The sequence below is a fragment of the Methanobrevibacter sp. genome (assembly GCF_045646045.1).
Classification (GTDB): Archaea; Methanobacteriota; Methanobacteria; order Methanobacteriales; family Methanobacteriaceae; genus Methanocatella.
Genome location: NZ_JAZRJY010000139.1, coordinates 1 through 57,671, shown reverse-complemented (window position 1 = coordinate 57,671; position 57,671 = coordinate 1). Strand labels below are relative to the sequence as shown.

The window sequence follows — 57,671 nt, the reverse complement described above, 5'->3', positions numbered from 1 at the left end:
CAGAAGAATTTAAATGGTATGAAAACAGGAAAGCAAATCGTGGCACAATTGACGGCACTTTATTTGATATTTTAGCTACCAAAGGATATGATGAAATTGAAGGCAGCTGGGGAGATACCAGATATGAACCTCAGGGAATTGCTAAAATAGAATGTGACATTGTAAGCGCACTCGGAGCTTTTGACAATCCATCATTATACACAGTAGAAAATGTTGAAATTCTCGATGGTGTTGAAAGAGACATCTCAGAAGTCGTGTCATTTACACATACCTATGCAGGAGAGGTAGTTGACGGAGAACACGTTATAGCCAAAGGAAAAGTCGAAAAAGTCATTACGGAAGGCAAAGAAGACCATTACAGAATTGTTGTCGGGACAACACGTGAAGCAATTGATGAATATCTTAAGTTAAAAATTCCTCCGGCATGAAAAAATTGCTCCAAATTATAAAAATTCTATTTAAAACATATTTTTTACCAAACATCGCCATATTTATTTATTTTAAGAGAATTAACATTGTTTAAAACCTCTATTTATTTATACTAAGATTAACTATTTAATATTACAAAAATAAAGAGGTTAAAAAATGATAAACATATCTTCAATAAGATCACACATGTATTGCCCCATGAAATTATATTTGCAAACACATGTTGATACAACAATAAGCAATGATATACAATTAAATATTGAAATAAAAAAGATAAAAATAGATACACAGGACCTAATACAAAAAAATATGCGAAAATTGAAAAAAGAAATGAATATAAGTGAAATAGAAGACACACTATCTGAAAATATTGCAAATTATCTTGAAAGCACATTTTCTTCAATTCAAAATATGAATTTAGGCATTACAACAGAGCAAATTCTTGAAATAAACAATGAAACTTACTTTAATATAAAAAATCATGCTCTAAAAGCTAAACAAGCTATGGAACTTTTAGGAAAAAATGGATTTGCAATAGTAGACATGTTTTTTCCAAATTGCATGTATTCATATCTTTTAAAAGACACCAGATTAGAAATAATGGGATTATGTGATAAAATTGAGATTGTTGATGGGAAATATTACCCCATATCAATTAAACATACAACACCACCATTAAAAGGTGTTTGGGATCAGGATGCAATAGATTTAGCAGCTGATGCGATACTGATAGAAGAAGAATTTGAAACAGAAGTCTTTGTGGGATTTGTAGATTATACAAAAATTAACGAACGAAGACCAGTAATAATGGACGTTAATTTAAGAAAAGCATTATTCGATATTATAAACGAAGTAAAAGATATTGAATACAATAAAAAAGTACCGACAGTAAAAATAAATGATAAAAAATGTGGTAACTGTCAATATAAAAATATATGTTTAAAAGAATAGGGATTATCCCCTAATTCTTTTTAATCATAGAATTTACCCAGGAATTCCTTCATCCTAGCATTATCAGAAGAAAATACCTTTTCAGGAGTTCCTTCTTCAATAATATGCCCATCATCCATGAAAATTATTTTATCGCCAACATTACGTGCAAAACTCATTTCGTGAGTAACAATCACCATAGTCATGTTTTCAGCAGCCAAATCCCGAATTACAACAAGAATTTCCCCAGTTAATTCCGGATCTAAGGCTGAAGTTGGTTCATCAAAAAATAAAATATCAGGATTCATTGCAAGAGCACGAGCAATAGAAACTCTTTGCTGTTGACCGCCAGACAATTCATGAGGATAAGCATCCTCTTTATCTTCCAAACCCATTTTTTTAAGTAAATCACGAGCAGATTTTAAAACTTCATTTTTATCTCTTTTTTGAACTTTTAAAGGCGCATTAATGATATTTTTTAAAACGGTATGATGCGGGAATAAATTAAAGTCCTGAAACACCAATCCAAATGTTCCATCAAAATTAATATCTCCACTATCTTCCTGTTCCAAATCAGTGATACAACGAAGCAATGTAGATTTACCGGAACCTGAAGGTCCTATAATACACAATACTTCACCTTTTTCAACATTAAGGGAAATATCTTTAAGCACTACATTTTCATCAAAACTTTTTTTAAGATTTTTAACTTCCAATAAACTCATAATATCCCCTTAACTTAAATAATCATAGCGTTTTTCGAGACGTGCCATAACAAATGCAACAAGTACATTGAATACATAATAAAAAACACCTGCAACAAGCAATGCAGCAATTGAAGACTCCGCCGCAGCAATTTGTTTAGCAACAGTAAACATTTCAGGAATTGCAATTACAAATGATAATGAAGTATCTTTTACAAGAGTAATAACCTCGTTTGTTACTGAAGGAAGAATAATTCTGAATACCTGCGGTAATATAATCATGAAAAATGTTTGAATCTTACTATACCCTAAAACCTGTGCAGCCTCATATTGGCCTTTAGGAATAGCCTCAATACCTCCCCTATATATTTCAGCAAAGTATGCTGCATAGTTCATAGAGAATGCAATTATAACTGCTATAAAACGATAATCCGGTGAAAGAGTTGTTCCAAAAATATAATATGGGCCAAAAAATACAACAATTAATTGTAACATTAACGGTGTACCTCTCATGATAGAAATGTAAACTTTCATTATCAATCTGAGAGGAGTGAATTTACTCATCCTTCCAAATGCAATCAATAATCCTAATGGAAGTGAAAATAATAAGGTAAGTAAGAAAATTTCGATGGAGGTAATCATACCTTCCATCAAAAGACTTACCATAGATTCTAACATCATATTCTATTCTACCTCAATTCAAAACTTATTTTTGAATAAGGGAACCTGGAACACCATCATTTGTGTAGTTTGCTGCAATTTTAGCAACAGTACCATCAGCAAACATTTCATCCAAAGTTTTTTGTACTTGATCTCTCAATTGAGTATTACCCAATTTGAAACCAATACCATATTTCTCAGATGAAATTGTATCATTCAATATTACGAATTTTGTAGTACTGTTTCTGGAATTGATGTTGTGTTCTGCTACACCAATATCAATTGCAACAGCATCACAAGCTCCAGATTCTAAATCCATAAATCCAGTATTATAATCTGCAACTTCTTGTAATTTACCAAATGATTCCCCTAATGTTTTATTATCTCCTTGAAGGGAGTGCAGTGCAGAAGAATCTTTTTGTGTTTCTACAATTTTACCTTTTAAATCACTGAGAGACTTGATATTAGAATCTGCCTTTACAACAACAACCTGTTTATTGTCGATATAAGGTTCAGACCAGGTATAACTTTTTTCTCTACCATTTATAGTGAAACCATTCCAGATACAATCTATTGAACCAGAATTCAGTTCAGCATCTTTTGCATCCCAGTCGATTGGTTGTTTTACTAAAGTCCAATTGTTTCTTTTACAAACTTCTTGTGCTAAATCCAAATCAAAACCGACATATTCTGATCCGTTTTTATACCCATAAGGTGGGAATTCAGCATCAAAACCAACAATAAGAGTATTATTATCATTGGTTACTCTAGCAGAATTATTATTTCCGCCGCCTAAAAAGTCGAACAAGCCAGCACTAGCAGTACCCATAACTAAAAAGGCTATTACGACTAAAGCCAAAATAAAATATATTTTTTTATTCATACATAAACACCAATAATATTGTATTTAGATAGAAAATTTCCATTCTATAAAAATAGTTTATTTTTTTATATATTTAATATTATAAGGTATGAATTCATACTAAATTAAAAAAAAATAATAAAAATTAAAATTTGATATTATCTCCCAAACGAGCAATATCAAATACAGCAGTATCGGCAATAGACATTACAGCCAAAACACCTGCCTGAACCGGATCAGTTATAACCAAATCGGCAAATTCAGTTACACTTCCAGGCATATTTAAAGAGATTACAATCAAATTATTTTCTTTTTTAACTTTTTTAACTGACTCTGTAATCTCACCACCCATTAAAGAACCGGCAAGAACTAAAGCACTGACTCTAGGCAATCTTGAAATAGCTTCAACAGCTTCGGCAATATTATATTCACCGACCAATGGAATTGTATCGATACTTATCCTTTCTCCACGGATATTATGCCTATCAGCTTCAGTAATAGCACCCATAGCAACCTGAGATACTTGGGCTCCGCCACCTACAATGATAATACGTTTTCCATAAATATCTAATTGAGAACCATGCAATTCAACAGATTTAACTTCAGGAATATCATTTAAATCATTGATTAAGCTATTAATATCATCCACATTTTCAAGTTCAAAATTAATTGAACCCATATTATTTTTTTCAACATAAAGATGAGTATAGCTGATATTAGCACCATAATTTGTGATTATGCGAGTAATATCATCCAAAACTCCCTTTTTCTCATAAGATTGTATTGTTATACTATAATCATTCATTTTGTTGCCTAATTTTATCCAATTCAGCATGTGCCTTTTTCCACATACGCAAGTAATTATCTTCACGATTAACAGGAATTACATCAAGACCCAATTCACGGTGCTCAGCAATCCATTCTTCATGAAATACAGGTATTTCAACTTTTATTGGTTCAGAGGTTTTATTTACTACTATGAGATTTCTATAAGGAAAATCCCATTCTACAATATAGCCTCCAAGACTTACTATATGATATGGTCTCATAACAAATTTCATAATAATTCACCTCTTATAATAATCCCAGTACAATAGCCAATATTCCAAGCAATGTAGACCCAAGAATAGTTGGTAAAAGTTGCCTATTTGTAAATACTGGAGTAAATGCTGAAAATATTCCCATCATTAATACAAATACTAAAACAACAGCTATATTAATGAGTATAGTTGGAGAGAATATGTTTGGTGGAATTCCAATAAATAATACTGAGAATAAAACACCCAATGTAAACATTAAAAATCCTCTAGTAATAAAGACAATTGACCTATATTTTGATGCATATTCCATGTATGGTCCTTCAATAACATCACATTTAGCTTTAATTATTGAAAATGGATATTCATTTAAAATAATCATATATCCAATGAAAAATACAATAGCTGCTATTCCACCGGCCACTGTAAACAAGAATGGTCCTTGTGCTTGTTGATAAGTTACAATATCATTAAGGAAAATACTTCTTGCAGCAGTTACAGGAGCAAATAAAGCTAAATACAATGGGAATGAACCATAAGTAATCATTCTAAGAGATCTTTTTGCACTTATATCCTCAATAAATGAACGTGTAGTATTCAAATGAGCTGCACCTTTTATTCTGTCAGGGAAAGGCATTCTAACAGACATTATTGATTTAGATAAAGATCCCATTAATACATAACATATTTCTTCAACTTTCAAAAGACCGACAATTGCAACCAAACTTGAAAGAGCAGGAACAGCAAATGCATAAGGAGTAATAGCTATTAATATAGACAATACTACGAAAAAGCATATTATCGGCAATGCCTTATATAATCCAGGTACTGGAGAAGACGGTTCTATATTTTCTTTAAATAAGAACTTGATAGGAGCCATTATTCCAGGACTTGTGACTGGAGGTCCGATTCTTTGTTGAATTCTAGCATGAACATATTTTCTTTCAATTCCAGGCAATAATGTAGATATTAAGAAACAAACAACTACAGTTATTATAAGCGCTATAATTGAATTTATTACAGTAGTTTCAAACATGATTCTATCTCCTTATAATTTCTATTGCTCTATCAGTGCAAGTAAAACAAGGGTCACACTGAACAATACACAATTGTGCATCAGTAACATGGTCTCCAATACAGGCATATTGCATTGCTCCAATATTTGCCATTGAAGGAGTTCTAATAATACAGTGTCTTACTCTTCCACTTTCCAATGCATATGAATGATAAAGAGTTCCTCTTGGAACTTCAATATAACTTTCAATAATATCAGTGTCAAACATTTCCCAATCCCTGTTGACTACTTTACCTTCAGGAATATTGGCAATAGCTTGACGGATAAGTTTAATTGATTCGAATGATTCCAAAGCTCTCATAATCAAGTTTGATTTAACATCGCCGTCAGGCTGTGTGATGACATTAAAGTCAAAGTTATCATATTCAAACATGGTTGTTCTTAAATCTCTTGCAACACCTGTTGCCCTTAAGGTCGGTCCGGTTACTGCCAGCTCAATAGCCTGTTTTTGAGGCAATACTCCGATTCCCGCAATCCTTGACATGACAATAGAGTCTGCAGTGAATCTTTCCACAAATCCTGTAAGACCTTCTTCTATTGCATCCATATCATTTTTAAGTCTTAACAGTTTTGCTTCATCCAAATCACATCTTGGTCTGACTCCTCCTAAAACAGAACAACCGTACTGAACTCTGTTACCTCCAATCATTGCAAGCAGTTCCATTACAATTTCCCTTAAATAGAACACCCTCATGAAAAAGGTTTCGTGAGACAATACTTCACAACCATGCGCTAAATATAAGAAGTGTGAATGCAAACGTTCAAGTTCACCCATTATGACACGAATGTAAGTAGCTCTCTCTGGAATTTCAATACCTAAACCAATTTCAGCAGTTCTGCAGGAATTCCATATATGTGAATTGGAACAAATTCCACAAATTTTTTCAGTAAGTGAATTTGCCTTTTGAACAGGAAGACCTTCCATGATTCTTTCTATCCCCCTGTGATTAACACCAATAGTAATTTCAGCCTCTTGAACTATTTCATCTTCAACAAAAATCCTTACCCTATATGGTTCCAATGCAGCAGGGTGAACTGTACCCATTGGAATTTCAGTTTCAATAATTTTGCTTCTCGGTACTTTTTCATCCATTTAATCCCCTCTTTAATCCGCATCTAATAATGTAGGTAATAATGATACTACTCCTGCCAAAACATCCTGAGGCCTTACGGCACAACCCGGAACTTTTGCATTAACCGGTATGATGTTTTCAACAGGTCCTTCAATTTCTTCGGATGGAATATCAGCAAAACAATTTTTATAAACACCACCCATTAGAGCACAGCTTCCAGCAGCCACAACCAATTTCGGATTAGGAATGGCTTTGTAAATCTCCTCCAACGGTTTTCTATTTAAATGTGTAACCGGACCTGTGACGACTAAGACATCAGCTTCACGAGGATTCCAAGTTAAGAACACATTATATTGTTCAGCATCAAATCTTGGTGATAAAATTGAATTAACAATTTCAATATCGCATCCGTTACATCCGCCAGTGTAAACCAACATGACATGTATTGCTCTGGCTCTTGAAAATGATTTAATTCCCATCTAATCACCTTCCTCCCTATTTCTCAACACAGTATTATCTGATAAATATTGTGAAATGACTTTAAGCTTTTCATCTGAAATTTTGAATGGTTCAGTTAAATCAAGGTCAACTTCCTGATCTCCAACACAACTTGGATGAATTGTTCCTTTTTGACCATAAAGTGAAAATATCGGACAAAAATCATGACAATAATAACATACAACGCATTTTTCAAGATTAATTTCAGGTACTTCACTTTTAATCCAATCATCAGTTAATCTTTTAGGACTTGTTAGCCTTTTCATCTCAATTGCACCTGTCGGACATACATTGGCACAACCTCCACATCCAATACAAGCTGATTCATCAACTCTGTCATCAACTTCTACTGAAAGAGTGGAGATTTGTTTTCTCAATTCCATGTCAGTAACCCTATCAGCTGCAAAAAAGATTCTTTTAAAGTTAGTAAAAGCTCCTTGTAAAGCTATTTTAAGTAAACTACTCATTTAAATACCCTCTATTGAATCTTTAAAATTTCTTTCGAATAAAAATGCTCTTGCAGGACATGCATTCTTACATGCGCCGCAATATGTACATTTCTCTTCGTTAACCACAAAATTACCATCAATTTTATCAATTGCATCATATGAGCAGATTCCATGACATACTCCGCAATGCATACATAATTTTTGCTCGATGAAGTTGAATCCATCAACAATTTCGTTTTTATACATTGTAGATTTTGGAATCGCATCAACCGGACAGTGAACAGCACAATTCTCACATAAAATACATTTATCCAATTTTACAGATATTGTGCCCCTATATAATGTAATTGCATCTTCCTGACATACCTCACAACATATTCCGCATGAAATACAATCATCAGAAACACTGCCATCCCAGCTAGCGACTTTATATGTTCTTGCATTGACTACATCACAGACTTGAACACATTTTCCGCAGCTTACACAAAATCCTGATAGTGCAGGGATTTCTGTTTCTTCAAATTCATCATAGATAAACATTTCATCGTCTTCATGTAATGATTTGACCGGACAATGATCAATAGCTACATCATGAGTTGAATCAACATCTTTTGTCGGATCATATCTTAATCTGGAATCATCTTTAATAAGAGATCCGTTTTCACATAAATCAGAACATAATCCACAGTTAAGACAGGATACAATATGACCTGCAGGTTCCTGATTGAGTTTATTTACAACCAATTTAAAGTCGTCCATTGATATTGCATTATTTGGACAGGCTTTCATACAGTTAAGACATAGCGTACATGTATCCTTTTTAATCATTTGGAATTTATTCATAGAACCGTTAGGACAGACATCATAACATAATCTGCATTCACGGCAAATTCCATCAGCCCTATCCTGAACAACATCAATTGCGCCTTCAGGACAGTATTCAGAACATCTTCCACAGAATATACATTTTTCAATATCCGTTCCAAAGTATCCTCTCGTTACTTCTTTAACTTTTTCTGATTTTAAAGGAAGATTATCAATGTTCGGAATCAGCACATTCATTGACTGGATAAAATTGATTTGTTTTTCACGAGTAAATTCTGCCCCATCCACTCTTGATGGACATATTTCAGCGCAGACACCACAACGGGAACATAACCCGTAAACAATACCATCCTCAATGTGAATATTATTTGTTGGACAGTTATACATACATATTCCACAGCCGTTACATTTGGCTCTGTCTATAACATATCCCCCATAATTATTAACGAATATAGCATCATTTGGACAGTTTTCATAACAGATTCCACAAGTAAGACAGCTAAAAGCCTTTCCATTAATTAAACGAATCGCTTTTGTAGGACATTGTTTAATACACTCTCCTTTTCCATCACATGTATTAGTTGATAAAAACATTATAACACCCCTTAGCTACTCCTTGCGAATATTAATTTAGACAACAAAACACCGATTAAAGCTGATACAAATGCTGATGATAATGGAACAAAATCATAAAATGGGAATTCACCCAGTTGCCATGCCATTATTAATGCAGCAATTATAATAACTACATAAGAGGAAGTCTTAAATGAAGTATCGCTGATATTACCCGTTTTAATTTGGGATCCGATAATTAAACCTAGAATTAATCCAAATATGATTGGCCCTATAACTATCATTGTTCAGCATCCTCCTCAACAAGTTTTTTAAATCCTGCAAATGCAATTACAATAGCACTTAATCCTACAAATACTTTTAAACCTACAAATATATTTAAGTAAGGAATAATACCTGCATTAGTTGTATCAGGATAATGGAATACAGTTTGAATAGATGCCGGAATAATATTGAATATATCTGCTCCAACATTATACAGGAAAAATCCTCCTGCAAATAAACCTACCAAACCTAAAACAATATAACCTAATGCTCCAATTGATTCAAATACATCAATATAAGTATGTGAAAATTCTATAGGAGAATTACCTAATCCATAAACAAGGATTGATAATATAACACCTGCAGCAATCATTGCTCCTCCTTGGAAACCTCCACCAGGAGTTATGTGCCCTCCCAGAATAGTCATTATACCTAGACAAATTAAAATAATTGAAACCGGTAAAGCTATTAATTTAAGAATTTGACTCATAGTTTACCCCCTAATCTTCCTCTTCCAAATACAAGTAAAACAACAAGTCCTGCAGTTAAAAGTATGATTGATTCACCCAAGGTATCATAACCTCTGAAATCGAAAATAACAGCAGTTACCATGTTTGGCGCAATTTTAGTTCCCAACGCATTATAAATATTACTTACACCAGGAGTAATCATTTTACTAACATGAAAAACTGCATCAAATAATGTAACAGATAATAATGCAGTTATAACAGCAGCAAATAGATTTCGAATAGTATTAGACAAGATTACCACCCCAGTATAAGAATATAACAATAAATCCTAAAACAATAATAGCATAGAATAACATTTTATTTAATGAATCCTCTTGTTCAATTCTGAATTTAGGAATAAGTGGAATATTTGTTATTAACACAACAGCCAATATTAAAGTAACCAATCCTGCAAGCAAAACACTGACATGTCTAAGCAATAAACTTGCAATCACTATTGAAACAATTATAAATATTTCTGCAGTAATACTTCCTGAAACATCAGCATTGGTTACTGGACCAGGAGAGAATAACTTTTTAAACCTTTTTACAACATAAAATAGTTGATCATAAAGCTTCATAGTAACAATCCTCCTACATAGTTAGAAATTCCACTAGTTACAACATTAGGGAATAAACCTAATGCGAAAATAACAATTAACAGTATTAGCATTGTGAAAACCATTGCTTTTGGAACCTCTTTATCAGCAACTTCTAAATCATGTGGTTTTGGTCTTAAAAACATAGAGTAGAATGTCTTAACAAATACTACGAAAGTAGCAATGCTGACCATTATAGTTAAGATGGACAATTCAGGATAACCACAACTTAAAGAAGCTTGAACAAGCATTAATTTAGATTGGAAACCGTTTAAAGGAGGTACACCAGCCATAGCTAAACCACCAATCAATAGCATTATTCCAACTTTAGGGTGATAAGCTAAAAGACCTCCCAATTTACGGGTATCAACTTCATTGGTGGAATGGACAATAGCTCCAAATCCGATGAATAACAATGCAGTAATAACAATTTCATTTAAAGCCTGGAACAAACCAGCAGTTAAAGCAAATTGAGTTCCAAGACCTATACCTAAACCTATAAAACCAAGTTCTCCAACAGCCAAAAATCCAATCATACGTCTAAAGTCTGTTTGAGTTAAAGCCATTGATACACCCAATATCATTGCTATAACTGAAAACAATACTATAAAGACTTCAAATATCGGTAATGATGAGTAGATTCTAAACATTATAATGACAATTGAAATCATTGAAATAACAGTAAATGATTGAAGTAAAGCTGCTGCATGAGGTTCTGCTTTACTGTAAATACCAGATTTAATAGTGTGGAATGGTGGTAAACCAGATGCATATAACCATCCAAAGAATATTAAACCTAAAGATAACAAGAATACTGGAGAAGTAATGTTTAAAAGACCTCCACGTATAATTGCTACAATGTCAGTAACATTAACAGTACCTGTCATAGCCAATAGGAATCCAATTCCTAAAAGCATCATTGGACTTCCGATAGAACCTAAAATCATGTATTTTAAGGCCATTTCATAACTATATTCAATTGATGAAGCTGCTACAATACCTACCTGTGCAAGTGCCAGTATTTCAAAGAACACAAACATGTGGAAGATATCATCAGTCAATAATAATGCTGTTGCAGCAGAAGTACCCATGAACAATAAGAACAAATAAGGTCCTGAAACTTTTTTATACTTGCTTAAGTAAATAAAGACTACTAAAAATGTCAAAAGACCAATCATTGCAATGAAACATTGCTGCATAAAGTCAAATGAATATGTAATAGCCGGATGATAAAGTATGTTCGTTACATTATCTACCATTGGTTCGTATCCGCCAAAGAAGTGTAGACCGTAATTTGATATTATCGGAATTATCGGCAAACAAATTGCAACCACAAATGCTAAAATTCTAATAAGTTTATCATATTTTGAAAAAGCACTTAAAAGTAATGCTGCCATCATAGGAACAATAACCATCAATGGAATTAATTCATTCATTGTATTCCTCCTGTTTTGATGTGTCAGCCAACATTACACTAGTACTTAATGTTCCATATTTTCTGTAAAGAACCATTACCAAAGCAAGCATGACTGCAAGAGTACTGGCCCCAATTACTATACTAGTAAGTACTAAACCATAAGGCAGTGGATAGGAAGCATTTGATGCAAACCATGCAGGATCCATATTTGGCATTAAAATCGGAACAATACCTCCAGCTTTATAACCAATTCCAACTATGAATAAATTGGCTCCCTCTTCTATAAAGCTAATACCAATGATTTTTTTAATGATATTATCTACAAAGATTGCAGCATAAAGACCAACGACAACCAAAGCAATAGAAGTAAATAATATAGCAAGTTGAGTTTCAGCCATTATGCATCCCTCCTTTGTGTCTTTTTAACAGCCAAAGCAATAAATACCGGAACAATAGCTGCACCAACAATAGCCTGAGTTAATGCAACATCAGGTGCAAGTAATATTTGGAATAAAACTGCGAGTGCTCCGCCAGAAAATCCAGTTAATATTGCTGCTTTTAATAAATCTTTTTGAATAAGAGCAAGAATAGCACTTACAATAGTTATAATCATTAATATAAATTCTATCATCTTACTCCTCCTCAATATCTAACATTGAAATTGTGAAACGATCATCAGCTTTAAGTTTTTCAGAATCCTTATCTTCCAATACCTGAACCTTGGATTTGTTAACTATAAACGGATTTGAATCATTTTCTTCAACAACATTTAATTCAGCATTATTCTCAACATCTTCACTTTTATAGAATGCATTAGCTATTGCATGAGCTGTAAACGGTGCTAGAATAAAGTATATTCCTGCAAGTAGATATTGGCCCAAACCAATCATTGCAATGATACAAGCAATATCAAAAATTCCAACAATATGGATTCTCCCATAAACAGCATTCTTCCTATTACTAGAAAGAGTTACAAGACCAACAGCAGATACAATTACCATAAATGCTGCAATTAATAGGAGGATTGATTGTATAAGTTCAACAACCATCATTTATCGCCCCCAGCAACAACAGCAAAAGCAACAGTACCTACAAATCCAAAGAATATTAAAGCTAATGATATATCCCTATAAAAAGCGAGATTATACAAATCACCAAAAGCAAGTAAAGCTACAGCAAAAGCTACAACTACAACAGAACTTCCAAGCAGTCCCATTGAGGTAGTTCTATAAGCACTTACCCTTAGAGCAGCAAACATCATTATGACGAGTGCTATGATTAAAATATATTTTGAAATAAGCAATATGTCCATCAATATCCCACTCAATTAATTTGAATATAAAGAAGTGTCATTTAAATAAATCTACTCTAACATCTTCTTAATATATGGTTCAAAAGGAATAATATCCTCTTTACTTCTTGGAGAAATAGCAGCTACTTTAATAATTTGATTTTCAGAATCTAAATCTATAGATAAAGTTCCTGGAGTTAATGAAATACTATTTGCCAAAATTGTCTGTGAAACAGGTCTTTCTAAAACTGTTTCGACATCAATAACTACAGGATTAATATCTCTTCTCATAATCTTATTAAATGTAACATCAATTGTTGATTTAATAATTTCGTAAATAAGGTCTAAGAAATAAATAATTCCATAAACAATTCTAGTCAAAAACATTAAACAAGCTCCATTTCAATTGAATTTTAAGTCAAAAAATTGACTAAATAAATATACAGTAATATTTATCATGATTATTTATTATAAATGTATGCTTTTGAAAAAAAATTTAAAAAAAAATATGTGTAAAATCAAGTTTAAAATTATTAAATTAATAGAATTATTAAAAATGGATTTTAAATCGCACCATATAGAATAATATAGAAAAATAATAACATAAATTCTTGTTTAATATTTAATAATACAAATATGATTAAACAGTTTTTATAATATCCTAGAAAACCTGGAAAAAATAACTTTATATAATTTAAATAACAAAAATTTAGTCATACCTAAAAATGGTGTTTATATGAATATAATAGAAAAGCTAGAACCAATAATATTGATAACAGCAATAGCAATAGGATTGATTTTAAGCAATGTTGATTTTATTGCAAACAATATTGGAAATCTAACTAGTTTATTCTTATGCTTAATGTTATACGGATTATTTTTAGAGATACCTCTTAAAGACTTGAAAAAAAGTTTTAAAAACCTTAAATTTACATCAACAAGCATTATTATCAATTTTATATGGACACCATTATTCGGTTATTTTTTAGGAAATCTATTTTTAAATGGAAATATCGACATTTTTATTGGATTTTTTATGTTAATATTAACTCCATGTACTGACTGGTATTTAGTATTTACCAAAATGGCAAAAGGAGACTTAAATTTAAGTTTATCATTGCTTCCAATTAATTTAATCCTGCAGATTGTATTGCTGCCGATATATTTAATAATTTTCTTTTCAAGCAATAATTCAATGAATTATACTGATCTTGGATATTCATTGTTACTTGTTATTGTAATACCATTTGTATTGGCCCAAATTACAAAATTAATATTAAATAATGATTTGGAAGAAAAATTAAGCAGTTTTTTCTCAAAATATCAGATTGTTTTTTTAGCTCTGGCAGTGTTTGCAATATTCAATAGCGAAGGAAATTTACTGTTTAAAAACTTAAATTCAGTTTTAACAATATTTATCCCATTAATAATCTTTTTTGCAATAAATACGATTATAGATTTATTATTAAGTGAAAAAATTAACTTTACATATGAAGAGTATGCCAGTTTAACAATGACGACATTGGCACGCAATTCACCATTAGCTCTTGCAATTGCAATCAACTCATTTCCCGGCAGAGAATTAATAGCTATTGCTCTTGTAATAGGTCCATTAATAGAATTGCCTATTTTATACATCGTGTCCAAATTTGTTTTATGGGTTAAAAAATCCGGTCTGTTTTTTACCTGCAAAATATATTAATATCTAATAAAATTTTCAAAAATCGAAAATAAAAATGGTGCACGGCAAATTAAAGCCAATATTATTAAAATAAATATTGAAGCAATCGCAAAATTCTTATAATACTCTTTAGATGATATTGGAGCAAATAATTTAACTCCTGCAGGCGTTGTTGCATCAAGCACAACATGTGAAAACAATCCTAAAAATAGTGATAATACAATTTGAATATAAGTTATTTCAAATGTTTGTAAAATCACTACTGAGATAAAAAATAATGGAATAAAAATAGGCAATAACCTTTTATTTAAGAATAAAAAACTTAAAAGAGCAATCAATATGGCAATTAAGTAGTTATTTGAAAGGACAGTTACATTGACAATTAATTGCCAAGCCCATATTAAGATTAATGCAGTAGCCGAAGCCAAAATTATTATTCCAGGGATAGAATGTGTAAAACTTCTGTGCTCTGAAAAATAAAAGGTTAAACCTAGAAATACTATAATTAAACCAATATAGTAAGGTAGATTTAGGATATATAATGATATAAAAATCAATAATCCCAAAATTATCAACTTATAGACATGCTCTTTTCTGAATTTGTGATCAAAATCAGGAATATTTGCACCAATAATAACCAAGGCAATTATTAGAGGATTAAATGAAAACATCAGTGCTAATATTAATGCAAATAGAGAATGGCCTTTATAAGAGGACAACATTATCACCTTATTCAAATATATTAAATATATTTAATAAGTAAATAGTGGTAGCATTTGAAGAGTATTTGCAGAAATATACAGGCCATTAAAATATGAATAATGCATTATATTGACATTTGATAATCATATTTCAATAATTCTTAAATAATTAGTTCGTTTTGATTCACCTAATGGAAATCCTCCAGTAACTGCTATTAAATCCCCATCTTTTAGATTAAATTCTTGTTTAGCCATTTTTCTTGCATTTTCAACCATTTTATCAGTGCTTTCATATACATCAGTAATTACCGGTTTAACACCAAAATTTAAAATTACTTTATCTGCAATACGATAAGACGGACAACAGGCCAAGATTATAGAGTTTGGTCTTAAATTACTAATTTTTCGAGCAGTAAAACCAGACATAGTAGGTGTAACAATCAATTTAATGTCCGCATATTCGACGGCATCCCTAACCAATTTAGAAATGGTATCACTAATGCCAACGTTTCCTTTGTAGGCAACGTGTTTTGTATAATCAATGGTGGATTCTACATATTCACATATCTTACCCATTGTTTCAACTGCATCTATGGGATACTTTCCAATAGTAGTCTCTCCGGACAACATCACACAGTCAGTTCCGTCCAATATTGCATTAGCCACATCCGAAACCTCCGCTCTTGTAGGTCTAGGACTTTCATACATGGAAGCCAGCATTTCAGTGGCAACAATAGCAAACTTGCCTTTCTGGCGACATTTTGTAATAATTTCCTTTTGAAGCATTGGTAACTCTTCCATTGGAACATCTACACCCAAATCACCCCTAGCTATCATAATACCGTCAGATTCTTCAATTATTTCATCTATATTTTCAATGCCCTGGTGACTTTCGATTTTTGAAATAATAAGGCAATCCCCTCCGGCTTCCTCAATTATTTTACGGGCTTCTATTACATTCTCTTTTTTATTTACAAATGACAATGCCAAATAATCACAGGAATGCTGTGCTGCAAAAGTAATATCCTTTTTATCTACATCACTCATGAAATTTAATCTTAAATTAACACCAGGAACATTAATTGATTTGTGATCCTGAATTTTTCCATCATCCAAGGCTTTTAATACAACAAAATCATCTTTCTTATCAATAACATCGAATTCAAGTAAAGCATTATCTACAAGTACTTTGTCCCCAATTTCAATGAAATCAATTGCATTATTGTGATTAACTCCAAATTCTTCTTTATTACCAATTGGACAATTTTTACTCATTTTAATTGTATCATCTTTTTGTAGAGTTATGCCTCCGTCCTCAAATGTTAATGATCTGAACTCAGGCCCCTTGGTATCATACATAATAGCTATAGGAACATCACATGCTATTCGTACTTTTTGAACAACACTCAATATCTTCAATATATTCTCTTCTGTAGCATGACTAAGATTAATACGCGCACAATCCATACCTTTGTTAACCATTTCTTTCATAGTTTCTACAGAATCCGATGCCGGACCAATGGTGCTTATAATTTTTGTTTTTTTCACACAACCCTCTCCAAATAAGATTTTTAATTTAAAATCAAAATAGTAAATAATTCAAAAATTATTCTAAACAATTAATAATTATTAAATGAGAATTTATATAATTTGTGAATATATGGATAATGAAACCTAATTTTACTAATGTTTCATTTAAAGAAAATAAGAATGTGTGATTTTAGAAAAAAAATAATTTTTGAGGAAAATTAATTCCTCTTTTTTAGATTTATTTTAATACAAACTTCCTAATACCAATAATACTTAAAATTATGGCCAATATATAACCAATTAAAGAAATAACTGGCATGTCAAATGCCCTTGGTCCAAATGAAACAACTGAAGAACCAATTATAAGAGCAGACACTAATGCAATGATTGTAACCTTATCTGTAATGTCAACTTCCAATCTGAATTGCAATTCTTCATTATCAACCTTGTGAACAAGCCTTGTAAGAATTTTTGGTAAAGCATGAAGCATGTGTTCATATAAGATTATGTTGCTTTTTTTGCTTTTTAGATACTTTCTAGGATCCATTCTTTGTCTGGCAATTTGTTTGGCAACCGGTTTAATTGAAGCGAAAACATCAATTTCCGGATCAAGATTCTGCGCAATAGCTTCAATCATTGATAGACCCCTTGCCATTGTGACAAATTCATTTGGAAGAATAACTCCATAATCCTGCATGAGATTAAGCAGCTCTTCTAAAACTCCATTGAAACGATTGAGTTCTACACCAAAGTATCTTCCGAATAAATCGTTTAAGTCCCTTTTCAGAGTTCTTGTATCAATATCATAATCAAGGATATCCATATACATTAATTGATTTATTAATCCGTCAATGTCCTGGTCTACGAATAAAACCATTAATTCAGATAGATTCTTTTTAAATTCTTCATCAAAGACTCCCATCATACCTAAATCAAGATAACATACAACATTATTTTCTAAAATCATTATATTACCAGGATGAGGGTCCCCATGGAAAAATCCATCAATGAACAGTTGTTGAAGATAGGAATCAAGAATACTTTTTGCTAAAAATTTCTTATCGTACTCATCGCCTGTACTTTCATATACATCATTTAATTTTGCACCATCTATGAATTCCATTGTTAAAACTTTAGATGTACAATATTCAGGATAAGTAGTAGGGATATGAATGTACGGATTTTCAGCAAAATTCAATCCAATACGTTGCATATTCATGAATTCATTATTATAATCTATTTCTTTGTGAATAGTCCGGTCAAATTCATCCATTATTCCCGGCAAGTTTAATTTTCTAAGATCGGCATTCCATCTATCAGCACGATTAGCAACATATTTCATTATCCTTAAATCAAGGTCGATTTTATCAGTAATTCCTTCTTTTTGAATTTTAACTGCAACACGTTCACCAGTAATTAACTTAGCTTCATGAACTTGTCCTATAGAAGCTGTTGCCAAATGTTGTTTTGAAAAATCTTCAAATAATTCATCAATATTACCGTTAAGTTCTCTTTCAACTATTGCTTTAACCTGATCATAGCTTATAGCAGGATTGTCATCCTGCAAGTTAGCCAGTTCATCTGCAATTTTATCCCCTACAATATCCGGCCGGGTACTTAACAGCTGCCCTAATTTGATAAATGTAGTTCCCAATTCCTGAAGCATTAATCTTAATTTTACAGGAACATCATCATCCAATAAAATATTATTTTCTACTTCCTCATCTCTTGAGCGTAATTTACTTTTTGCAGTTTGACCTAAAATTTTATCGAAGCCATATTTTTTTAAGGCATCTCTAATTTCATGCAAACGCTGCTTTGTTTCTTTATCCATACATATCACTTAAACAATTAACTTTCAATAGCATTACCGGATACGAAAAAGACTATACCTTCAAGAATTAGACATATTCCGACAAAAATTGCTGCATATAAAGGCTGTGCGATTGAATAAAAGGCTAAAATCACAGTTAGTATACCTAAAATAAAAATCAATGCTGAAGCAACTTTTGATAATACGTCCGGTCCAGAAAAAATACCAAAAATACCGAAAAGTACCATTACAAAAGCAATTAAGAAAAATTGATATGCAAGAAGGAAAGATAAAGCATCAATTTGATAAATAAATAAGAATCCTAAAAGCATTGCGAGTATTCCCAGCAGAATATTAATTATTGAAACATGGGCCATCATGCTCCATACGGAAAATCCACTAATAATGGAAGCAAAACCAAATACAATTAAACATATACCCGCAATCCATGATACTGCGGTTGCACTATAGAATGGATAGACTATAAAAAGTATACCCAATATTATGAATATTATTCCAAGTACTTTTCCATAATCCATAATAAATCACCTACACTTAATAGTTTATAGAAAAATATTATTTAAGTTTTAATAATAATATAATGGAAAAACATCTAAAAAAACTCAAAAAAGGTAAATGAAATATTTCAACTACATGCCGAAATAATCTAAAAAAGATTTCATCTGCTCCAATGATTTTTCAAAACTTCCTTTGCCTATAGAAGCAAAAGGAGATACAACTTCACATGTAATGGCAGGGATTCCTCTTAAATTGCATACATCCTCCACAGCACCATTATAATTTAAACCTGCTACATCACAGCAAATAATTTCACTGCCGACATCATCTGACATATACCGTGCTATCAAAACACTTTCAGGAGAAGGATTACTTGAGGAAAATACAGACTCAAAACCTGGATTACTATTATATGCTGTTGAGTGAAAATCAGCTACAGCATCAATTTTTAAATCCTCCACTGCCTGAATAATCATATTACTTAAAGAATTGTTAATATGTGCAGCTCTGTTTAAATCTAGTTCATTGAATGTTCTTTCATTGTTCATTGTTGATTTTGGACTGGCGAATGGAATAAAATAAATCGTATTGTTCAAGTCTTTACCCATTAATTCATTCAATAATTCCAAATTAGCTAATTGAGGAGGTAATTCATTTCCATGAATTCCGGATAAAATAAGTAATCTGTTACCGGAATTCCCTATTTTAAAAATTGGAGTTCCATAAATACAAGATTCCAAAACAAATTTAGTAAATGATGTTAATTTAATTTTTTCAAAGATGTGTTTGTTTTTTGCAATATATCCTCGGGATAAAAAAGAAACATAACTCATTTCCACATTTTCAAAATCATCTAGCATATCGAAATCCATATTTATTAATTAAATCAAAGTCTTATTTAATATTTTTATTTGCGGGGATAAAATTGAAAAAGTATATTAAAAAACTTATAAAATTAATCAATTATGAGCGAGAAGCTGAAATAGAATTAATGGTTTCAGAAATAGAAAATATGTCCGGACAAAAAAGGGAAGAACTGGGAAGAGCCATTAATAAAGTTAAAGGAAAATATTTGGGAAAAGAATTGGGATTAAATATTGTCCAGTTTGGAAGATCAGAAATCATAGACACGGAAATAAGTGTTGGAGATATGATATTAGTAAGTACTGGAAATCCATTGAGAAGTGATTTGACCGGAACGGTAACAGAAAAAGGAGCCAGATTTATTAAAGTTGCTTTTGACAGTAGAGTTCCAAAATGGGCTCTGAAGAAAAAAGTTAGACTTGATTTATATGCAAATGACATTACTTTCAGGAGAATGGAAGATAATTTAAAACATTTAAGTCTTAAAGGTAAAAATGCATTAGAATATTCTTTAAATAAAAGAGATCCCCAGCCAAATAAAGATAACATTTATATTGACTATATTGACCAATCATTAAATAAATCTCAAAAATTAGCCGTTAAAAATAGCCTGACAACACAGAATTTCTTTTTAATACATGGTCCTTTTGGAACAGGAAAAACCAGAACGCTGGTTGAGTTAATATCCCAAGAGGTCAGACAGAATAGAAAGGTTTTAGCAACCGCCGAAAGTAATGCGGCAGTCGACAATATTGTTGAGAGACTGGTCTTAAATAAAAAATTAAAAATTACCCGATTAGGCCACCCACAGAGAGTATCAAAAGACAATATTACATATACTTTAGCATATAAAGTTGAAAAACATTCTTTAAATGATAAAATCAAAAGAATTCATAAAAAAATCGATAAATTGATTGAAAAAAGAAGCAGTTTTACAAAACCGACACCCCAATATAGAAGGGGATTTTCAGACCACGATATTTTATATAATGCCTCCAAAGGAAAAGGAGGCCGTGGAATAAGTGCTGATAAAATGAAATCAATGGCAAACTGGCTTGATTATAATTTGGAAATTGATGAAATGCATGATGAAATAAAAAGAATTGAAAATAAAATGATTAAAGACATTATTGAAACAAGCGATGTCATTTTATCCACAAACTCATCAGCAGCTCTTGACAGCATTTCTGAGACAAAATTTGATGTTGTCATAGTTGATGAAGCATCACAGGCAACAATTCCAAGTGTTTTGATTCCAATAGCTAAAGCCCGCAGATTTATTCTTGCAGGAGACCACAAACAACTACCCCCAACAATAATCAGTGATAGGGCCTATGATTTACAGGACACATTATTTGAATCATTAATCGATAAATATCCCCATAAATCACAGCTATTGAATGTGCAATATCGGATGAATAAAGTTTTAATGGAATTTCCAAATTCCGAATTCTACAACAATAATCTGAAAAGCGATTCAAGCGTAAACAACATTACTTTAAAAGACATTTCAGATGTTGAAGATGATGATGCAATACTGTTTATAGATACTTGTGATTTGGAAAAAAACCATGAAAAGCATCTTAAAGATTCAAAATCAATTGTCAATCATTTAGAAGCAAGAATTGCCCTTAAAGTTGCTGGAGATTATATGAAAGCAGGAGTAGACGAAAAAGATATTGGAATAATCAGCCCATATGCTGACCAGGTTAAATTAATATCCGAAAAGACCGATATTGAAGTAAAAACAGTAGACGGTTTTCAAGGTCGTGAAAAAGAAATCATTATCATATCAACTGTTAGAAGCAATGATTATGGTCAAATTGGTTTTTTAAAAGATTTAAGAAGATTAAATGTGGCAATTACTAGAGCCAAGAGAAAATTAATTATTATAGGAAATAGTAACACTTTAAAATCAAATTCAACCTACGAACGTTTAATAGATTTTGTTGAAGAGAAAAATTTAAGAGTCAAAATTTAGGAATACCTAAACTTTATATACTATAACAACAAATTAATTTTATAGAAGTGTAAGATGAACTCATTAACACTTTCTCTTAATTGGGAAATTATTTTTCAAAACCCGTATAACTTTTCAACCTCAATTATAAGCCCCAATTAAGAGAACACTTCTACAAAAAAAACTATTTTTAAACAGTTCGCATTAATAATTATATACTATTAAAAACATATTTATTAATGGATATTCATTTTTTTATAAAAATAAATTATGGTGATTATTGATGGACAAAGTAGTCTTAGCATTCAGTGGTGGATTAGATACCTCTGTATGTGTAAAATTATTAGAAGAAAAATATGATGTGGAAGTTATTACTGCCTGTGTAGATGTAGGCCAAGGCGAAGAAGAAATGAAAAAAGCAGAAAATATGGCTGCTAAAATAGGTCCTGGAAAACACTACACAATTGATGCTAAAGAAGAATTTGCAAACGAATATGTTGCAAGAGGAATAAAAGCAAATGCTGAATATGAAGGATATCCATTAAGTACTGCACTTGCAAGACCATTAATCGCACAAAAAATAATTGAAGTGGCTGAAAAAGAAGGAGCAACTGCAATTGCACACGGATGTACCGGAAAAGGAAATGACCAATTTAGATTTGAAGCAGTGATTCTCGCAATGTCTGATTTGGATGTTATCGCTCCAATCAGAGAATTAAATTTAACAAGAACTGAAGAACAAGCATATGCTGAAGAAAAAGGCATTAAATTAAACTACGATAAAATTTACAGTATTGACGAAAACATTTGGGGAAGATCAATCGAAGGAGGAAACTTAGAAGACCCTGCAAACGAACCTCCTGAAGACATTTACGAATGGACAAAATCATGGGAAGAAGCAAATGATGAACCTCAAAAAGTCACTATTGAATTTGAAGAAGGTATCCCTGTAGCTATTGACGGCGAAATGATGCCATTAATTGAATTAATCGAAAAAGCTAATAAAATTGCTGGAGATAATGGTATTGGAAGAGTAGACACAATCGAAAACAGAATGATTGGTCTTAAAAGTAGGGAAAATTACGAAGTTCCGGGAGCCAAATTATTAATTGCAGCTCACCAAGCATTGGAAGAACTTGTTTTAACTACTGATGAATTAAGATTTGCAGAATACATGTCTACACTTTATGCTGATTTAGTATACAGAGCATTATGGCAAGAACCTTTAAGAGAAGATTTAGACCAAGCTATTGACAACATGCAACAAAGAGTTAGTGGTGAAGTTACAATGAAACTCTTTAAAGGATCAATCCAACCATTAATCAGAAAATCACCTTTCAGCTTACACAGTATCGAACAAATCACATTCGAAGATAAAGAAACTGACCAAAGAGAAGTTGAAGGTATGATTAAATACCACGGTTTGCAAGCTGCAAACTACCAAAAATTAAACAGATAGCTTTTTAGCTATCCCTACTTATTTTTTTAAAGCTTCAATGAAATATTCATTGAAAAAATTATAATTAAAATCAAATAATCTTTTAAAATTAGAATCTATAATATACATATCACAATAATCTTCTTTATCCCTAATACCTCTACCATACGCCTGCATTATCGCCATTACTGCCTGATAATAATACCATGAAGGATCTAATGATTTACGAAATTTTACTTGTTCATTTAACTGAGGATATGGAACCTTAAAAATAATCTGGAATCTACACAAATCCCCTTTTAAATCAACACCATCTTTTATAGAAGCTCCAATAAGAATTACACCACCATCACGTTCATTAAATTCTTTTAAAACTTCATTTCTAGATTCACCACCAACAAATAATAATTTATATTCCTTTAAATTATCCATAATCCAAAATGCCTGTTCATTACTCGATGTATGAATTACACCTTTTTGATTAGGATATTTATCAATTAATTCTTTAATTTTTAAAATAGCTCGTTTATTTTTCCAGTTGGGAACATTTCTTCTCGAACCACTCATATTTCCAACAAAATCTATATAAATCGGCCTATTTGAAACCTCAAAAGGACTTTTTTCATAGATATAGTAAGTGTTATCCGGATTAATATTATTCCATTGACAGAATTTTTTCATATCTCCCAAAGTACCCGTTAAAAATATTCTCGTTTCACCAAAGCTTAATAGATTTTGAGTAGCATCTGAAACGGAATATGGTTTAAATTCAGCAAAAATGTCCATTTTATTATCTTTAATTAGTTTTAATTCAGGCACGTCAATAATCAAATCACCGCTTTCCAAACCCAATCGTATAGAATTAAATTCTTTTAAATCACTTTCCAAAATTTGCTTTTCAACATAATCAACATTAGAATATTTCGAAGGGTTGCTTTCAAATTCATCTAAAGTAACCTGAACATCCTTACCTGTTCCTTCTATTTTTTCAATATTTTCACCACATGCTTTCATTAATTCTTTACATACTTCAATCCAGTACTCAGAATTACTTTTTATATGATGATATGATTTTTCTCCTTTCATTAATGCTTCAAATATATCTATACCAAATTTTGTAGAAATATACTCCCGATTAAGCTCATGGGAAGATAGCATTAACATCTTACGTTCAAGATTGTGGGCCTCATCCAGAATCAACAATTGACGGGGATCAAGCATTTGATTGTCTACACCAACCCTATACATAAAATCATAGTTTGTAATAACATTTTTTGATTTTTTAGCTTTTCTAAAAGCAATTAAATAATCACAATCACTACATTTAGCAATATTATACTCAGATTTTATACAAAAATCACATGTTCCTTTATAATTACATTTATAATTTCCTTTTCCTTTAATTTCAACCAGCATATTGCCAAAATCATCCAGATATTGTTCTTGAAGCTGTTTGGTCATGGTTAAGATATATGAATCCTCATACATATTGGCAAGAGTTGTAGCAATAGCTGATTTACCTATACCAGTTCCTGCTTCCAGAATAATATTTTTATATCCTTCGCCGATTGCAAAATTTATTTTATTGATTAATTTTATTTGGGTGTTTCTAGGATGGTGTCCGGCTAATGACCAGTGAATCATCCAGTCCAAGTTAGAATTACTGTTTTCACTTTCCATAATCTCTACTCACAAGATATTCACAATTACATATTTGTAATATAAAATATTTAAAAGTTTATAATCAACTATTTAAAAATAATATAAACATATGACAAAAATTGAGCAGTTACAGGAAATAATTGACTCATCCGAAAATATTGTATTTTTTGGAGGAGCCGGTGTATCAACAGAAAGTGGCATTCCAGATTTTAGAAGTGCCGATGGAATATATTCAAAAACTCCAGAAGAATTGGTATCACATACATATTATTTTAAACATACAGAAGAGTTTTTTGAGTTTTACAAAGAAAATCTTATTTTTAAGGATGCAAAACCCAATCCCGCACATTATAAACTGGCCGAGCTTGAAAAAGAAGGAAAATTAAAAGCCGTTATTACACAAAATATTGACGGACTCCATCAAAGTGCAGGTTCTAAAAATGTTTTAGAGCTACATGGAAGCGTTCACAGAAATTATTGTCAAATATGTAATAAAAGCTATGACTTGGATTATATTTTAAATTCACAAGGCATTCCAAGATGTGAATGTGGAGGAATCATAAAACCTGACGTAGTCCTTTATGAAGAGCCATTAAACAATGCAATATTGAGTTTTGCAGTTGATTACATTTCCAATGCGGAAACATTAATTATTGGGGGAACATCCCTTGTTGTGTATCCTGCAGCAGGTTTAATCAACTATTTCAACGGAAAAAATTTAGTTTTAATTAACAAAAGCGAAACTCCTTACGACAATATAGCCAGTTTAGTCATTAATGATGCAATTGGTGAAACATTATCAAAAATCAGGATTTAATATTTAAGACATAGGCGAATATATGAATTCCAAATCTGCAAAAAAGAAAAAATTAAAAGATTTAGCTAACAAATCAGAAATTTACAATGTTCCTAAATCATTAACTGGTGAATTAAGACCTTATCAAAAAATAGGTTATTCATGGTTAGTCCAAAACATTAAAAATGGATTTGGAAGCATACTTGCCGACGATATGGGTTTAGGAAAAACAATTCAAGTTTTAACAACCATTCTTTATTTTAAAGAAAAAAATCTTCTGGAAACAGAACCCACATTAATAATTGTTCCACCAACATTAATTTCAAATTGGGAGCAGGAAATTAACAAATTCACTCCGGAACTATCATATTACATTTATCATGGCTCAAACAGAATTTTTCCCATAGATGACTACGACATAATATTAACATCATATAGTGTGGTCAGACTTGATTTAGAAATGTTTTTAGATAGAAAATGGCTCATATGTGTTATAGATGAAGCACAAAATATCAAAAATCCCTCCACACAACAAACAAAAGCCATCAAAAGTGTTGATGCATTTAATAAAATTGCATTAACAGGTACACCTATTGAGAATAAACTAACGGATTACTGGTCAATTTTTGATTTTGTAAATAAAGGTTATTTATCAACACTTAGTGAGTTTAAAACAAATTTTATTACTCCAATTGAAAGATTAGGAGACGAAAGTGTTTTGGAAAAGCTTAAAACAATGGCCAAACCTTTTGTATTAAGAAGACTAAAAACAGATGAAGACATTAAAAAGGAACTTCCCGAAAAAGTCGTTAATGACATCTATTGCGGCCTCAGCAAAAAGCAAATAAAATTATATAATGCAATAGTGGATGGAATATTTGAAGACCTTTCATATAAAGAAGGTATTGAAAGAAGAGCAACTATTTTAAAAATATTAACATCACTAAAACAAACCTGCAATCATCCGGCACAATTTTTAAAAAATGATAATCCCAAAATTAAAGAATCAGGAAAAATGGAACTCTTAATTGATATTCTAGAAAATATATTAAGTGCTGATGAAAAAGTGCTTATATTCACCCAATATGTTGAAATGGGAAAAATAATTCAAAAACTAGTTCCGAAGAAACTAAAAACTGATGTATTATTCCTGCACGGATCTCAATCACGCAGAGAAAAAAGCGATGTCATCGATACATTTCAAGAAAATCCCGATTACAAAATATTAGTGGCTACATTGAAAACTGGAGGTACGGGTTTGAATTTGACAGCTGCTCAAAATGTTATTCATTACGATTTATGGTGGAATCCGGCTATTGAAAACCAGGCAACTGACAGGGTTCACCGTATCGGTCAAGAAAATGATGTTATGGTATACAGATTTATTACAAAAGGTACTCTAGAAGAAAATATAGACCAGATAATTAAAAATAAAACAGATTTGGCAAGTAAAGCCATCAGTACTGATGAAACTTTCATTACCGAAATGACAAATGAAGAACTGAAAGAAATTTTAAGATTAAGATTATAGCTGTGACAAATCAAAATTCATGAGTTGCGGAATTAATCGGATTCCTTCCAACGAATTATCGCATTTATAAACCAATATTTCAACACCATTTTCATGAGCCTCATTAAGCGTTTGAGAAAATAACGGGTCATTTTCCCAATTAGGCCTGAAAGATTCACCTAATGGATGTTGAACTAAAAAGAATACAACAGTCCTAAAACCTTCTTTTTTTAATTTAATCAATTCTTTCAAATGTTTTGTTCCTCTCTCTGTTGGTGCATCGGGAAATCTTGCTTCCTTGCCAACAACCAATGTAACGCCTTTAACTTCAACAAAACAAGGGTCTTCCAGAAAGGTCATTCCACAACAATCATCAACTTCATTGGCCAAGTATATATCTATTCTTGAATTATCGATTGTTTTTTCTCTTTGATGATAATCATAACCAGAAAGTTCTTCTATTTGGCCATTAATTATTGCATCATAAACAATGCTATTGGCTTCCTGAGAGTATATTGATACCAGGTGTCCGCGATTCTCAACAAAGTGAAGGCTGAATTTAGTTTTTCTATTTGGATTATCTGACGGTTTAAGCCAAACTGTAGCATCTTCAACCAATAATTCCTTACAACGACCAGTATTAGGTACATGAGCTATTTCAATATTTCCATCAACTTCTACTTCCGCTATAAAACGATTAGGCCTTTTTTTAAAAATTCCTTTAACATAATCCATCTTTAATCACATTACCGATAAATGAAACCAAATTAGTGGCTGAAAATCCATTGCCATAAATTTCACAAGCCCTGTCTCCAGCCAGACCATTAATAAATACTCCCAAACATGCACTATCAAACGGATTTAATCCCTGCGATAATAAAGCTGTGATGATACCTGCAAGAGCATCACCAGTTCCTCCAACAGTCATTCCGGCATTGCCTGTACGATTGATTCTAAATTTAGAACCAGATAAAATCAAATCATTTTTACCCTTAACAACCACAGTTCCGTTGATTGATTTTGTAACCTGTTGAAATTGAGTGATGTTTTCATCCACTTTATTAAAATCGTAACTATCCAAATCAAATTTTAAATTTTTATTGAAAAACTTATTAAATTCTGCCAAATGGGGAGTTAATACAATTTTATCCTTATTTTTAATTAGTGAAATATCCACCTGTTTCAAGGCATCGGCATCCAAAACAATAGGCTTTTTAATCTTAGTAACCAGCACATTGAATAATTTAGATGTTTCATTATTGATGCTTGAGCCTGGACCTATCAATACGGCATCAACTTTTTCCGCCAATTCCAATATTTCACCCAAATGATTTAAATTCAAATAATCTCCTTCAAGTGATTTTACTATCAAATCAGCAGATGCGGATTTTACCGGAATTGCTGCACTTTCAGGAGTAGCAACATAAACCAAATCAACACCAACACCAAAAGCAGCCATACCTGAAATAGCCGGTGCTCCATGGTAGTCTTTGCTTCCACCAATAATTAATACAGACCCATTATTTCCTTTATGTGATGATTCTGACCTATTTTTAAGCCTTAAAAAGTCCCCATAATTAACAAAATATTCAGCTTCCAAAGGTATTCCAATATCCGCAGTTACAAGACCCCCAACAAGCTCTTCATCAGCATCCCTTACGCCAGTTTTGATTTTATGGAAACTTATTGTATAATCCGGCAAAACTGCAATATCATCAATACTTCCCGTTAACGGATCCATCCCTGATGGAACATCTATACTTATTTTAAGGCCATTTGATGCATTAATGACTTCAATAGCTTTTTTAATGTTTTCCTGAAGATTTCCTTTAATTCCCGTTCCGAGAATGCCATCAACGATGATGAAATTTTCATCTTCAGCCAATTGAAAATCACCAATATTTGTTAAATCATGAATTGTTAATCTGGATAATCTTGGTTTCATATTTAACAAAACATCAAGATTGGTTTTTGCCTCAGCAGAATGAATGTTATTTTTCAACATATAAATTTCAACATCATACCCTCTGTTAAGCAAGTAACGGGCAGCTACAAAAGCATCTCCACCATTTCCTCCGGAACCTGTAAACATTACTACATTTACAGGTTTTGCAAATGAAAAAACAGCTATCTTAGCCACTTCTTCACCTAATGATTTTCCAGCAGCTTCCATTAAACATAATCTTGATAAACCTAAGTATTCACAATTTGCATCAGTAACCATCATATCTATTGGGTCCATTAAATCACCATTAACTTAATTTAATAATATCATAATAAATATACATATCTAATTTAAGGAAAAAATTCATGAGAAAAATTATATATAAATTTTTGACAAAATTGCCTACAAAATACGTTACAAGCGGCATAATCCTGATTGTACTTTTATTTGCCTATGGAATTATAGGATCACATTTCATTATGGGATTGAATTTAGTTGATTCCATTTACTATTCTGTCAGTACAATGGCAACGGTAGGTTATGGGGATTATATACCTACAACAGGAATTCAAAAAATTTTTGCAACAACACTTGCGTTAAGTGGAGTTGCTTTGCTTGCTTATGTATTTAATATTATATTAACCAATTTTCAAGAGCGTATGAGCGAATATTCTAAAGGAGCAAGAAAAATGAGAAAAATTGGACGTATGGATGATTATTATATCCTTTGTGGTTATGGAAGAGTTGGAAAAGTTGTTTTTCAAGAACTAAACAAGCGAAAACAGAGCGTAATTATTTTTGATAAAGACACAGAAGCAACAGAAGATTTAGTGGAAGATGAAAATGTTGTTGTAATTAATAAAGATGCAACAGAGAATAATTTGATATCTAAAGCAATAAATGATAAATGTAGAAGCGTCATTATAAGTACCGGTGATGATGTTACTAACTTATTCATCGTATTAACCATAAGAGAAACAAATCCTGATGCATGGATTGTATCAAGGGCAAGTAAAATAGAAAATATTTCCCGTCTTAAAAAAGCAGGAGCCGATAAAATCGTGTCCCCAGAAGTCATCGGTGGAAAAGATTTATACTTCGAATCAGCAAAACCACATATCCTAAGATTAACAGTCCAGCACTCTTCAGATGAAATTTTTGATGAATTTAAAACTATTGCAAAATTTAACTGTAATTTAGAAAACATCGATTACCACATTCCAGGAATTGAAACACCTTTAAGTCGTGAAATCAACACAATGAATCTTGATGATGGAAAAAAATATGCCAATTATCTAAGAAAAAACAAGGATGCTAAAAACGCTCTGGATAATTTGTATAATACTGTTAATAATATTCATTCACACCTAATATCCGGACCGGACCATGCCACTTTTGACAAATTAATCAAAGAATTGGAAAAACATGAAACAATATTAGGTAAAAATCTAACTAATAAAGAGATAATGGAAATAACTAAAAAAAGAAAAGAGTAGAGAGTTAATCTCTCTAGAATAAATCATGTAAATTGAGGATGTAAGAACCTAATTTACCTTCAAAGTTACCTGCGTCAATTTCAATTACGCCGTCAACAGCACAAGCTGCTTGAATACCAGCTTTCATTGCTGCTTTAACAGATTCTTCGTCTACACCATCAATAACGATTTCAAATACACCGTCAGCATCGTCCCTAATGTTGGAATCTACTTCACCTTTTAAGGTTACACACATTTTTTCATTAGTGGATGCAGGTAAGAATGCATATTTGTTGGATCCTACTTTAGAACCAGATGCAACCATACCACCAGGGAATGGAGTAATTACTCCTTCAACATTTGAAATTGCTGCTACAGCCAATTGAGCTGCTTTAACACCAGTCATTTGGTCTTTTGCTAAAATGAAGAAGTTTCCTCCAGCTACACCATCTTTGAATCCGAATGTGGATTCAACTAAGAAATCACCAGACATGATTGGGATTGAATGAATTTTTTTACCAGCAATTTCTAATTCTTTTTCAAATCCGTCACCGAAGAATTTTAATTTAGCACCGGTTTTTAAGACTTCTTCTGATTCAAGGCAGTTAAAAGCAGCTGCAGTTGGAGATGTTAAAATACACATACCGATTCTTTCCATTAATTCATGATCAAGTGCTTTTTTACTAGCGTGACAAATCATAATTACATAACCAGGTCTTCCATCAGGAGTGTTGTCAGCAGGTACAAAACAATCGATACCAGCTTCTGCAGGACATCCAATAACTGAGGTTCCGTAACCAGTAGCTTCAGTTGCTGCGATTTTTGCTAATTCTTCAGTTGCTGCAGTAACTAAAATTCTAGTTACTTTAATTCCGAAACCTTCTGCATAAGTTTCTTTAATATTTACACCGTTAATTTCCATAATTTCACCAAAATTATATAGTGCAAAAAATATTTTTTTTGCTATACTAAAATATTAAAGAATAATAAAATAAAGTTTTCTATTTAGTCATTTTCAAGTTCATCAGATATCTCTTCTGTATCCGAACCGAAAGATATTTTATCTAAAACTGAAGAACCATAATAAGGTAAAATAACTAATCCAAGAATAGTAGCCATCCAAAATGAAATTAACCTTTCAATAACAGTGGCACCAGCTGAAATAGATGCAGTAATACCTGCAGCAGTATAAAATATAATCATTATACCATCAACTGCTCCAAGACCCCCCGGAAGAAGAGGAATCATACCTGCAAGAGAAGCCAAAATAAATACTTCACCAATAACAACAAGATTAACATCAGCCCCAAATGCTAAAAATACCAAATATACCCTTAAAATTTCAAATATCCAAATTATAAAAGATAATGGGAGAGCATAATATAATACCTTCTTATTATGGATTACCATATTCATTGTATCCTGAAAACCTTTAATTACACCATGGATTTTTTCTTCAAATTCTTCAGAATTTTTCTTGTAAAATCTTCTAACAATACCAATAATCCATCCATCAACCCTTTTACCAAAACTAGGATTGATAGACATGTAAATAACTAAAATTAAAATTATTACAATAGCTATTACGGCAACGACCATCAATAATAGCAAAGCTGGTGAAAAATCAAAATACATAGTCATTCCAATAATAGTTAAAATAGCTAAAAATACAAATGGAAAAGTATCCAAAGCCCTATCAGCCACAACTGCTGCAAAAGTCTCTTCCATAGGATAATTTCCTTCACGAGCCAAAATATATGCCCTTACAGGCTCTCCGCCACCCCTACCTGAAGGGGTGATGTTATTAACTGCAAGACCAACAAGCACCATCGGAAGTAACTTAAAAATACTAGCATTTAAATCAGCAATATCATTTAACACTTTCCACCGTATAGTGTATAAAAAATAAGTAAAAATCTGAGTAGCAATAGCTAATCCAATTAAAGGTAAATTTGCAATTTTTAAAGCATTTATAACATCGTCAATACCTACAAAATATAGCATTACGACCAATATTAAAATACTGATTGCAAGAAATATAATAGTTTTTTTATCCATAATACCAACATCTTACTTAGTATAAATTATCTTTTTACTTAAAAATTTATATATTTATTTATTCATACATTATTTAGGTATTACTCAAAGAGGGCATATTATGAGATATATAAATAAAAATGATCTTTTTGTTATAGCCGGAAATTCCGGTAAACTAATGATAGGGGTTGGAATATTATGCTTAATTCCAATTATCGTTGATTTACTATATCTCGAATTTAATATAATCGGATATGTGATACCTGCTTTAATATCAATTTTATTAGGTTTTATTTTTACTAAAGTCTTTGATAAACATTCTGCTCGTAAAATGCGTATGAAACATGGTATGATTATATCATCACTATCATGGTTATGGGCATGTCTTATCTGCGGACTTTCAATGTATTTAATCACCGACACAAACATTATAAATTGTCTGTTTGAAAGTATGTCTGCACTAACAGGCAGTGGAATAACAATGTTTGCAGATGTAGAGAGCTTACCCCAAAGTATTCTATTTTTCAGAGCTCTTCAACAATGGGTTGGCGGACTTGGAGTTGTTGTTATGATTATAGCCATCCTATTAAAACCCGGAACAACATCTGCAAAATTATACGAATCCGAAGCCCGTGAAGAACGTCTTAAACCATCAACCAGAGCCACACTCATACAAACCATTAAAATTTATCTAATTTATACTGCTGCAGGAATAATTCTTTATTTGCTTGCAGGAATGCCTCTTTTTGATTCTGTCTGCAATACCTTCACTATTATCTCAACCGGAGGTATGAGTATCAAAAATGCAAACATAGGTTTTTATCAGAGCTATACTATTTACTTAATTACTATTGTGTTAATGATTTTAGGAGCAACAAGCTTTTTAGTTCACTATAAAGTTATTAAAACCCGCGGAAAATCATTGATACATGATTTACAATTTAAAGTTATGATTACATTAATTGCGGCAGCAACAATTATTATATACCTGGCTTCAAATATTGTTCCAATTGAAATATTGTTTACTGTTGTATCTGCATTAACGACAACAGGTGCGAGTGTGCAAAGTTCAACTGTAATGGGAGGCTGGCCTTCATTTGTACTTATTATAATAATGACATTAATGATTATTGGAGGATCAAGCGGGTCTACAGTAGGAGCAATAAAGTTGATACGTATAATTACCTTTTTTAAAGGAATATATAAACATTTACGTGAAATATTATCTCCAGAAGGCAGAGTGATTCCAATTCAAATTTCAGGACATAAACTGACTGAAAAAGCAATTTTACAAAGTGGAAATTATATAACATTATATTTTATTTGTATTCTCATTTCATGGTCATTAATATGTTTATGTGGTCATGACGCTTTAGATAGCTTATTTTACACAATATCCATTCAAGGTAATGTAGGACTGGAAATAGGGGAGATTAGTCAAGTGCTTGAACCTCAATTAAAAATTATAAGTATGTTTAATATGTGGACTGGAAGATTGGAAATATATCCTGTACTGATTACCATAAGAGCATTCTTTGAAATATTTAAAAGATAAATATATAAGTTTTGAAAATACAATATTCATTATTTAATAAAAAAATGGGTGATTGTATGTATGTAATTATTATGGGAATTGGTCGTGTAGGACTATCTCTGGCAAATCTATTAATCGATGAAGGTTACGATTTAACATTAATTGATGATGATGAAGCATTATGTAACGAAGCGGCAGCTGAACTTGATGCATTGGTTATCTGTGGAAACGGAACTAATTCCAAAATACTTGAAGAAACAAATATTGAAGATGCTAACTTCTTTATCGCTACAACAGGTAACGACGAAGCAAACTTATTGTCCTGTATATTAGTTAATAAAAAATATAATGTTCCAAACGTCATTGCCCGTGTAAGTAATCCAGACCACGAAGAAGCATTCAAGGCTGTTGGAATAGACAATGTAATCAGCCCGGAAATTACAGCATCAGAATCTTTACAAAGATTAGTAACCAAGCCAAACGTTGCGGATTTAATTCAGATTGGTGAAGGTGATGCTGAAATCCTTGATATGACCATAACTAATGACAAAGTGGTAGGAAAACGTATTAAAGATGTATCTCCAACTAAAGATTATATAATAATAGCACTGTATAAAAATGGAAAATTAGAGATACCGCAAGCAGATACTGCTATCGCTCGTGGAGAAAAAGTATCCATACTAGTTAAAAGAGGATCATTTTCCAAAGTATCCAAAAAATTTGAAAAATAATTTAAAATTGGCTATAAGATAATTTAATATGGTCTTTTCCATTTCCTTCGACAATTGGACCGTGGCCTGGAAGCAGGTTAACTACATCCAATTTAGTCAACTTAAAAACAGATTCCCTTAAATCATTTAAATCTCCGCCAATGTCAAATCTTCCAACACCACCATGGGAAAAAACAGTATCTCCGGAGATTAAATTAACACCATCCCATAGACATATCCCACCACGAGTATGTCCTGGAGTGTGAATGACTTTAAATCCTCCAATTTCATCACCGTCTTTTAATTCAATGTCAACTCTAGAGTTATTTGGATTTTCAAAAGCATTCATTGAAGTTCCCAAATCATCTTTATTTTTTATTGAAATTGCATCCAATTCATGAACTGCAATATCAGCATCTTCAAAAAGATAATTGCCCCCAATATGATCAAAATGACAATGAGTATTGACTATTAAAGAAACATCTTCTTTTTTAACACCATGTTTTTCAATTTGGGATATTAAATATTCCCCATTAAATCCTGTTCCAGTATCAACCAACATATCATCTATTAAATAACAATTACAATCCATACTGTAACCCGGAATAAATAAAATATTATTAGAACTCATGAAGATAAATATTATAAAAAGTAGTAAAAAAAAGTTTGTATAAAAATGGGGTCACAGGGATTTGAACCCCGATCCTGGGATATCTCTTGCCTCAGTACTCCAATTGATCATCACAACAAGTACTGTTCAGTTACGCGTATATTTCTTCAAAGACAACTGGAGTCCCAGATGATGCCTGGTTACACTATAACCCCACACATAACATACAATAATAATTATATTATAATTAGTATATAAAGTTTATGTTAGAATTTCATTTGCTTATCGATACCAGCAATTTCATCAATTTCTAAGCCTTTTTCTAAAGCATAATCCTTTTCAACTTTATAATTGCCGTTTCTTGTTCTTTCAGCATTTTCCGGTGCTAAAAATAACCATTTGGTATATTTAAATTTGACTCCGATATATGGTTTTGCACCAAATATTTTAGAAAACTCCAAAAGAGCATCAATCTGTTCAGAATCAATGTAAATTTTATCTTTGGTAGTTGTTTTAACTTCAATAGCCAAATATAGCTTTCCATTACCTGCAACAACATCAGGCAATGGTCTTTTTGTAGCCCCTCCAGAAGCTGGAGCTCTCATAGCTGCAAAATCTCTCTCCCAAAGTTTATGTACTAAATCTCTTTCTTCAGCAGAACCTTTCTTTGCCAAGAATAACACCAAAAAATAAGTTTATAAATGGGGCCGGGGCCGAGATTTGAACCCGAGTCCCGGGATCCACAGTCCCGGAGGATGACCACCTACCCTACCCCGGCGTTTTAAATATACTAAAAATAAAAAATTTGTTAGATGCGGGAGCAGGGATTTGAACCCTGGTAGACCTGCGTCAACAGGTCCTAAGCCTGCCCCCTTTGGCCTCTCGGGCACCCCCGCTTAAAAAACGAAAGTGATACAGAAACCATTAAAAATCTTAACAAGTTTTTTAAATGCTCCGGCCGGGATTCGAACCCGAGTCTTCGGCTCGAAAGGCCGAAATGATTGGCCGGACTACACCACCGGAGCAATAGATAATAATAGTTTAGTAACATGGGCCCAATGGGGTTTGAACCCATGACCTTCCGGTTATGAGCCGGACGCTCTACCTGGCTAAGCTATGGGCCCATTATAAGCGCCATCGACAGGGCTCGAACCTGTGACCAATCGGTTAACAGCCGAACGCTCTACCTACTGAGCTACGATGGCATGTGATACCCATTATCTTAACCAAATATAAACCCATGATTAAAAATCAAAAGACTTTAAACAGTAATTTATCGTATGTTTTTACTAGTATATAAAACTTATGTTTTTTCTACATATATTATGAAAAAAACAAATATCATAAGAAAAACACTATTAATTAGTTAGAACATACTAATATATAAATTTAATTAAACAGTTGAAAATATGGATTACAATATATTTGATTTGATAAAAGAGGCTAATGAAATAACCCTAAAAAAACACTCAAATTTAGTAACGCTTGAACGAGCAGTTTTTTTATCATGGTGGTGTGATAAAGGAGACTGTGCATTTTGCTATATGTCAACACAAAAAGATAAAATTAAAGATCCAAGAAAAGCTAGACGGAATGTCAGCAACATCTATGCCGAAGCCGAAATGTGCAAACGTCTTGATTGGAATATAGAATTTTTATCCGGAGGATATAAATCATTTACCACTTCAGAAATAAAAGAAATTGCAACAAACATTAAAAATATCACCGGAGATGGAGTCTGGTTAAATACAGGAATCACCGATGAATTGGCAGAATACGGATCTGAAATCAAAGGCATAACAGGTGCCGTTGAAGTTGCAAATCCAGAGATTCACAATAAAGTATGCCCATCCAAAAGCTTAGATGACATCAGCAATATGTTAGATACTGCCGGAGCTTTGGGTTTTAAAAAAGCCATAACAATAATATTAGGTCTTGGAGAGACTTTAGATGATGTTGACTATGTTATTGAATATATTAAAGAACATAAAATTGACAGAGTAATATTTTATTCATTAAATCCGCACAAAGAAACTGTTTATGCAGATAAATCACAGCCTGCTTCCCTTTATTATGCACAGGTAGTTGCCAAAGTTCGTTTAGAATTTCCGGATATTGAAATCATATGCGGCACATGGATTGATAATCTTGCAAATATCGGAATCTTAATTTTAAGCGGAGCTAATGGAATTACAAAATTCCCTCTTTTTAAAATGTTTGGAACAAAATATGGAAAAAGAGTTGAAGAAGAAGTTAAATGGGCAGGAAGAGAATTAAAAGGAACATTTACTGATAAAACAAGATTAGGTCCTGAAAAAAGTGAAGTTTCACCTGATTTAGATAAATTTATTAAAAGATATATTAAAGAATCCCTTAAAAATAAATATTAATCACCACTAATAATTAATATTGGAATAAAAACCGAACCAGATAAATTTAAGTTTTTTAAACTTAAATATATAATACAATTAAAAAGAAAAATTAAAATTGATTATGTAAAAATCAGATATATGATAAATTTACATATTCAAAGCATTACCCACCATTAAAATATTCTAACAAAACCATTTTAGGAGAATTACCATGAAATTAACTATCAGCAAACTTAGAGAAGAAGCCATAACATTTTGTAAACACGAAAGCACCATAATTCATGAAGAACTAGTAGGAGTGACAGACGGTAAAGCTGTTGGAACATACATTGAGCATAAATTTGAGGAATATCTTAAAAATAAATATGAAATTACAATCGGGTCAAGTGGAAAAGGAATCGATTTACCCGATCCACACATAAACACAGATATCAAAGTGACTTCAGTTAAAAAACCCCAGAGTTCTTCCCCATTTAAAAATATTGAACAAAAAATATACGGTTTAGGATATAATCTATTAATATTTGTTTATGAAAAAATTGATATCGCCAATAAATGTTATCTTGATTTTAAACATTGCATATTAATTAAATCTGAAAGAACTGGAGATTATAATTTAACAAAAATATTGCGTAAACTTATTGAACTTGGTGCAAAAGAATCCGACATAATTGAAATTTTAAAAGACAACAATATTCCAGGAGATAATCAGATTTTAGAAATTCTTGCTAAAAAAATTATAAAAAATCCCCCTAAACAAGGTTATTTAACAATATCTAATGCATTACAATGGAGATTAAGATATATTAATGTTATTAACTTAGAAGAAAATGTTGATGGGATTTATACATATGGACAATACACTAAAAAAGAATTAGACAAATACCAAACATCATTATTTTTTACAGATAAAGTTTGTGAGTATTTAAAAAATGATTTAAAAATACAACCAGAGATTATTATTGAACCAACATATGGAATCAATAATTTTTTAAAAAGTGCATCACGATTTTTTCCAAACAAAAAATTATACAGAATTGAAATTAATGAAAAAAGAATAAACAGCATAGATACAACAACATCTAACCCAAAATTTATTAATGAAGATATAATAACATACAATTTTGATAATATCGATGAAAATAATTCTTTTTTAATTATTGGAGCCATTACACTCAATATTGAATTAAATAAATCAGAATCTGAAAAAAATCATTCAAACTCTGATTTTAAAAATGTAAAAACTAAAATGAAACTAACATCAAAAAATAACTTTGATAATTCAGAATCAATTATTTTAAAAATAATTGATGAATTAAAAAATACAAAATCTACTATTGTATTTTTATGTAAAACCACAACATCCCGGAATGTTTTTCGAGAATTAATTAAAAATAACATAATATATAGTTTTGTTAAACAAATAAATATTGATTCTTCAGAGATTTTTAAAATAAATGACACATACTGCTTATTTATCATCCAATTTGGTGAAAAAACATTGTCAAATAAAATATGTGAAGTTTCAGACTTTTCAAACCCTTCAAAAGTTTTATATGATTTCGGTTATATTTCTGATGAATTTTATTTCAATATAAAAAATATCCCACCAATTGATGGAAAATGTGAGAAGGAATGGAGTCAAGGCGTTAAACATGACTGTGCTGGTATAATGGAATTAATTTGCAAGAATAATCAATTAATAAATAAAAATAATGAGAATATTAACATTGAACATTCCTTTGTATATCCATTATTGAAAAGTAGTAATCTTAAAAAGCCCATTGTCAATGAAACATTAAAATACATCATAATTACACAGCAAAGAACAAGACAAGATACAACATACCTCAAAACTGAAGCTCCAAAAACATGGAAATATTTAAATGATAATAAAAAATACTTTGATAAAAGAAAAAGTAAAATTTATAAAAATGCTCCTGATTTTAGTATTGGTATTGGAAATAATTCTTTTAAAAAATACAAAGTAGCCATTTCAGGTTTTAATAAAGAGCCAATATTTTCTTTAGTTTACAATGAAAAAACTATGATGCTTGATGATAGTTGTTATTTTTTACCTTTTGATGATTATGATTCAGCATACATTACAATGTTAATTTTAAATAGTAATTTAGTTAAGAAATTTCTTAAAAATATAGCTTCCCTCGATTCTAAAAGACCTTTTTCTAAAAAGATATTAAAACGAATCGATATTAGTAAATGCTTAGATTTATTATCTTTTAAAAAAATAAAAGAAATTGAAAAAGAATTATCATTAAAAGATTACATTACACTCGAAAAATTTACCAAATATAAAAATGAAATCAAAATGGGAAAAATTTAAAATAAATACTGAAAAATCGGATTTTAGATAATCTTTATAAGCCCCATATTATAAATATTATAATAGTATAAATTTTTAAAAAAAATTTCCAAATGGAGGAATTAATATTAGCGACGATTTTAGTATGATGTGTGGACTTGAAATCCACGTACAATTAGAAACTGAATCAAAATTATTCTGTGATTGCCCAACAAATTTTAATGAAGCACCTATTAATCAAAATATTTGTCCAGTTTGTTTAAATCAACCAGGTGCTAAACCACATCCGACCAATCAGCATGCAATTGAAAATGCATTGATGATTTCTTTGATGTTGAACTGTAAAATAGATCAAGGTTTTACCTATTTTATGAGAAAACACTATGATTATCCAGATTTATCTTCAGGATATCAAAGAACCTCAGTTCCTATCGGTTATGAGGGAGAATTAAATGGAATCAGAATTAGAGAAATTCACATTGAAGAAGACCCTGGTCAATACAAACCTGACAGAGGTATTGTTAACTTTAACCGTTCCGGAATCCCTTTAGTAGAGATTGTTACCGAACCAGACATAAGATCTCCAGAAGAAGCAAGGAACTTTTTAAAAGAAATTATTCGTGTTTTACAGTATAGTGGTGCTGCACGTGGAGAAAACTCAATGAAAGCAGACGTAAACGTTTCACTCAATGGTGGAAACAGAGTTGAAATGAAAAACGTTAACTCCATTAAAGGTGCATACAGAGCATTGAAATTCGAAATTGTCAGACAGAAAAATCTCATTAAAAGAGGAGTTGAAATCCCACAGGAAACACGTGCTTATATTGAAAGCCAAATGATTACTACAAGAATGAGATTGAAAGAAGATGCTGATGATTATAGATTCATCCCAGATCCAGATTTACCTCCAATGGAAATTCCTGATGAATTAATCCAAAAAGTAGCTGACATTATGCCTGAAGCTCCACACCACAAAGTGGACAGATTTGTTAAAGATTATAGCATTGATGAAGAAACGGCAAAAGTACTGACTTCAGAGTTAGATTTGGCTATTGCTTATGAAGAAGTTATAAAAGAAGTTGATTCAGTATTTGCTGCCAAATGGATGAGAGATGAACTTAAAAGAGTCTTATCATATAATAAATTAGATTTTGCTGACAGTGAAATTAGTGTTGAAAGTTTAATTGAATTATTTAAAATGCTTCAAGATAAAGAAATTACAACAAAAGCAGGTCAAAGAATAATCGAACAAATGCCAAATAATGATAAGTCACCTAAACAAATAGCTGAAGAGTTAGGATTACTTGGTGTTGTAAAAGACGATGAAGTATTGGCTGCTGTTAAACAGACTATTGAAGAAAATCCAAAGGCAGTCCAAGATTATCATGATGGACAAAAAGCTTCACTCAATTTCCTTGTTGGTCAAGTTATGAGATTAACTCGTGGAAAAGCAGATCCTGGTGAAACAGTTAAACTTTTAAAAGAAAATATCTAAGGAGTATTAAATATGGCAGAGAAGAAAACATTTGTAAAAGATTACATGACAAAAAATGTTATTAGTGTTTCTCCAGATACTCCGACAGAAGAAATTATTACATTAATGAAACAGAGCCACCACAACAGTTATCCTGTTGTTGAAAATAATAAACTTGTAGGTATGGTCACCGCATTCGATATTATTGCTAAGGATTGGAAGGATTATGTCCGCGGAATGATGAGTACTAAATTAGTTGTCGCTAACGAAAATTTAGCCATAAATGATGCTTCCCGTGTAATGTTTAGACGAGGAATATCAAGAATGCCTGTTGTTGATGAGACCGGAGCTCTTGTTGGAATTATTACAAACACAGATATGGTTCGTTCCCACATTGAAAGGTCAACCCCAAATAAAGTAGAATACTTTAAAAATACAATGGAACAATTATATGGTATTAAGACTACTTTAAAAAGGATGAAAGTACCAACTGAAAAATTAAGACCAACCCAGGACAGAGTTTATGCAGATGAACTCGAAGGAAGAAGTTATGAATTAAAAAAAGGTTTAGCAGAACCTGCTATTGTTGTGAAAACAGGAGACAGATGGATTTTAGTTGATGGGCATCACAGAGCAGTAGCTTCTAAACAAATGGGTTGTGAAACTGTTGATTCATATGTGGTTGATTTAGGCCAAGACATTAAATTAGGTATGGAAAAAACTGCAGATAAAGCAGGAATTAAAAAATTTGAAGATATTACCATTATCGATGACGATAAACATCCATTAATAGCTATTACCGAAAGTATTCAGGATAGTGAATCACATGGCGAATGAAAAAATAATAAGAGAAGTCTGGGAAGTTCTTGAAAGTAGAAGGGACAACCCAATTGACTCCTATACCTCAAACATAATGCAAGACAGCGATAAGAAAGCTGAAGATAAAATACTCGAAAAAATAGCTGAAGAATGCGGCGAAGTATTGATAGCCAGTAAAAATGATGAAAATCTGGTTTATGAATCAGTTGACTTAATATTCCATACATTATTATTACTTGTCTATAAAGGAATAGACATCGATGACTTATTTGAAGAGTTTGAAAGAAGAAGAAAATAATTAATTTTTAAAATGGTTGGCTGTTAAATGAGCGAATTCAGTTTTTCTGTAGTTATGGCGGCATATAATTCAGATTTATGGATTAAAAAAACAATTAATAGCTTAATTGACCAAAACATAATTTTTGAAAAAAATATTGAAATTATAATCGTTAATGATGGAAGTACAGACAATACCAGCCGTATTTGCCAGGAATATAAAGCCAAATATCCTAAAAACATCAAATATGTTGAAAATAAAGAAAATTTAGGGCCTGCCGCTGCCAGAAACATTGGTCTTAAAAGAGCCACAGGAAAATATGTCAACTTTTTAGATAGTGATGACTACGTATCATTAAATACTTTTAACAGCATATTGAACTTTTTTAATAAATTTGGAAATGAAGTGGATTTAGTTTCAATACCCATATACTTTTTTGGTGAAAATAAAGGTGGACATCCCCTTAATTTTAAATATGGTAAAAAGAATAAAGTTGTTGACCTTATAGACTATCCGAATTATATTCAATTATCTGCGGCATCATGTTTCTTTAAAAGAGAAAGTATCAGGGACTTGAAGTTTGACACCAGTCTTTCAGTATCTGAAGATGTTGTTTTTATTAACCAATTACTATTAAAAAAGCCAAAAATCGGTTATTGCAAAGACGGAAAATATTATTATCGAAAAAGAGAAGATAAAACGTCATTGATTGACAATTCATCTTTTAAAAAAGATTATTTTAATGAACGTGCAAAACATTATTTTAAATTTTTAATTGATAAAAGCATTGAACTATATGGCGAGGTTCTTCCATTTATTCAATATACAATAATGTATGACCTTCAGTGGATGTTTGACATTTCATCAGTGAATAATATCCTAACAGTAGTGGAACTTAAAGAATTAAGAAAGCAACTTTATGAAATCCTACAATATATCGATGATGACGTGATATTTAACCAGAAAGATATTCCGAACATATTAAAAGGCAATATATTATTTTTTAAACATAAAAAACTCAAAAATACTCCGGAATATAAGAATATAGAAAAAATGGTTCTTTACAGATTAAAATTAAACACTGTATATATTGATGTTTTTGAAATCATTGACAATACCTTGCATATTTTAGGTGATTTTCCAACAATGTATAATAATGCAGTTGATGTTTATGTAAATGATAAAAAAATTGAATCAGAGGAAATACAATTTCCACAAAGAGATAAATATAGTTTAAGTTATAAATATGGAACCAATTATTCATTTAAAGTAAAAATTCCATTAAATCCTGAAAAAAAATATGAAATTAAGTTTAAAAGTAATAATAAAGATGTTGGCGAATTATATATTGACTTTTCAAGACCGTGTAATTTTTCAAAAACCACAGGTTATGCCAAAACCAAAGATTATTTATCCCATCTTCATGACAATAAAATCATAATTAAAAGGAAAAAAATTAAAAATTGGTTAACTCAGGAGATAAGAACACTTTATTACATGCTTAAAAAACGTGAAAAAGGATTTAAAACTGGAATTCCTTTAAGATTAATGTATTTATTAAGTTATCCATTTATGAGAAATAAAAGAATCTGGTTATTTATGGATCTGCCGAATATGGCTGATGATAATGGAAGGCAGCTTTTTACATATGCTCAAGAAAAAGACCCTCATATTAAAAAATATTTTGTTTTGGATAAAGACAGTAAAGATTTGGAAGATATGAAAAAAATAGGAGATGTTTTACATTACAAATCAATCAAACATCGTTTTATTGGACTATATGCTGAAAAAATAATTACTTCACACCCAGATAACAATATTATCTATCCATTTTGGGGAAATTATCCATTCTTTGCAGGCCTTTTAAAATCATCAACAATATTTTTACAGCATGGTATTACAAAGGATAACGTTTCATCATGGCTTAATGAATATGATAAGCATTTACTCATGCTTGTAACTGCATCAAAACTTGAATATAAATCAATTTTTAAATATCCTTATAATTATAAAAAGGAAATTGTCAAATTACTCGGTTTTCCAAGATTTGACAGACTAGAAAAACAGGAAGATGAAAGAAAAATATTAATCATGCCTTCATGGAGAAGATATCTTAAATTCAAATCAAACGAATACATTTTAAATTCTCAATTTTTCAAGAGATTTAATTCCTTAATAAATAACGAGAAATTAATTGAAGCTTCAAAAAAATATGATTACGAAATAGTATTTAAGCCTCACCCTAATGTTTATGACTTCATTGATTTGTTTGATACTAACGATACTATTAAAATTGATTATGAACATGAAAAATACCACAATGTATTTAATCACGGATCACTACTAATTACCGATTATTCATCTGTTGCTTTTGATTTTGCTTATCTTAACAAACCGGTTTTATATTACCATTATAGTTCTGATTATCACTTCAATATAAATGAAAGTTACTTCAATTATGAAACAATGGGATTCGGTGAAGTTTGCAGAAGCGAAGATGAACTTGTAGATGAGATTATCGAATATATGAAAAATGGGTGTAAAATTAAAGAGAAATATGAAAAACGCATAAAGGCATATTTCCTGTTTACGGATAAAAATAATTCAATGCGAGTTTATGATGCAATAAGAAGACTTCCTAGGAAAGTTTAAACTCCATATTATACATCCCTCTTTTTAAAAAGGATTTCTTATTAAAAACTTTAAAACCCAATCGTTCATATAATTTTCTTGCTTTTGGATTTCTAAAGTCTGCATCAAGAATAACTCTTTTATAATTATTTTTTCGGGCATATTCTATGACTTCCCCAATTACTTTTGTTCCATAACCTTTTGACCTATGACTTTCATCAACTGCCAAACCGGCAATGTAAAAATCCCCTTCTTCAATATCACATATAACAAAATAATCCAGAATATCAACAATCAGCAGCTTAATAGAGCAAAAATGAGTTTCGGGTTTATTATCATCCATGTAAAACATCAACATTCCAATTAAATCTTCACCATCATAAATAACTTTAATGCAATCGTCTTTTTTCAGACTTTTTTCAATGGTTGAAATTGCCTTTTCCTTTGAAGAGAAAAGCTTGTCAAAAGTCCTGAAATCTACATCATATATAAATGTGGCTATCTTATTTGCATTATGGATTTCAGGATTAAAAGTTACATATTTCATATCATCTACTTTTTACAATGGTTAAAGCAAAAACAGCGGCGCCAAATCCGTTGTCAATGTTTACAACAGCAATTCCCGGAGCGCATGACTGAAGCATTGAATCCAGGGCCACACGTCCCCCTTCTCCAACACCATATCCTACTGATGTCGGAACAGCAATTACCGGAATATCAACAAGGCCGGCTACAACTGACGGAAGTGCTCCTTCCATTCCTGCGCAGACAATCAAAACTTTAACCCCTTCTTTAATCATATAGGCAATCTGAGGGAATAGTCTGTGGATTCCTGCCACCCCAATGTCGTAAGATGTTATGGCTTCACAACCACCTTCTTCAACAATGACTTTTGCTTCTTCTGCAATATTAATATCGGATGTTCCAGCAGTTATGATTCCAATTTTAGCAATTGGTTCGGATTTATTTTCATTGACTTTAATTACTAAAATCTGGCCTTTTTTATTATAATCAAAAATTAGATCTTCAAGATAATCCAAATCTTTTAGAAGTTTCTCATATCTTTTGAGGGTCAACTTTGTAATTATTAAATTCTGAGGGTTTTCACTTTCAAAGTATTTTTTTACAATCAATAACAAGTCTTCATAATCCTTACTTGGTGCAAAAACTGCTTCTGGAAAACCAGTCCTATTCTGGCGGTTACTGTCAAATTTAGCAACTTCATCCAGCTCCAAAATGGTTTGAGACTTGATTAGGTTTTCTGCAGTTTCCAAATCAATTTCTTCATTAATTAATTTTTCAAGTATTTCCCTCATAATACTAATTTAAGATTAAAGATATTAAAAAAACTTATGTTAAATTTTATTAATTATTAAGCCTAAATACTATAATATTTATGACAGCGAAAAAGATTTTAACTCAAGGAATTGTTCAGGGCGTTGGCTTTAGGCCATATGTATATAGATTAGCTACAGATTTAAATTTAAAAGGTTATGTAAGAAATTTGGGAAATGTAGTTGAAATTATCCTTGAAGGAGATGATATTGAGTTATTTACTAAAAGATTGCAAAATGAATTGCCTCCGATTGCAAGAATAGATTCTATTGAAATTGCAGATATTGAGAAAAGCAATTTTGATGAATTCAGCATTATTGAAAGTTCAGATTCCTATTCCGGAGTTAGTGTCATCCCACCGGACATTGCAATCTGCGACAGCTGTCTTGCCGAAATCAGAAATCCTGAAGACAGGCGTTACAAATATCCTTTTAATGCATGTACTGATTGCGGTCCCAGATTTACTGTAATCGATTCCGTTCCATATGACCGGGACAAAACATCAATGGACGAATTTCCGCTATGTGATGCCTGTCTGGTGGAGTATAAAAATCCTCTTGACAGACGTTATCACGGCGAAGCAATATGCTGCAGTGACTGTGGGCCCCAAATGGCAATTTACAAAAAGAACAAATTAATTGATTGTGATAATCCCATTAAATTAGGTGCTGAAAAATTAAAAGAGGGTGAAATTTTAGCCATTAAAGGAATAGGAGGAACACATCTTGTTGTTGATGCCTATAATGATAATGCGATAAAGGAATTAAGATCCAGATTAAACAGACCTAATCAGGCTTTTGCTGTTATGAGCAGCGATTTAAAATCAGTACAGAGATATGCTCAACTGTCAGAAAATGAAATTAGAACAATCACTTCCAACAAAAGACCTATCGTTATTTTAAAGAAAAATGAAAATTACAATTTTCCTGAAAGTTTATCACCGGGTCTGCACAATATTGGAGTCATGCTTCCATACTCCCCAATGCACTACCTGCTTTTTGATGAGGGAGAAATCGACACTTATGTCATGACTTCAGCAAATATTCCTGGAGAGCCAATGATGATTGACAACACAGAAATCATTAATGGTATCAGTGATTATTCACTTGTTCATAATCGTAAAATATTAAACCGGTGTGATGATTCTGTTATCAGATTTAGAAATGATGAATTATCATTTATCCGCCGTTCCAGAGGCTATACTCCTGAACCTTACACAATCAACTATGATGTCAACGATTTGAATGTGCTGTCTTTAGGTCCTGAACTTGATGTTACATTTTGTCTTGCAACTGGTGCAATTGCATACCCATCACAGCACATAGGAAACACAAATAAATTAAAGACACTTAATTTCCTTAAAAATTCTATCAAGCACATGAAAAGAATTACAAAGATATGTGATATAGATGCAGTTGCATGCGATTTACACCCACAATTTTTTACAACGAAATTGGCATATGAATTCGGTGTCGAAGTGATTCCCGTTCAGCACCACCATGCCCATGCTGTAGCACTGGCAAATGATCACAATATTGAAGAAATGATAGTGATAGCTGCAGACGGAACCGGTTATGGTGATGACCACACAAGCTGGGGTGGAGAAATTCTTTATACAGACATCAAAAGCTATGAAAGATTGGCTCATTTAGAAAGGCAGAAAATGCCCGGCGGAGACCTTGCAACAAAATATCCAATCCGCATGCTTTTAAGTATTTTAAAAGATGAAGAATTAATTAAAAATTATATAAAGTACTTCAAATATGGAGAAATGGAAATTAAAAATATATTCAAACAGCTTGATGCAGGCATTAACGTTGGCGTAACCACAAGTACGGGCAGAGTCCTTGATTCTGTTTCAGCCGCTTTAGAAATATGTAATGAAAGAACATATGAAGGCGAAGCATCAATGAAGCTGGAATCTGCGGCATATTATTCAACCAATGAACTGGAACTGCCTTTAATTATTGAAAAAGATACATTGAATACTACAGAAATTTTAAAGGAAGTTGTAAATCTTTATTTGAAAGGACATAAAAAAGCAGACATAGCAAATGCCGCTCAAAAAACAATAGCTAATGGATTAAGTGAACTTGCGATTCAGTCAGCAGATAAAAAAGGAATATCCACCATCGGTGCTACTGGAGGAGTATTTTACAACGAAGCCATTACAGATGCCGTTAAAAATTACATTAAATCAAATGAGTATAATTTTATCCAGCATAAAAATACCTGCTGTGGAGACGGTTCAGTCAGTTTAGGTCAAGCAATAGTTGCAAAAACAAGAAATGATTAAAAAAAAGAGAAAAAAAGATTATAACTAATACAAATTAAGAAAATTATCTAACTTTTTAGAGTTCTTTCAAGTATATATTCTGCCCTTGCCTTGAGATTATCATATAATCTGATTTGATTTTTCAATTCTTCAAGAGCTTCCATTTGACCATTGTCAAGCCGTTTTTCAATATCCAATAATTTAGACCATTCGTCACCTGACGGCAATTGCAATGTATCTTTAGTATCAAAGTTTACGTCAAATGAGTTTTTATTGATTGTAATTTGTATAGTTACCTCATTATCCAGATCATAATATTTACGCGGTCTTCCCCTCAGTATCTTTTTATATGAAGAGTTCAATATTCCCACTTCTTCCATAGCCCTCAAGTGAGCAATAACCGCTTTTTGACCAACATTCAGTTCATTTGAGATTTCACTTACAAACATTGGTTCCTGTCTTAAGAGGTCTATTATATCTCTTCTCGTTTTACAGCCCATTACGTCTAAAATATCTTCTTTATCTATATCACCAAGATCGCTTCCGTAATTTCCTCGTATTTCAATACTTTCCGAAGAAGAATTACCATTATTCTGGAACTTGGCATTCCGTTTAATATCATTTGTATCAGTCATGATTATACATTATGTCAAATCATTTATATAACTTTTTGTTACTATAATAATTATCATGAAAATTTTAAAATAACATTTTAACAGAAAAAACCGAAACCTTTATATAACCTTTTGTTACTATAATAATGTAAGAGAAAGATAACTTTTTGTTACTTTAATATTTGGTTTCAAAAACTCGGAGTAATAACTCTTGAAAGATGAACCATTTTCCTATATGTCCATAAATTCCTAAAAACCAAATTATTAAAGTTCAAAAACAGTAATTCTCTGCCGTGAGTTATTACAAAGAGTTTTTAATAATAAACAGGGTGAGTTAATGGCAAAAAATAAAGAAGAAAAAGAAGTTGAAGAAACAAAAGATCTTCAAGAGGAGTATGATAAACTTCTTGAGGAGTTAGCCAAAAAAGATGAAGAGATATCATCCCTAAAAGAAGACCTCGAAAAACAGGAAGGCGAAACTCAAGAATATGTCTCATTATCCCAAAGACTTCAGGCAGATTTTGAAAATTTCAAAAAGATTACCGATAAAAGAAATGTTGAAATTGTAAAATTTGCAAATGAAAATCTCATTAAAGAATTCCTTGATTGTTATGAAGATTTGGAAAGATCTCTTACAATCGAAAATGATGAAGATTTCAGAGAAGGTGTCGAGTTAATCTATAATAAATTTAAAGATGTCTTAACCAAAGAAGGAGTTGAAGAAATCCCTGCAAAAGGAGAAAAATTCGACCTGAACAAACATGAAGCATTAATGGTTCAGGAAAGTGAAGATGTTGAAAACGGATATATTATAGATGAGTTAATGAAAGGATACATGTATAAAGATAAAGTTTTAAAATACTCAAAAGTAATTGTTTGTAAAAAATAATCATGTTTATTAAATAATTAATTAATTAAAAAATTGGTGATAATTATGTCAGATAATAAAAAAGAAAAAATCATTGGAATCGATTTAGGTACAAGTAACTCAGCAGCATCAGTACTTGTAGGAGGAAAACCAACCACAATCCCTTCAGCAGAAGGAGCAAGTCAATATGGTAAATCCTTCCCAAGTTATGTTGCATTTAGTGAAGACGGACAAATGTTAGTTGGTGAACCGGCAAGAAGACAAGCTGTTACAAACCCGGAAAATACCATTAGCGCAATCAAAAGATTAATGGGTACCGACAAAAAAGTAACTGCAAACGGAAAACAATACTCACCACAAGAAATCTCAGCATTCATCTTGCAAAAAATCAAAAAAGATGCTGAAACCTTCTTAGGTGAACCTATTGAAAAAGCAGTTATTACCGTACCGGCTTACTTTGACGACAACCAAAGGACTGCAACCAAAGATGCAGGTACCATTGCAGGATTGGATGTTGTAAGACTTGTAAACGAACCTACTGCAGCAAGTTTAGCATACGGTTTAGACAAACAGGATGACGATGACATTAATATTATGGTATACGATTTAGGTGGAGGTACCTTAGACGTAACCATTATGGAATTCGGTGGTGGAGTATTTGAAGTAAAATCCACAAGCGGGGACACTCAACTCGGTGGTACCGATATGGATAATGTATTACTCAATTACTTAGCTGATGAATTTAAAGCAAAAGAAGGAATTGATTTAAGAGATAACGATCAAGCAGTACAAAGATTAAGAGAAGCTGCTGAAAAAGCAAAAATCGAATTATCCACTACCTTAACTACTGAAGTTAACTTGCCATTCATTGCAATGGGATCTGATGGAACCCCTAAAAACTTAATTGAAAACTTAACAAGAGCTAAATTAGAAGAATTAGTTGATGGTATTGTTAAAAAATCAGGCAAACCAATGCAACAAGCATTAGACGATGCTAAAATGAGCAAAAATGAAATTAACAAAATTATCTTAGTTGGTGGACCTACCAGAATGCCATGTGTACAATCATTCGTTGAAAAATTCATAGGCAAACCAGTTGAAAGAGGAATCGACCCAATGGAATGTGTATCCATGGGAGCAGCTATCCAAGGTGGAGTATTAGCTGGAGAAATTAAAGACTTAGTTCTTTTAGATGTAACTCCATTATCATTAGGTATTGAAACCTTAGGTGGAGTATCAACCACATTAATTGAAAGAAATACTACTATTCCTACCAAGAAAAGTCAAATCTTTTCAACTGCAGCAGACAATCAGCCATCTGTGGACATTAATGTATTGCAAGGTGAAAGAAGAATGGCAGCGGACAATACATCCTTAGGCCGTTTCCAATTAGTCGGAATTCCACCTGCACCAAGAGGTGTTCCACAAATTGAAGTAACCTTCGATATTGATGCAAACGGTATTATTAACGTAACTGCACAAGATAAAGGAACAGGTAAAGAACAGGCTATTACAATTACTTCTTCCACAAAATTATCTGATGAAGAAATTGAACAAAAAATCAAAGAAGCAGAAATGAATGCTGAAGCAGATAAGAAAAAACAAGAAGAAATTGAAGTCAGAAACAATGCAGACTCATTAATTTACACATCTGAAAAAACAATTGAAGAACTCGGAGACAAAGTATCCGAAGATGAAAAATCAAATGTTGAAAAATTAGTTGGTGAGTTAAGAGAACTCATAGCTGGAGACGATATCGAAGCTATTAAATCAAAAACCGAAGAATTAGAAAAAGTAGTCCAGGAAATTGGTGCGAAAATCTATCAGCAAGCACAAGCTGAAGCACAAGCTCAACAAGCAGCTGGTCAAGATCCAAATGCAGGAGCTCAAACTCAAGATGCACCTTCAGACGATGATGACACAATTGACGCGGACTATGAAGTAAAAGATGATTAGATTTATGAAATAAATGTTTTGTCTCAGCGTAGGTAATCAGAATCAGAATCAATAAAGTTAAACTAACAAAGAGATAAAACATTTTTATTTTTTTATCTAATTTTTTTTAAACAAATTTTAAGGTGAATAAATGGCAGACAAACGAGATTATTACGAAGTCCTTGGAGTCGATAAAACAGCTGATGAAAAGGAAATTAAGAAAGCTTATCGTAAACTGGCTATGAAATACCATCCTGATGTAAGTGAAGAAGAAGGTTCAGAAGAAAAATTCAAAGAAATAAGTGAAGCTTACGCAGTATTGTCCGATGATGAAAAACGTCAAAGATACGATCAGTTCGGTCATGCAGGAATGGATGGATATACCGCTGAAGACTTCTATCAAAATGTAAACTTTGATGATATATTCCAAGGATTTGATATTGGTAATATCTTCGATTTATTTGGTTTTGGTGGAGGTTCACGCTCAAGAGGCAGAACCGGTCCGCAAAGAGGATCTGATATTTACACTGATGTTCATATAACTCTTAAAGAAGCGTTCCATGGCTGTGAAAAAGAAATCAAAGTCACAAGAAGTGAACTTTGTCCAACATGTAACGGTTCAAAATCAAAACCCGGCCATGATCCTGAAACCTGTCCAACATGTAAGGGAACAGGTCAAATAAAAGAGGTCAGCAACACATTTTTAGGCCAAATGGTCAATGTAAGGCCATGTCGCCAATGTGGAGGAACAGGTAAAATAATTACTGAACCATGTGATAAATGTCATGGAAAAGGTAGTGTCAGAAAAACTAAAACCATTAAACTCGAAATACCTGAAGGTGTTGATGAAGGAAATCACTTAAGAGTTTCCGGTGAAGGAAACTGCGGTGAAGCACCTGGCCTTGAAGGAGACCTCATTGTATCCGTTCACATAAAAAGAAATAAGTTATTTGAACGTCAGGGAGATCACCTATACTACGAACAGCAAATCAGTTTTCCTCAAGCAGCATTAGGTGATGTAATAAGCATTCCAACAATCGAAGGTAAGGAAGTAGAGTTTAAAGTAACTCCTGGAACCCAAAGCGGAACAGTATTTAAATTAAAAGGTCAAGGAATGAACTCCGTAAGACACAAAGCAAGAGGAAACCTTTATGTTACTGTGACTGTTGTTGTTCCTAAAAAATTAAACTCCAAACAAAAGAAATTATTAAATCAATTTGCCGAAATCAGCGGAGAAGAAATTAAACACGTTGAAAAAGGCTTAAAAGACAAATTTAAAGATGTATTCAATTAGCTATATTTTCCACATATAGCTAATTATCCCACTATTTTTAACTATTACTTTACTAGTAAATATATAATTAACCAGTTAATTTTTTATAATTTTCTAAAAAAATAAAATAAAACTTACTAGTAAAAAAATAATTTACTAGTTAACTTTTTATAACATTAAAAAATAAGCAATAATGTGGATTTATGTGTGGGGAAGATTGAGCGTTCAAGAACGTGAAATAATACTTACTCTTATTGAAAATGATGGAGCAAACTGGACATTACTACTTAATGAATTAAATTATTCTAAACCAACAATTTCAAAATATCTTGATCCATTGTCAAATAAAGGAATAATTGAATATGATTTCAATAAAAAATACATAATTTCAGACAAAATGCTTAAAACTTGGTTAAAAACAAAATATGAACAAAATGGAAGATATCCCCCATAGTAATAATATTACCACTTTCATTCTAACATAGCCAACAATATCCGGAATTAATAATCAATACATTTTAATGAAATATTTGGATAATATAATGTGTAGTTATTATTAAAACTATGCGAATAATAAATCAAAAACTTATTATGCTTAATGGATAGTTGAAAAATAATTAATTTAAATTGTAATACATATATCAAATTAAGTAAGTAGTTAATAGAATTCTAATTATGCACACAACTACAATAACATTTATATATTACTATGTAATCCACTACAGCACACAGCAAAAAAAGTTACCAATAAACACTAAAAAAAGAAAATTAGCTTCTAGTCCTAGTTCTGGTCATGACATAACTAAGTAATAATACAACAGCAACAATTATAATGTCAATAATTAATTCAAAAGCATTTGCACTTGAAAATAGTTTAATAATACCCATAACCCAAATTACAATTAAAAATATAGGCAATACATATTTAATAAGTGTTTTCCACAATTTTCCAACTTTAAAAATACCATTTTCATTCAATACAGGAATAAAATGATCCAAACCATAAATCCACGCAAATATTACACATTGAACAGCAATTAATATCAATATTCCAAATTCATTTACAAAGGTATCAATAATTCTAACCAAATAGCTGCTGATTCCAGTTGTCAACATTAAAGAAAAAATACAACCAATGACTGCAAGATTAGTAGCTGCCTCCCTACGAGTAATATTAAATTTATGTGAAAATGAACTGAGCATCGGTTCTAAAAATCCTAAAGCAGAAGTTATTCCAGCAAAAAGAATAGCTAAGAATAATAAAGGTGCAAATATATGGCCTATTAAACCCATTTTATTGAAAATCATTGGAAGCACCATAAATATTAACCCCGTTCCTTCAGACACCAACTGAACAATCGGCAGCCCACTATTTGCAGACATGAAACCCAAAATTGAAAATACACCAAATGCAGTACATATTTCAAATAAAGAATTTGATACGACAACAATCAATACATTATCTGTTAATCGAGATTTTTCAGGAAGATAACTTGCATAAGTAGTTGCAATCGCCTGACCCATACTTAAAGAAAAGATTATCTGTGAAAATGCTGCAAGCCAAATATTAACATCCAATAACTTGTACCAGTCTGGCGTCAACAATGCATTTATTCCAATTTCTGCACCAGGAAGAGTTAAAGCATAAACTATAATGAATGTCATAATAACAAAAAGTATCGGAATTAAAACTTTGGAAAATTTACCGACACCATTTTCGATGTCCTTATGTGCAATAAACCATATTACAATCCACAGTACAACAACACCAAAAGCCGTTTGTTCAAGTAATGAAGTCACTAAACTTAAATTAGAACTTCCACCAACACTATTTGTAAAGTAACCAACCACATCAGTTCCCCAAGCAAAATTAAAGCTAGATAAGAAGTAGATAAAGTCCCAACTCAGTATAACCATATAATAAATTACAACAATAAATACAAATATGACCAACATCCAAGCAATGAATTCATATTTAGGATTAATTTTCTTTAAAATATTAGAAAAAGAGTCTTTAAAAGTAAAACCAACAGAATACTCCAATAATAAAAATGGAATACCCATCATCGCAATTGCAACAAAATAAGGAATGAAAAATGATCCTCCACCATTAGAATAAAGAACATAACTAAAACGCCAGATATTACCTAGTCCAACTGCCGCCCCAATCATTGCAAAAATAAATGATAAAGTCGAATCCCATTGCATCTGTTTAGTCATAGATATAATATTTGAATATTCACACTTATATATTAAACATATTCATCCATCAACAATAGATTTATAAAAATTTATAACATAAAATTATAATCATGAAAGTTTTTGATAAATTCATTCTTGGAGATACACAGAATATTGAATGGTGTTTTGAAAATACTCATTTTAATAAAAGATTATCAGATAATGGAATTAAAAGAGAATATATTGTCGATACCATAATGTATGAAGAACCTTTAAGATATGAAAAAAGCGGAAATGAAGAATATGAAGTAATTTATGAAGCACCACCAAATAAAGATTATAAAGAACTTAAAATAGTCTTTGCATGTCAGGGAAACAGAATTGATTTGGTTACAATAATGCCAAATTTTCAAACTGCAACCAACCGTCAAAAAAAGAAATATCAATCAGATAAACAAAAGGATATTGATAAAAAGCGCATAAAAGCGATGAAAAAAAGGAAATGGTAAGATGGATTTAGCCACACAAATTTATAAAAGGAAATCTGCAAGAAAATATCTGGATGATGAAATAGATATGAGTGCAATTAAAGAATTTTTAGATAATGTAGAAGTATTGACACCAGAAATCAATTACTCTTACAAGATTTTAACTAAAGATGAAATGTCACTGAAAACTCCATGGAGTGCCCCTTACTATTTAGCATTATACTCCGAAAAAAAAGAAAACTATGGCGTTAATTTAGGATTTATCTTTCAGCAAGTCAGTTTATTAATGCAAAGTATGGATATTGGTAGCTGTTGGGTTGGAATGGCTTCCGTTAAAGAAAAAAATCCTGAATATGTAATTTCAATAGCTTTTGGAAGATCAAACGATTGCACAAGAGACATTGACAAATTCAAAAGAAAAAGTCTGTCAGAAATATCAGATTTTGAAGATGAAAAATTAAAACCGGCACAACTGGCACCATCAGCAATTAACTCACAGCCATGGTATTTCAAACATACAGATGAAGGATATGACGTCTATAAAGTTAAACAAAACGTTTTAAAAAGAAAAATACTGGGCAAATGGAATGACATTGATGTTGGAATTGCTCTTGCTCACCTATATGTTTCAAACAAGGATACATTTAAATTTGAATTTAAAAATAAAGAAGATATAAAAGGATACGAATATATAGGAAGTTTAAAAATTTAACAAAATTCAAAAATAGAGGATGTGACGCAAAATTTTTAATTGAATTTTGTGTTTTTGATTTTTTTATATATTTTTCTTATTTTTAGTTATTTTTTCTGTTTATTTCGTTGTATA

At 31.5% G+C, this 57,671-nt stretch carries 59 protein-coding genes and 6 tRNA genes (1 of these 65 running past the window's edge); 23 read left to right on the top strand and 42 right to left on the bottom strand.

Annotation, left to right across the window (positions count from 1 at the left end; translation table 11 throughout):
* A protein-coding gene (locus ACKI5C_RS09390) for a DNA polymerase subunit beta (protein ID WP_407432863.1) crosses the window boundary here: on the top strand, positions 1-428 show its final stretch. It extends 643 nt beyond the left edge of the window; the window shows 428 of its 1,071 coding nt (coding positions 644-1,071); the start codon falls outside the window, past its left edge; the stop codon is at positions 426-428.
* A gap of 157 nt (positions 429-585) precedes the next feature.
* Complete coding sequence (locus tag ACKI5C_RS09385) at positions 586-1,380, top strand: Dna2/Cas4 domain-containing protein (protein WP_407432862.1); 795 nt, start codon at positions 586-588, stop codon at positions 1,378-1,380.
* A 20-nt stretch (positions 1,381-1,400) separates the two neighbouring features.
* Here ACKI5C_RS09385 and ACKI5C_RS09380 read toward each other — a convergent pair whose 3' ends face one another.
* From ACKI5C_RS09380 to ACKI5C_RS09285, 20 genes are all read right to left on the bottom strand, one after another.
* A complete protein-coding gene (locus ACKI5C_RS09380) occupies positions 1,401-2,084 on the bottom strand; it encodes an amino acid ABC transporter ATP-binding protein (RefSeq protein ID WP_407432861.1) in 684 nt (227 codons plus the stop codon).
* A 9-nt stretch (positions 2,085-2,093) separates the two neighbouring features.
* Positions 2,094-2,744 carry an amino acid ABC transporter permease gene (locus ACKI5C_RS09375; RefSeq protein ID WP_407432860.1) on the bottom strand — a complete coding sequence of 217 codons (651 nt, stop codon included), beginning with the start codon at positions 2,742-2,744 and terminating at the stop codon, positions 2,094-2,096.
* 25 nt (positions 2,745-2,769) lie between these two features.
* Positions 2,770-3,606: an amino acid ABC transporter substrate-binding protein gene (locus tag ACKI5C_RS09370; RefSeq protein WP_407432859.1), complete on the bottom strand. Its 837-nt coding sequence runs from the start codon at positions 3,604-3,606 to the stop codon at positions 2,770-2,772.
* A gap of 124 nt (positions 3,607-3,730) precedes the next feature.
* Positions 3,731-4,390, bottom strand: coding sequence for a DUF5612 domain-containing protein (locus ACKI5C_RS09365; RefSeq protein WP_407432858.1), 660 nt, complete (start codon positions 4,388-4,390; stop codon positions 3,731-3,733).
* Entirely contained in the window at positions 4,383-4,646 is a 264-nt protein-coding gene (locus ACKI5C_RS09360) for an energy-converting hydrogenase B subunit P (RefSeq protein ID WP_407432857.1), read from the bottom strand. The genes ACKI5C_RS09365 and ACKI5C_RS09360 overlap by 8 nt, the downstream gene beginning before the upstream one ends.
* A 13-nt stretch (positions 4,647-4,659) precedes the next feature.
* Positions 4,660-5,658: a respiratory chain complex I subunit 1 family protein gene (locus ACKI5C_RS09355; protein ID WP_407432856.1), complete on the bottom strand. Its 999-nt coding sequence runs from the start codon at positions 5,656-5,658 to the stop codon at positions 4,660-4,662.
* A 4-nt stretch (positions 5,659-5,662) separates the two neighbouring features.
* Positions 5,663-6,790, bottom strand: a complete 1,128-nt coding sequence (locus ACKI5C_RS09350; protein WP_407432855.1) for a nickel-dependent hydrogenase large subunit — start codon at positions 6,788-6,790, stop codon at positions 5,663-5,665.
* Positions 6,791-6,802: 12 nt separating this feature from the next.
* Positions 6,803-7,249, bottom strand: coding sequence for an NADH-quinone oxidoreductase subunit B family protein (locus ACKI5C_RS09345; protein ID WP_292609774.1), 447 nt, complete (start codon positions 7,247-7,249; stop codon positions 6,803-6,805).
* The gene (locus ACKI5C_RS09340; protein ID WP_407432854.1) at positions 7,250-7,735 is read right to left on the bottom strand and encodes a 4Fe-4S binding protein; all 486 of its coding nucleotides are present in this window, start codon (positions 7,733-7,735) and stop codon (positions 7,250-7,252) included. It abuts the gene before it with no gap.
* Positions 7,736-9,136: a 4Fe-4S binding protein gene (locus ACKI5C_RS09335; RefSeq protein ID WP_407432853.1), complete on the bottom strand. Its 1,401-nt coding sequence runs from the start codon at positions 9,134-9,136 to the stop codon at positions 7,736-7,738.
* Between the two features lie 11 nt (positions 9,137-9,147).
* On the bottom strand, positions 9,148-9,399 hold the full coding sequence (locus tag ACKI5C_RS09330) for an energy-converting hydrogenase B subunit J (protein ID WP_407432852.1): 252 nt from the start codon (positions 9,397-9,399) through the stop codon (positions 9,148-9,150).
* Complete coding sequence (locus tag ACKI5C_RS09325; protein WP_407432851.1) at positions 9,396-9,869, bottom strand: MnhB domain-containing protein; 474 nt, start codon at positions 9,867-9,869, stop codon at positions 9,396-9,398. The genes ACKI5C_RS09330 and ACKI5C_RS09325 overlap by 4 nt, the downstream gene beginning before the upstream one ends.
* Positions 9,866-10,141, bottom strand: coding sequence for an EhbH (locus tag ACKI5C_RS09320; RefSeq protein WP_407432850.1), 276 nt, complete (start codon positions 10,139-10,141; stop codon positions 9,866-9,868). The genes ACKI5C_RS09325 and ACKI5C_RS09320 overlap by 4 nt, the downstream gene beginning before the upstream one ends.
* Positions 10,134-10,469, bottom strand: coding sequence for a hydrogenase (locus ACKI5C_RS09315; RefSeq protein ID WP_407432849.1), 336 nt, complete (start codon positions 10,467-10,469; stop codon positions 10,134-10,136). The genes ACKI5C_RS09320 and ACKI5C_RS09315 overlap by 8 nt, the downstream gene beginning before the upstream one ends.
* Positions 10,466-11,923 (bottom strand): energy conserving hydrogenase EhbF, encoded by a 1,458-nt coding sequence (gene ehbF / locus ACKI5C_RS09310; RefSeq protein ID WP_407432848.1) that lies wholly within the window; start codon positions 11,921-11,923, stop codon positions 10,466-10,468. The genes ACKI5C_RS09315 and ehbF overlap by 4 nt, the downstream gene beginning before the upstream one ends.
* Entirely contained in the window at positions 11,916-12,302 is a 387-nt protein-coding gene (locus ACKI5C_RS09305; protein WP_407432847.1) for a cation:proton antiporter subunit C, read from the bottom strand. The genes ehbF and ACKI5C_RS09305 overlap by 8 nt, the downstream gene beginning before the upstream one ends.
* Positions 12,302-12,535 (bottom strand): DUF4040 domain-containing protein, encoded by a 234-nt coding sequence (locus ACKI5C_RS09300; protein ID WP_296798517.1) that lies wholly within the window; start codon positions 12,533-12,535, stop codon positions 12,302-12,304. Before ACKI5C_RS09300 ends, ACKI5C_RS09305 begins: the two co-directional genes overlap by 1 nt.
* A 1-nt stretch (position 12,536) precedes the next feature.
* Positions 12,537-12,956, bottom strand: coding sequence for a cation:proton antiporter (locus ACKI5C_RS09295; RefSeq protein WP_407432846.1), 420 nt, complete (start codon positions 12,954-12,956; stop codon positions 12,537-12,539).
* Positions 12,953-13,216 carry a hypothetical protein gene (locus ACKI5C_RS09290; RefSeq protein ID WP_407432845.1) on the bottom strand — a complete coding sequence of 88 codons (264 nt, stop codon included), beginning with the start codon at positions 13,214-13,216 and terminating at the stop codon, positions 12,953-12,955. Before ACKI5C_RS09290 ends, ACKI5C_RS09295 begins: the two co-directional genes overlap by 4 nt.
* Positions 13,217-13,267: 51 nt before the next feature.
* Positions 13,268-13,582, bottom strand: coding sequence for a Na+/H+ antiporter subunit E (locus tag ACKI5C_RS09285; protein ID WP_296798514.1), 315 nt, complete (start codon positions 13,580-13,582; stop codon positions 13,268-13,270).
* Positions 13,583-13,931: 349 nt separating this feature from the next.
* On the opposite strand from ACKI5C_RS09285, the gene ACKI5C_RS09280 reads away from it, so the two are divergent.
* Positions 13,932-14,897 (top strand): arsenic resistance protein, encoded by a 966-nt coding sequence (locus ACKI5C_RS09280; protein WP_407432844.1) that lies wholly within the window; start codon positions 13,932-13,934, stop codon positions 14,895-14,897.
* Here the strand turns inward: ACKI5C_RS09280 and ACKI5C_RS09275 are convergent.
* From ACKI5C_RS09275 to ACKI5C_RS09255, 5 genes are all read right to left on the bottom strand, one after another.
* Entirely contained in the window at positions 14,894-15,595 is a 702-nt protein-coding gene (locus ACKI5C_RS09275) for a metal-dependent hydrolase (RefSeq protein ID WP_407432843.1), read from the bottom strand. The two genes, ACKI5C_RS09280 and ACKI5C_RS09275, sit on opposite strands and share 4 nt — an antisense overlap.
* A 126-nt stretch (positions 15,596-15,721) precedes the next feature.
* Positions 15,722-17,125 (bottom strand): pyruvate kinase, encoded by a 1,404-nt coding sequence (pyk, locus tag ACKI5C_RS09270; RefSeq protein ID WP_407432842.1) that lies wholly within the window; start codon positions 17,123-17,125, stop codon positions 15,722-15,724.
* Positions 17,126-17,345: 220 nt separating this feature from the next.
* Positions 17,346-18,941 carry an ABC1 kinase family protein gene (locus ACKI5C_RS09265; RefSeq protein ID WP_407432841.1) on the bottom strand — a complete coding sequence of 532 codons (1,596 nt, stop codon included), beginning with the start codon at positions 18,939-18,941 and terminating at the stop codon, positions 17,346-17,348.
* Between the two features lie 17 nt (positions 18,942-18,958).
* Positions 18,959-19,459 carry a DUF308 domain-containing protein gene (locus tag ACKI5C_RS09260; RefSeq protein ID WP_407432840.1) on the bottom strand — a complete coding sequence of 167 codons (501 nt, stop codon included), beginning with the start codon at positions 19,457-19,459 and terminating at the stop codon, positions 18,959-18,961.
* 111 nt (positions 19,460-19,570) lie between these two features.
* Positions 19,571-20,311, bottom strand: a complete 741-nt coding sequence (locus tag ACKI5C_RS09255) for a succinylglutamate desuccinylase/aspartoacylase family protein (RefSeq protein ID WP_407432839.1) — start codon at positions 20,309-20,311, stop codon at positions 19,571-19,573.
* A 53-nt stretch (positions 20,312-20,364) separates the two neighbouring features.
* On the opposite strand from ACKI5C_RS09255, the gene ACKI5C_RS09250 reads away from it, so the two are divergent.
* Positions 20,365-22,284, top strand: a complete 1,920-nt coding sequence (locus tag ACKI5C_RS09250; RefSeq protein WP_407432838.1) for an IGHMBP2 family helicase — start codon at positions 20,365-20,367, stop codon at positions 22,282-22,284.
* A gap of 262 nt (positions 22,285-22,546) precedes the next feature.
* On the top strand, positions 22,547-23,722 hold the full coding sequence (locus ACKI5C_RS09245) for an argininosuccinate synthase (protein ID WP_407432837.1): 1,176 nt from the start codon (positions 22,547-22,549) through the stop codon (positions 23,720-23,722).
* A gap of 18 nt (positions 23,723-23,740) precedes the next feature.
* On the opposite strand, the gene ACKI5C_RS09240 is transcribed toward ACKI5C_RS09245, so the two are convergent.
* The gene (locus ACKI5C_RS09240) at positions 23,741-25,381 is read right to left on the bottom strand and encodes a helicase C-terminal domain-containing protein (RefSeq protein ID WP_407432836.1); all 1,641 of its coding nucleotides are present in this window, start codon (positions 25,379-25,381) and stop codon (positions 23,741-23,743) included.
* Positions 25,382-25,472: 91 nt separating this feature from the next.
* On the opposite strand from ACKI5C_RS09240, the gene ACKI5C_RS09235 reads away from it, so the two are divergent.
* Positions 25,473-26,180 (top strand): NAD-dependent protein deacylase, encoded by a 708-nt coding sequence (locus tag ACKI5C_RS09235; RefSeq protein ID WP_407432835.1) that lies wholly within the window; start codon positions 25,473-25,475, stop codon positions 26,178-26,180.
* 22 nt (positions 26,181-26,202) lie between these two features.
* Positions 26,203-27,690 carry a DEAD/DEAH box helicase gene (locus tag ACKI5C_RS09230; protein WP_407432834.1) on the top strand — a complete coding sequence of 496 codons (1,488 nt, stop codon included), beginning with the start codon at positions 26,203-26,205 and terminating at the stop codon, positions 27,688-27,690.
* Here the strand turns inward: ACKI5C_RS09230 and sfsA are convergent.
* Together sfsA and ACKI5C_RS09220 are read right to left on the bottom strand one after the other, a co-directional pair.
* On the bottom strand, positions 27,685-28,404 hold the full coding sequence (sfsA, locus tag ACKI5C_RS09225) for a DNA/RNA nuclease SfsA (RefSeq protein ID WP_407432833.1): 720 nt from the start codon (positions 28,402-28,404) through the stop codon (positions 27,685-27,687). The two genes, ACKI5C_RS09230 and sfsA, sit on opposite strands and share 6 nt — an antisense overlap.
* Positions 28,391-29,911, bottom strand: coding sequence for an NAD(P)H-hydrate dehydratase (locus ACKI5C_RS09220; RefSeq protein WP_407432832.1), 1,521 nt, complete (start codon positions 29,909-29,911; stop codon positions 28,391-28,393). The genes sfsA and ACKI5C_RS09220 overlap by 14 nt, the downstream gene beginning before the upstream one ends.
* 68 nt (positions 29,912-29,979) lie before the next feature.
* On the opposite strand from ACKI5C_RS09220, the gene ACKI5C_RS09215 reads away from it, so the two are divergent.
* The gene (locus ACKI5C_RS09215; RefSeq protein WP_407432831.1) at positions 29,980-31,110 is read left to right on the top strand and encodes an NAD-binding protein; all 1,131 of its coding nucleotides are present in this window, start codon (positions 29,980-29,982) and stop codon (positions 31,108-31,110) included.
* Positions 31,111-31,123: 13 nt separating this feature from the next.
* Here the strand turns inward: ACKI5C_RS09215 and fhcD are convergent, their stop codons facing one another.
* Positions 31,124-32,011 carry a formylmethanofuran--tetrahydromethanopterin N-formyltransferase gene (gene fhcD, locus ACKI5C_RS09210; protein ID WP_407432830.1) on the bottom strand — a complete coding sequence of 296 codons (888 nt, stop codon included), beginning with the start codon at positions 32,009-32,011 and terminating at the stop codon, positions 31,124-31,126.
* An 83-nt stretch (positions 32,012-32,094) separates the two neighbouring features.
* On the bottom strand, positions 32,095-33,147 hold the full coding sequence (locus ACKI5C_RS09205) for a UPF0104 family protein (RefSeq protein WP_407432829.1): 1,053 nt from the start codon (positions 33,145-33,147) through the stop codon (positions 32,095-32,097).
* Between the two features lie 100 nt (positions 33,148-33,247).
* On the opposite strand from ACKI5C_RS09205, the gene ACKI5C_RS09200 reads away from it, so the two are divergent.
* The gene (locus ACKI5C_RS09200; protein WP_407432828.1) at positions 33,248-34,681 is read left to right on the top strand and encodes a TrkH family potassium uptake protein; all 1,434 of its coding nucleotides are present in this window, start codon (positions 33,248-33,250) and stop codon (positions 34,679-34,681) included.
* A 56-nt stretch (positions 34,682-34,737) separates the two neighbouring features.
* A complete protein-coding gene (locus ACKI5C_RS09195) occupies positions 34,738-35,391 on the top strand; it encodes a potassium channel family protein (RefSeq protein WP_407432827.1) in 654 nt (217 codons plus the stop codon).
* A 1-nt stretch (position 35,392) separates the two neighbouring features.
* Here the strand turns inward: ACKI5C_RS09195 and ACKI5C_RS09190 are convergent, their stop codons facing one another.
* From ACKI5C_RS09190 to ACKI5C_RS09155, 8 genes are all read right to left on the bottom strand, one after another.
* Positions 35,393-36,001, bottom strand: coding sequence for an MBL fold metallo-hydrolase (locus tag ACKI5C_RS09190; RefSeq protein ID WP_407432826.1), 609 nt, complete (start codon positions 35,999-36,001; stop codon positions 35,393-35,395).
* A gap of 46 nt (positions 36,002-36,047) precedes the next feature.
* A tRNA-Trp gene (locus ACKI5C_RS09185) sits at positions 36,048-36,195 on the bottom strand.
* Positions 36,196-36,246: 51 nt separating this feature from the next.
* A complete protein-coding gene (gene hjc, locus ACKI5C_RS09180) occupies positions 36,247-36,654 on the bottom strand; it encodes a Holliday junction resolvase Hjc (RefSeq protein ID WP_407432825.1) in 408 nt (135 codons plus the stop codon).
* A 28-nt stretch (positions 36,655-36,682) separates the two neighbouring features.
* A tRNA-His gene (locus ACKI5C_RS09175) sits at positions 36,683-36,758 on the bottom strand.
* A 35-nt stretch (positions 36,759-36,793) separates the two neighbouring features.
* Positions 36,794-36,876: transfer RNA gene (locus ACKI5C_RS09170), tRNA-Leu, on the bottom strand.
* Positions 36,877-36,930: 54 nt separating this feature from the next.
* Positions 36,931-37,005 (bottom strand) — tRNA-Glu (locus ACKI5C_RS09165).
* Positions 37,006-37,030: 25 nt separating this feature from the next.
* Positions 37,031-37,104, bottom strand: a tRNA-Ile gene (locus ACKI5C_RS09160).
* An 8-nt stretch (positions 37,105-37,112) separates the two neighbouring features.
* Positions 37,113-37,185 (bottom strand) — tRNA-Asn (locus ACKI5C_RS09155).
* Between the two features lie 204 nt (positions 37,186-37,389).
* On the opposite strand from ACKI5C_RS09155, the gene ACKI5C_RS09150 reads away from it, so the two are divergent.
* The 6 genes from ACKI5C_RS09150 to ACKI5C_RS09125 all read left to right on the top strand — a co-directional run bounded on the left by ACKI5C_RS09150 (position 37,390) and on the right by ACKI5C_RS09125 (position 45,897).
* Positions 37,390-38,370, top strand: a complete 981-nt coding sequence (locus ACKI5C_RS09150; RefSeq protein ID WP_407432824.1) for a radical SAM protein — start codon at positions 37,390-37,392, stop codon at positions 38,368-38,370.
* Between the two features lie 193 nt (positions 38,371-38,563).
* Entirely contained in the window at positions 38,564-40,696 is a 2,133-nt protein-coding gene (locus tag ACKI5C_RS09145; protein ID WP_407432823.1) for a hypothetical protein, read from the top strand.
* A gap of 124 nt (positions 40,697-40,820) precedes the next feature.
* The gene (gene gatB, locus ACKI5C_RS09140) at positions 40,821-42,170 is read left to right on the top strand and encodes an Asp-tRNA(Asn)/Glu-tRNA(Gln) amidotransferase subunit GatB (RefSeq protein WP_407432822.1); all 1,350 of its coding nucleotides are present in this window, start codon (positions 40,821-40,823) and stop codon (positions 42,168-42,170) included.
* A gap of 12 nt (positions 42,171-42,182) precedes the next feature.
* Positions 42,183-42,986 carry a CBS domain-containing ParB/RepB/Spo0J family partition protein gene (locus ACKI5C_RS09135; protein ID WP_407432821.1) on the top strand — a complete coding sequence of 268 codons (804 nt, stop codon included), beginning with the start codon at positions 42,183-42,185 and terminating at the stop codon, positions 42,984-42,986.
* On the top strand, positions 42,976-43,266 hold the full coding sequence (gene hisE / locus ACKI5C_RS09130; RefSeq protein ID WP_407432820.1) for a phosphoribosyl-ATP diphosphatase: 291 nt from the start codon (positions 42,976-42,978) through the stop codon (positions 43,264-43,266). Before ACKI5C_RS09135 ends, hisE begins: the two co-directional genes overlap by 11 nt.
* A gap of 27 nt (positions 43,267-43,293) precedes the next feature.
* The gene (locus ACKI5C_RS09125; protein ID WP_407432819.1) at positions 43,294-45,897 is read left to right on the top strand and encodes a CDP-glycerol glycerophosphotransferase family protein; all 2,604 of its coding nucleotides are present in this window, start codon (positions 43,294-43,296) and stop codon (positions 45,895-45,897) included.
* On the opposite strand, the gene ACKI5C_RS09120 is transcribed toward ACKI5C_RS09125, so the two are convergent.
* Entirely contained in the window at positions 45,884-46,423 is a 540-nt protein-coding gene (locus ACKI5C_RS09120) for a GNAT family N-acetyltransferase (protein ID WP_407432818.1), read from the bottom strand. The genes ACKI5C_RS09125 and ACKI5C_RS09120 overlap by 14 nt on opposite strands.
* A gap of 1 nt (position 46,424) precedes the next feature.
* Positions 46,425-47,192, bottom strand: a complete 768-nt coding sequence (larB, locus tag ACKI5C_RS09115; RefSeq protein WP_407432817.1) for a nickel pincer cofactor biosynthesis protein LarB — start codon at positions 47,190-47,192, stop codon at positions 46,425-46,427.
* An 80-nt stretch (positions 47,193-47,272) separates the two neighbouring features.
* Between larB and hypF the strand changes: the two genes are divergently transcribed.
* On the top strand, positions 47,273-49,507 hold the full coding sequence (gene hypF / locus ACKI5C_RS09110; RefSeq protein WP_407432816.1) for a carbamoyltransferase HypF: 2,235 nt from the start codon (positions 47,273-47,275) through the stop codon (positions 49,505-49,507).
* Positions 49,508-49,554: 47 nt separating this feature from the next.
* On the opposite strand, the gene ACKI5C_RS09105 is transcribed toward hypF, so the two are convergent.
* Positions 49,555-50,121: an ArsR/SmtB family transcription factor gene (locus ACKI5C_RS09105; protein ID WP_407432815.1), complete on the bottom strand. Its 567-nt coding sequence runs from the start codon at positions 50,119-50,121 to the stop codon at positions 49,555-49,557.
* A 316-nt stretch (positions 50,122-50,437) separates the two neighbouring features.
* Here ACKI5C_RS09105 and ACKI5C_RS09100 point away from each other — a divergent pair, with 316 nt between their 5' ends.
* The 4 genes from ACKI5C_RS09100 to ACKI5C_RS09085 all read left to right on the top strand — a co-directional run bounded on the left by ACKI5C_RS09100 (position 50,438) and on the right by ACKI5C_RS09085 (position 54,630).
* Positions 50,438-50,989 (top strand): nucleotide exchange factor GrpE, encoded by a 552-nt coding sequence (locus ACKI5C_RS09100; RefSeq protein WP_407432814.1) that lies wholly within the window; start codon positions 50,438-50,440, stop codon positions 50,987-50,989.
* 45 nt (positions 50,990-51,034) lie between these two features.
* Positions 51,035-52,924 (top strand): molecular chaperone DnaK, encoded by a 1,890-nt coding sequence (gene dnaK, locus ACKI5C_RS09095; protein WP_407432813.1) that lies wholly within the window; start codon positions 51,035-51,037, stop codon positions 52,922-52,924.
* Between the two features lie 130 nt (positions 52,925-53,054).
* On the top strand, positions 53,055-54,197 hold the full coding sequence (dnaJ, locus tag ACKI5C_RS09090) for a molecular chaperone DnaJ (RefSeq protein ID WP_407432812.1): 1,143 nt from the start codon (positions 53,055-53,057) through the stop codon (positions 54,195-54,197).
* Between the two features lie 196 nt (positions 54,198-54,393).
* Positions 54,394-54,630, top strand: coding sequence for a winged helix-turn-helix transcriptional regulator (locus tag ACKI5C_RS09085; RefSeq protein WP_407432811.1), 237 nt, complete (start codon positions 54,394-54,396; stop codon positions 54,628-54,630).
* Positions 54,631-54,944: 314 nt separating this feature from the next.
* Here the strand turns inward: ACKI5C_RS09085 and ACKI5C_RS09080 are convergent, their stop codons facing one another.
* Positions 54,945-56,402, bottom strand: a complete 1,458-nt coding sequence (locus tag ACKI5C_RS09080) for a sodium-dependent transporter (protein WP_407432875.1) — start codon at positions 56,400-56,402, stop codon at positions 54,945-54,947.
* An 86-nt stretch (positions 56,403-56,488) separates the two neighbouring features.
* On the opposite strand from ACKI5C_RS09080, the gene ACKI5C_RS09075 reads away from it, so the two are divergent.
* Together ACKI5C_RS09075 and ACKI5C_RS09070 are read left to right on the top strand one after the other, a co-directional pair.
* Positions 56,489-56,866 carry a hypothetical protein gene (locus tag ACKI5C_RS09075; protein ID WP_407432810.1) on the top strand — a complete coding sequence of 126 codons (378 nt, stop codon included), beginning with the start codon at positions 56,489-56,491 and terminating at the stop codon, positions 56,864-56,866.
* Position 56,867: 1 nt separating this feature from the next.
* Positions 56,868-57,557, top strand: a complete 690-nt coding sequence (locus ACKI5C_RS09070) for a nitroreductase family protein (RefSeq protein WP_407432809.1) — start codon at positions 56,868-56,870, stop codon at positions 57,555-57,557.
* Positions 57,558-57,671 lie beyond the last annotated feature (114 nt).

What these genes read in the sequence shown, in the direction of transcription:
- ACKI5C_RS09075 (WP_407432810.1), top strand. Translation starts at nt 56,489, where the DNA reads ATGAAAGTTTTTGATAAATTCATTCTTGGAGATACACAGAATATTGAA.
- ACKI5C_RS09325 (WP_407432851.1), bottom strand. Translation starts at nt 9,869, where the DNA reads ATGAGTCAAATTCTTAAATTAATAGCTTTACCGGTTTCAATTATTTTA.
- ACKI5C_RS09220 (WP_407432832.1), bottom strand. Translation starts at nt 29,911, where the DNA reads ATGGACCCAATAGATATGATGGTTACTGATGCAAATTGTGAATACTTA.
- ACKI5C_RS09195 (WP_407432827.1), top strand. Translation starts at nt 34,738, where the DNA reads ATGTATGTAATTATTATGGGAATTGGTCGTGTAGGACTATCTCTGGCA.
- ACKI5C_RS09150 (WP_407432824.1), top strand. Translation starts at nt 37,390, where the DNA reads ATGGATTACAATATATTTGATTTGATAAAAGAGGCTAATGAAATAACC.
- ACKI5C_RS09335 (WP_407432853.1), bottom strand. Translation starts at nt 9,136, where the DNA reads ATGTTTTTATCAACTAATACATGTGATGGAAAAGGAGAGTGTATTAAA.
- dnaK (WP_407432813.1), top strand. Translation starts at nt 51,035, where the DNA reads ATGTCAGATAATAAAAAAGAAAAAATCATTGGAATCGATTTAGGTACA.
- ACKI5C_RS09385 (WP_407432862.1), top strand. Translation starts at nt 586, where the DNA reads ATGATAAACATATCTTCAATAAGATCACACATGTATTGCCCCATGAAA.
- ACKI5C_RS09205 (WP_407432829.1), bottom strand. Translation starts at nt 33,147, where the DNA reads ATGGATAAAAAAACTATTATATTTCTTGCAATCAGTATTTTAATATTG.
- ACKI5C_RS09285 (WP_296798514.1), bottom strand. Translation starts at nt 13,582, where the DNA reads ATGTTTTTGACTAGAATTGTTTATGGAATTATTTATTTCTTAGACCTT.
- ACKI5C_RS09345 (WP_292609774.1), bottom strand. Translation starts at nt 7,249, where the DNA reads ATGGGAATTAAATCATTTTCAAGAGCCAGAGCAATACATGTCATGTTG.
- ACKI5C_RS09135 (WP_407432821.1), top strand. Translation starts at nt 42,183, where the DNA reads ATGGCAGAGAAGAAAACATTTGTAAAAGATTACATGACAAAAAATGTT.
- ACKI5C_RS09215 (WP_407432831.1), top strand. Translation starts at nt 29,980, where the DNA reads ATGAGAAAAATTATATATAAATTTTTGACAAAATTGCCTACAAAATAC.
- ACKI5C_RS09280 (WP_407432844.1), top strand. Translation starts at nt 13,932, where the DNA reads ATGAATATAATAGAAAAGCTAGAACCAATAATATTGATAACAGCAATA.
- ACKI5C_RS09125 (WP_407432819.1), top strand. Translation starts at nt 43,294, where the DNA reads ATGAGCGAATTCAGTTTTTCTGTAGTTATGGCGGCATATAATTCAGAT.
- fhcD (WP_407432830.1), bottom strand. Translation starts at nt 32,011, where the DNA reads ATGGAAATTAACGGTGTAAATATTAAAGAAACTTATGCAGAAGGTTTC.
- ACKI5C_RS09240 (WP_407432836.1), bottom strand. Translation starts at nt 25,381, where the DNA reads ATGGAAAGTGAAAACAGTAATTCTAACTTGGACTGGATGATTCACTGG.
- ACKI5C_RS09360 (WP_407432857.1), bottom strand. Translation starts at nt 4,646, where the DNA reads ATGAAATTTGTTATGAGACCATATCATATAGTAAGTCTTGGAGGCTAT.
- ACKI5C_RS09245 (WP_407432837.1), top strand. Translation starts at nt 22,547, where the DNA reads ATGGACAAAGTAGTCTTAGCATTCAGTGGTGGATTAGATACCTCTGTA.
- ACKI5C_RS09200 (WP_407432828.1), top strand. Translation starts at nt 33,248, where the DNA reads ATGAGATATATAAATAAAAATGATCTTTTTGTTATAGCCGGAAATTCC.
- ACKI5C_RS09375 (WP_407432860.1), bottom strand. Translation starts at nt 2,744, where the DNA reads ATGATGTTAGAATCTATGGTAAGTCTTTTGATGGAAGGTATGATTACC.
- ACKI5C_RS09355 (WP_407432856.1), bottom strand. Translation starts at nt 5,658, where the DNA reads ATGTTTGAAACTACTGTAATAAATTCAATTATAGCGCTTATAATAACT.
- ACKI5C_RS09290 (WP_407432845.1), bottom strand. Translation starts at nt 13,216, where the DNA reads ATGGACATATTGCTTATTTCAAAATATATTTTAATCATAGCACTCGTC.
- dnaJ (WP_407432812.1), top strand. Translation starts at nt 53,055, where the DNA reads ATGGCAGACAAACGAGATTATTACGAAGTCCTTGGAGTCGATAAAACA.
- ACKI5C_RS09265 (WP_407432841.1), bottom strand. Translation starts at nt 18,941, where the DNA reads ATGGATAAAGAAACAAAGCAGCGTTTGCATGAAATTAGAGATGCCTTA.
- ACKI5C_RS09105 (WP_407432815.1), bottom strand. Translation starts at nt 50,121, where the DNA reads ATGACTGATACAAATGATATTAAACGGAATGCCAAGTTCCAGAATAAT.
- ACKI5C_RS09260 (WP_407432840.1), bottom strand. Translation starts at nt 19,459, where the DNA reads ATGGATTATGGAAAAGTACTTGGAATAATATTCATAATATTGGGTATA.
- ACKI5C_RS09350 (WP_407432855.1), bottom strand. Translation starts at nt 6,790, where the DNA reads ATGGATGAAAAAGTACCGAGAAGCAAAATTATTGAAACTGAAATTCCA.
- ACKI5C_RS09230 (WP_407432834.1), top strand. Translation starts at nt 26,203, where the DNA reads ATGAATTCCAAATCTGCAAAAAAGAAAAAATTAAAAGATTTAGCTAAC.
- sfsA (WP_407432833.1), bottom strand. Translation starts at nt 28,404, where the DNA reads ATGGATTATGTTAAAGGAATTTTTAAAAAAAGGCCTAATCGTTTTATA.
- ACKI5C_RS09300 (WP_296798517.1), bottom strand. Translation starts at nt 12,535, where the DNA reads ATGATAGAATTTATATTAATGATTATAACTATTGTAAGTGCTATTCTT.
- ACKI5C_RS09295 (WP_407432846.1), bottom strand. Translation starts at nt 12,956, where the DNA reads ATGATGGTTGTTGAACTTATACAATCAATCCTCCTATTAATTGCAGCA.
- ACKI5C_RS09380 (WP_407432861.1), bottom strand. Translation starts at nt 2,084, where the DNA reads ATGAGTTTATTGGAAGTTAAAAATCTTAAAAAAAGTTTTGATGAAAAT.
- gatB (WP_407432822.1), top strand. Translation starts at nt 40,821, where the DNA reads ATGATGTGTGGACTTGAAATCCACGTACAATTAGAAACTGAATCAAAA.
- ACKI5C_RS09120 (WP_407432818.1), bottom strand. Translation starts at nt 46,423, where the DNA reads ATGAAATATGTAACTTTTAATCCTGAAATCCATAATGCAAATAAGATA.
- ACKI5C_RS09370 (WP_407432859.1), bottom strand. Translation starts at nt 3,606, where the DNA reads ATGAATAAAAAAATATATTTTATTTTGGCTTTAGTCGTAATAGCCTTT.
- larB (WP_407432817.1), bottom strand. Translation starts at nt 47,192, where the DNA reads ATGAGGGAAATACTTGAAAAATTAATTAATGAAGAAATTGATTTGGAA.
- hisE (WP_407432820.1), top strand. Translation starts at nt 42,976, where the DNA reads ATGGCGAATGAAAAAATAATAAGAGAAGTCTGGGAAGTTCTTGAAAGT.
- ACKI5C_RS09255 (WP_407432839.1), bottom strand. Translation starts at nt 20,311, where the DNA reads ATGGATTTCGATATGCTAGATGATTTTGAAAATGTGGAAATGAGTTAT.
- ACKI5C_RS09315 (WP_407432849.1), bottom strand. Translation starts at nt 10,469, where the DNA reads ATGAAGCTTTATGATCAACTATTTTATGTTGTAAAAAGGTTTAAAAAG.
- ACKI5C_RS09305 (WP_407432847.1), bottom strand. Translation starts at nt 12,302, where the DNA reads ATGGCTGAAACTCAACTTGCTATATTATTTACTTCTATTGCTTTGGTT.
- ACKI5C_RS09145 (WP_407432823.1), top strand. Translation starts at nt 38,564, where the DNA reads ATGAAATTAACTATCAGCAAACTTAGAGAAGAAGCCATAACATTTTGT.
- ACKI5C_RS09070 (WP_407432809.1), top strand. Translation starts at nt 56,868, where the DNA reads ATGGATTTAGCCACACAAATTTATAAAAGGAAATCTGCAAGAAAATAT.
- ACKI5C_RS09330 (WP_407432852.1), bottom strand. Translation starts at nt 9,399, where the DNA reads ATGATAGTTATAGGGCCAATCATATTTGGATTAATTCTAGGTTTAATT.
- ehbF (WP_407432848.1), bottom strand. Translation starts at nt 11,923, where the DNA reads ATGAATGAATTAATTCCATTGATGGTTATTGTTCCTATGATGGCAGCA.
- ACKI5C_RS09365 (WP_407432858.1), bottom strand. Translation starts at nt 4,390, where the DNA reads ATGAATGATTATAGTATAACAATACAATCTTATGAGAAAAAGGGAGTT.
- ACKI5C_RS09340 (WP_407432854.1), bottom strand. Translation starts at nt 7,735, where the DNA reads ATGAGTAGTTTACTTAAAATAGCTTTACAAGGAGCTTTTACTAACTTT.
- ACKI5C_RS09235 (WP_407432835.1), top strand. Translation starts at nt 25,473, where the DNA reads ATGACAAAAATTGAGCAGTTACAGGAAATAATTGACTCATCCGAAAAT.
- ACKI5C_RS09100 (WP_407432814.1), top strand. Translation starts at nt 50,438, where the DNA reads ATGGCAAAAAATAAAGAAGAAAAAGAAGTTGAAGAAACAAAAGATCTT.
- hypF (WP_407432816.1), top strand. Translation starts at nt 47,273, where the DNA reads ATGACAGCGAAAAAGATTTTAACTCAAGGAATTGTTCAGGGCGTTGGC.
- ACKI5C_RS09190 (WP_407432826.1), bottom strand. Translation starts at nt 36,001, where the DNA reads ATGAGTTCTAATAATATTTTATTTATTCCGGGTTACAGTATGGATTGT.